Source organism: Hafnia paralvei ATCC 29927 (genome assembly GCF_001655005.1).
GTDB classification, from domain to species: domain Bacteria; phylum Pseudomonadota; class Gammaproteobacteria; order Enterobacterales; family Enterobacteriaceae; genus Hafnia; species Hafnia paralvei.
On the sequence record NZ_LXET01000054.1, the window covers coordinates 115,343 to 173,013 of the forward strand.

57 protein-coding genes and 2 tRNA genes (2 of these 59 running past the window's edge) are annotated in these 57,671 nt (G+C 48.4%); 20 read left to right on the forward strand and 39 right to left on the reverse strand.

The features are described 5' to 3' along the window. From infB to rlmE, 10 genes are all read right to left on the reverse strand, one after another. Window positions 1–2,252 carry the 5' portion of a translation initiation factor IF-2 gene (gene infB, locus M988_RS17710; RefSeq protein WP_004093714.1) on the reverse strand. It extends 451 nt beyond the left edge of the window, so the window shows 2,252 of its 2,703 coding nt (coding positions 1–2,252); its start codon is at window positions 2,250–2,252; its stop codon lies off the left edge, out of view. Window positions 2,253–2,276: 24 nt separating this feature from the next. Continuing rightward, window positions 2,277–3,764: a transcription termination factor NusA gene (gene nusA / locus M988_RS17715; RefSeq protein WP_004093713.1), complete on the reverse strand. Its 1,488-nt coding sequence runs from the start codon at window positions 3,762–3,764 to the stop codon at window positions 2,277–2,279. Window positions 3,765–3,785: 21 nt separating this feature from the next. Beyond that, complete coding sequence (gene rimP / locus M988_RS17720) at window positions 3,786–4,238, reverse strand: ribosome maturation factor RimP (protein WP_071603080.1); 453 nt, start codon at window positions 4,236–4,238, stop codon at window positions 3,786–3,788. 215 nt (window positions 4,239–4,453) lie between these two features. After that, window positions 4,454–4,530: transfer RNA gene (locus tag M988_RS17725), tRNA-Met, on the reverse strand. Window positions 4,531–4,586: 56 nt separating this feature from the next. Further along, window positions 4,587–4,673, reverse strand: a tRNA-Leu gene (locus M988_RS17730). Window positions 4,674–4,800: 127 nt separating this feature from the next. Continuing rightward, complete coding sequence (gene secG / locus M988_RS17735) at window positions 4,801–5,136, reverse strand: preprotein translocase subunit SecG (RefSeq protein ID WP_008814879.1); 336 nt, start codon at window positions 5,134–5,136, stop codon at window positions 4,801–4,803. Window positions 5,137–5,357: 221 nt separating this feature from the next. Next, on the reverse strand, window positions 5,358–6,695 hold the full coding sequence (gene glmM / locus M988_RS17740; protein ID WP_004093709.1) for a phosphoglucosamine mutase: 1,338 nt from the start codon (window positions 6,693–6,695) through the stop codon (window positions 5,358–5,360). Between the two features lie 7 nt (window positions 6,696–6,702). Then, window positions 6,703–7,536, reverse strand: a complete 834-nt coding sequence (folP, locus tag M988_RS17745; RefSeq protein WP_008814877.1) for a dihydropteroate synthase — start codon at window positions 7,534–7,536, stop codon at window positions 6,703–6,705. A 110-nt stretch (window positions 7,537–7,646) separates the two neighbouring features. After that, window positions 7,647–9,593: an ATP-dependent zinc metalloprotease FtsH gene (gene ftsH / locus M988_RS17750; protein WP_008814876.1), complete on the reverse strand. Its 1,947-nt coding sequence runs from the start codon at window positions 9,591–9,593 to the stop codon at window positions 7,647–7,649. 56 nt (window positions 9,594–9,649) lie between these two features. Further along, window positions 9,650–10,276, reverse strand: coding sequence for a 23S rRNA (uridine(2552)-2'-O)-methyltransferase RlmE (gene rlmE, locus M988_RS17755; protein ID WP_008814875.1), 627 nt, complete (start codon window positions 10,274–10,276; stop codon window positions 9,650–9,652). Between the two features lie 140 nt (window positions 10,277–10,416). Here rlmE and yhbY point away from each other — a divergent pair, with 140 nt between their 5' ends. Next, complete coding sequence (gene yhbY / locus M988_RS17760; protein WP_004093705.1) at window positions 10,417–10,710, forward strand: ribosome assembly RNA-binding protein YhbY; 294 nt, start codon at window positions 10,417–10,419, stop codon at window positions 10,708–10,710. 139 nt (window positions 10,711–10,849) lie between these two features. Here yhbY and greA read toward each other — a convergent pair whose 3' ends face one another. Further along, window positions 10,850–11,326 carry a transcription elongation factor GreA gene (gene greA / locus M988_RS17765; RefSeq protein ID WP_004093704.1) on the reverse strand — a complete coding sequence of 159 codons (477 nt, stop codon included), beginning with the start codon at window positions 11,324–11,326 and terminating at the stop codon, window positions 10,850–10,852. A 278-nt stretch (window positions 11,327–11,604) separates the two neighbouring features. On the opposite strand from greA, the gene dacB reads away from it, so the two are divergent. The 3 genes from dacB to pmrB are packed head-to-tail and all read left to right on the forward strand — an operon-like array spanning window position 11,605 to window position 14,816. After that, the gene (gene dacB / locus M988_RS17770; RefSeq protein ID WP_064575319.1) at window positions 11,605–13,038 is read left to right on the forward strand and encodes a serine-type D-Ala-D-Ala carboxypeptidase; all 1,434 of its coding nucleotides are present in this window, start codon (window positions 11,605–11,607) and stop codon (window positions 13,036–13,038) included. Window positions 13,039–13,083: 45 nt separating this feature from the next. Further along, window positions 13,084–13,746: a two-component system response regulator PmrA gene (pmrA, locus tag M988_RS17775; protein WP_008814873.1), complete on the forward strand. Its 663-nt coding sequence runs from the start codon at window positions 13,084–13,086 to the stop codon at window positions 13,744–13,746. After that, entirely contained in the window at window positions 13,743–14,816 is a 1,074-nt protein-coding gene (gene pmrB / locus M988_RS17780) for a two-component system sensor histidine kinase PmrB (protein ID WP_039187871.1), read from the forward strand. The genes pmrA and pmrB overlap by 4 nt, the downstream gene beginning before the upstream one ends. Before the next feature lie 104 nt (window positions 14,817–14,920). Here the strand turns inward: pmrB and cgtA are convergent, their stop codons facing one another. From cgtA to rplU, 4 genes are all read right to left on the reverse strand, one after another. Continuing rightward, window positions 14,921–16,099, reverse strand: a complete 1,179-nt coding sequence (cgtA, locus tag M988_RS17785; RefSeq protein WP_004093695.1) for an Obg family GTPase CgtA — start codon at window positions 16,097–16,099, stop codon at window positions 14,921–14,923. A gap of 66 nt (window positions 16,100–16,165) precedes the next feature. Then, entirely contained in the window at window positions 16,166–17,107 is a 942-nt protein-coding gene (locus M988_RS17790; RefSeq protein ID WP_156518189.1) for a DMT family transporter, read from the reverse strand. An 89-nt stretch (window positions 17,108–17,196) separates the two neighbouring features. After that, window positions 17,197–17,454 (reverse strand): 50S ribosomal protein L27, encoded by a 258-nt coding sequence (rpmA, locus tag M988_RS17795; protein ID WP_004093693.1) that lies wholly within the window; start codon window positions 17,452–17,454, stop codon window positions 17,197–17,199. An 18-nt stretch (window positions 17,455–17,472) separates the two neighbouring features. Beyond that, window positions 17,473–17,784 (reverse strand): 50S ribosomal protein L21, encoded by a 312-nt coding sequence (gene rplU / locus M988_RS17800; protein WP_004093692.1) that lies wholly within the window; start codon window positions 17,782–17,784, stop codon window positions 17,473–17,475. 259 nt (window positions 17,785–18,043) lie between these two features. Here rplU and ispB point away from each other — a divergent pair, with 259 nt between their 5' ends. Next, a complete protein-coding gene (ispB, locus tag M988_RS17805) occupies window positions 18,044–19,015 on the forward strand; it encodes an octaprenyl diphosphate synthase (RefSeq protein WP_008814870.1) in 972 nt (323 codons plus the stop codon). 209 nt (window positions 19,016–19,224) lie between these two features. After that, the gene (locus M988_RS17810; protein WP_008814869.1) at window positions 19,225–19,524 is read left to right on the forward strand and encodes a helix-turn-helix domain-containing protein; all 300 of its coding nucleotides are present in this window, start codon (window positions 19,225–19,227) and stop codon (window positions 19,522–19,524) included. 63 nt (window positions 19,525–19,587) lie between these two features. Here M988_RS17810 and mdh read toward each other — a convergent pair whose 3' ends face one another. Beyond that, window positions 19,588–20,526 carry a malate dehydrogenase gene (gene mdh, locus M988_RS17815; RefSeq protein WP_008814868.1) on the reverse strand — a complete coding sequence of 313 codons (939 nt, stop codon included), beginning with the start codon at window positions 20,524–20,526 and terminating at the stop codon, window positions 19,588–19,590. 467 nt (window positions 20,527–20,993) lie between these two features. On the opposite strand from mdh, the gene argR reads away from it, so the two are divergent. The 3 genes from argR (at window position 20,994) to yhcN (M988_RS17830) (ending at window position 22,556) form a co-directional block, all read left to right on the forward strand. After that, window positions 20,994–21,464, forward strand: coding sequence for a transcriptional regulator ArgR (gene argR, locus M988_RS17820; RefSeq protein WP_008814867.1), 471 nt, complete (start codon window positions 20,994–20,996; stop codon window positions 21,462–21,464). A gap of 429 nt (window positions 21,465–21,893) precedes the next feature. Beyond that, complete coding sequence (yhcN, locus tag M988_RS17825; protein ID WP_004093683.1) at window positions 21,894–22,157, forward strand: peroxide/acid stress response protein YhcN; 264 nt, start codon at window positions 21,894–21,896, stop codon at window positions 22,155–22,157. A 135-nt stretch (window positions 22,158–22,292) separates the two neighbouring features. Then, window positions 22,293–22,556 carry a peroxide/acid stress response protein YhcN gene (gene yhcN, locus M988_RS17830; protein WP_004093682.1) on the forward strand — a complete coding sequence of 88 codons (264 nt, stop codon included), beginning with the start codon at window positions 22,293–22,295 and terminating at the stop codon, window positions 22,554–22,556. 194 nt (window positions 22,557–22,750) lie between these two features. Here the strand turns inward: yhcN (M988_RS17830) and mpl are convergent, their stop codons facing one another. Then, complete coding sequence (gene mpl, locus M988_RS17835) at window positions 22,751–24,130, reverse strand: UDP-N-acetylmuramate:L-alanyl-gamma-D-glutamyl-meso-diaminopimelate ligase (protein WP_039187866.1); 1,380 nt, start codon at window positions 24,128–24,130, stop codon at window positions 22,751–22,753. Window positions 24,131–24,298: 168 nt separating this feature from the next. On the opposite strand from mpl, the gene fbp reads away from it, so the two are divergent. Both fbp and ppa read left to right on the forward strand, forming a co-directional pair. Continuing rightward, window positions 24,299–25,303, forward strand: a complete 1,005-nt coding sequence (gene fbp, locus M988_RS17840) for a class 1 fructose-bisphosphatase (RefSeq protein ID WP_004093680.1) — start codon at window positions 24,299–24,301, stop codon at window positions 25,301–25,303. A gap of 147 nt (window positions 25,304–25,450) precedes the next feature. Further along, window positions 25,451–25,981 carry an inorganic diphosphatase gene (gene ppa, locus M988_RS17845; RefSeq protein ID WP_004093679.1) on the forward strand — a complete coding sequence of 177 codons (531 nt, stop codon included), beginning with the start codon at window positions 25,451–25,453 and terminating at the stop codon, window positions 25,979–25,981. A gap of 75 nt (window positions 25,982–26,056) precedes the next feature. On the opposite strand, the gene M988_RS17850 is transcribed toward ppa, so the two are convergent. Genes M988_RS17850 through tamA form a run of 3 tightly spaced genes read right to left on the reverse strand, consistent with a single transcriptional unit; the run spans window position 26,057 to window position 32,072 of the window. After that, window positions 26,057–26,410 (reverse strand): gamma-glutamylcyclotransferase family protein, encoded by a 354-nt coding sequence (locus M988_RS17850; RefSeq protein ID WP_004093677.1) that lies wholly within the window; start codon window positions 26,408–26,410, stop codon window positions 26,057–26,059. Further along, complete coding sequence (tamB, locus tag M988_RS17855; RefSeq protein ID WP_064575172.1) at window positions 26,410–30,339, reverse strand: autotransporter assembly complex protein TamB; 3,930 nt, start codon at window positions 30,337–30,339, stop codon at window positions 26,410–26,412. Before tamB ends, M988_RS17850 begins: the two co-directional genes overlap by 1 nt. After that, on the reverse strand, window positions 30,336–32,072 hold the full coding sequence (tamA, locus tag M988_RS17860; RefSeq protein WP_008814864.1) for an autotransporter assembly complex protein TamA: 1,737 nt from the start codon (window positions 32,070–32,072) through the stop codon (window positions 30,336–30,338). Before tamA ends, tamB begins: the two co-directional genes overlap by 4 nt. Window positions 32,073–32,335: 263 nt before the next feature. On the opposite strand from tamA, the gene msrA reads away from it, so the two are divergent. Further along, window positions 32,336–32,965 (forward strand): peptide-methionine (S)-S-oxide reductase MsrA, encoded by a 630-nt coding sequence (gene msrA / locus M988_RS17865; protein ID WP_096081196.1) that lies wholly within the window; start codon window positions 32,336–32,338, stop codon window positions 32,963–32,965. Window positions 32,966–33,218: 253 nt separating this feature from the next. Next, entirely contained in the window at window positions 33,219–34,565 is a 1,347-nt protein-coding gene (gene paeA / locus M988_RS17870; RefSeq protein WP_004093671.1) for a polyamine export protein PaeA, read from the forward strand. A gap of 119 nt (window positions 34,566–34,684) precedes the next feature. Here paeA and M988_RS17875 read toward each other — a convergent pair whose 3' ends face one another. Next, window positions 34,685–34,891, reverse strand: a complete 207-nt coding sequence (locus M988_RS17875) for a DUF1107 domain-containing protein (RefSeq protein WP_004093669.1) — start codon at window positions 34,889–34,891, stop codon at window positions 34,685–34,687. Window positions 34,892–35,222: 331 nt separating this feature from the next. On the opposite strand from M988_RS17875, the gene M988_RS17880 reads away from it, so the two are divergent. Next, window positions 35,223–35,780 (forward strand): YtfJ family protein, encoded by a 558-nt coding sequence (locus tag M988_RS17880; RefSeq protein ID WP_008814862.1) that lies wholly within the window; start codon window positions 35,223–35,225, stop codon window positions 35,778–35,780. A gap of 5 nt (window positions 35,781–35,785) precedes the next feature. Here M988_RS17880 and cysQ read toward each other — a convergent pair whose 3' ends face one another. Then, window positions 35,786–36,526 carry a 3'(2'),5'-bisphosphate nucleotidase CysQ gene (gene cysQ / locus M988_RS17885; protein ID WP_064575174.1) on the reverse strand — a complete coding sequence of 247 codons (741 nt, stop codon included), beginning with the start codon at window positions 36,524–36,526 and terminating at the stop codon, window positions 35,786–35,788. A gap of 238 nt (window positions 36,527–36,764) precedes the next feature. Between cysQ and M988_RS17890 the strand changes: the two genes are divergently transcribed. After that, entirely contained in the window at window positions 36,765–38,726 is a 1,962-nt protein-coding gene (locus M988_RS17890) for a bifunctional 2',3'-cyclic-nucleotide 2'-phosphodiesterase/3'-nucleotidase (RefSeq protein WP_406600294.1), read from the forward strand. Between the two features lie 32 nt (window positions 38,727–38,758). Here M988_RS17890 and M988_RS17895 read toward each other — a convergent pair whose 3' ends face one another. Continuing rightward, on the reverse strand, window positions 38,759–39,562 hold the full coding sequence (locus tag M988_RS17895) for an aminoglycoside phosphotransferase family protein (RefSeq protein ID WP_064575179.1): 804 nt from the start codon (window positions 39,560–39,562) through the stop codon (window positions 38,759–38,761). 130 nt (window positions 39,563–39,692) lie between these two features. On the opposite strand from M988_RS17895, the gene ytfE reads away from it, so the two are divergent. After that, window positions 39,693–40,364 (forward strand): iron-sulfur cluster repair protein YtfE, encoded by a 672-nt coding sequence (ytfE, locus tag M988_RS17900; RefSeq protein WP_004093655.1) that lies wholly within the window; start codon window positions 39,693–39,695, stop codon window positions 40,362–40,364. A gap of 295 nt (window positions 40,365–40,659) precedes the next feature. Here ytfE and bamJ read toward each other — a convergent pair whose 3' ends face one another. Continuing rightward, a complete protein-coding gene (gene bamJ / locus M988_RS17905) occupies window positions 40,660–41,280 on the reverse strand; it encodes a BamJ family beta-barrel-assembly machinery protein (RefSeq protein ID WP_004093653.1) in 621 nt (206 codons plus the stop codon). A 247-nt stretch (window positions 41,281–41,527) separates the two neighbouring features. Between bamJ and M988_RS17910 the strand changes: the two genes are divergently transcribed. Then, window positions 41,528–42,217: an OapA family protein gene (locus tag M988_RS17910; RefSeq protein ID WP_064575182.1), complete on the forward strand. Its 690-nt coding sequence runs from the start codon at window positions 41,528–41,530 to the stop codon at window positions 42,215–42,217. On the opposite strand, the gene M988_RS17915 is transcribed toward M988_RS17910, so the two are convergent. The 5 genes from M988_RS17915 to rpsF all read right to left on the reverse strand — a co-directional run bounded on the left by M988_RS17915 (window position 42,214) and on the right by rpsF (window position 44,152). Further along, the gene (locus M988_RS17915; RefSeq protein WP_008814856.1) at window positions 42,214–42,576 is read right to left on the reverse strand and encodes a DUF488 domain-containing protein; all 363 of its coding nucleotides are present in this window, start codon (window positions 42,574–42,576) and stop codon (window positions 42,214–42,216) included. The two genes, M988_RS17910 and M988_RS17915, sit on opposite strands and share 4 nt — an antisense overlap. A 130-nt stretch (window positions 42,577–42,706) precedes the next feature. Then, the gene (gene rplI / locus M988_RS17920; protein WP_004093647.1) at window positions 42,707–43,156 is read right to left on the reverse strand and encodes a 50S ribosomal protein L9; all 450 of its coding nucleotides are present in this window, start codon (window positions 43,154–43,156) and stop codon (window positions 42,707–42,709) included. Window positions 43,157–43,195: 39 nt separating this feature from the next. Next, window positions 43,196–43,423 (reverse strand): 30S ribosomal protein S18, encoded by a 228-nt coding sequence (gene rpsR, locus M988_RS17925; protein WP_000135199.1) that lies wholly within the window; start codon window positions 43,421–43,423, stop codon window positions 43,196–43,198. A gap of 4 nt (window positions 43,424–43,427) precedes the next feature. Beyond that, window positions 43,428–43,745 (reverse strand): primosomal replication protein N, encoded by a 318-nt coding sequence (gene priB, locus M988_RS17930; RefSeq protein ID WP_008814855.1) that lies wholly within the window; start codon window positions 43,743–43,745, stop codon window positions 43,428–43,430. Between the two features lie 8 nt (window positions 43,746–43,753). Further along, the gene (gene rpsF, locus M988_RS17935; protein ID WP_004093642.1) at window positions 43,754–44,152 is read right to left on the reverse strand and encodes a 30S ribosomal protein S6; all 399 of its coding nucleotides are present in this window, start codon (window positions 44,150–44,152) and stop codon (window positions 43,754–43,756) included. Between the two features lie 376 nt (window positions 44,153–44,528). On the opposite strand from rpsF, the gene M988_RS17940 reads away from it, so the two are divergent. Further along, complete coding sequence (locus M988_RS17940) at window positions 44,529–44,804, forward strand: YdgH/BhsA/McbA family protein (protein ID WP_004093640.1); 276 nt, start codon at window positions 44,529–44,531, stop codon at window positions 44,802–44,804. Window positions 44,805–44,952: 148 nt separating this feature from the next. On the opposite strand, the gene yjfP is transcribed toward M988_RS17940, so the two are convergent. After that, on the reverse strand, window positions 44,953–45,702 hold the full coding sequence (yjfP, locus tag M988_RS17945) for an esterase (RefSeq protein ID WP_039187853.1): 750 nt from the start codon (window positions 45,700–45,702) through the stop codon (window positions 44,953–44,955). Window positions 45,703–45,881: 179 nt separating this feature from the next. On the opposite strand from yjfP, the gene bsmA reads away from it, so the two are divergent. Both bsmA and M988_RS17955 read left to right on the forward strand, forming a co-directional pair. Continuing rightward, entirely contained in the window at window positions 45,882–46,190 is a 309-nt protein-coding gene (gene bsmA, locus M988_RS17950) for a biofilm peroxide resistance protein BsmA (RefSeq protein WP_004093636.1), read from the forward strand. Between the two features lie 172 nt (window positions 46,191–46,362). After that, window positions 46,363–46,638, forward strand: coding sequence for a YdgH/BhsA/McbA family protein (locus M988_RS17955; RefSeq protein ID WP_008814853.1), 276 nt, complete (start codon window positions 46,363–46,365; stop codon window positions 46,636–46,638). A 10-nt stretch (window positions 46,639–46,648) separates the two neighbouring features. On the opposite strand, the gene M988_RS17960 is transcribed toward M988_RS17955, so the two are convergent. From M988_RS17960 to hflX, 9 genes are all read right to left on the reverse strand, one after another. After that, window positions 46,649–48,283, reverse strand: coding sequence for an isovaleryl-CoA dehydrogenase (locus M988_RS17960; RefSeq protein ID WP_039187852.1), 1,635 nt, complete (start codon window positions 48,281–48,283; stop codon window positions 46,649–46,651). A gap of 288 nt (window positions 48,284–48,571) precedes the next feature. Further along, window positions 48,572–49,306, reverse strand: a complete 735-nt coding sequence (rlmB, locus tag M988_RS17965) for a 23S rRNA (guanosine(2251)-2'-O)-methyltransferase RlmB (protein ID WP_004093628.1) — start codon at window positions 49,304–49,306, stop codon at window positions 48,572–48,574. Between the two features lie 119 nt (window positions 49,307–49,425). Further along, window positions 49,426–51,978 carry a ribonuclease R gene (rnr, locus tag M988_RS17970; protein WP_061059258.1) on the reverse strand — a complete coding sequence of 851 codons (2,553 nt, stop codon included), beginning with the start codon at window positions 51,976–51,978 and terminating at the stop codon, window positions 49,426–49,428. Window positions 51,979–52,019: 41 nt separating this feature from the next. Next, complete coding sequence (gene nsrR, locus M988_RS17975; RefSeq protein ID WP_064575184.1) at window positions 52,020–52,445, reverse strand: nitric oxide-sensing transcriptional repressor NsrR; 426 nt, start codon at window positions 52,443–52,445, stop codon at window positions 52,020–52,022. 395 nt (window positions 52,446–52,840) lie between these two features. Continuing rightward, window positions 52,841–54,139, reverse strand: coding sequence for an adenylosuccinate synthase (locus M988_RS17980; RefSeq protein ID WP_004093621.1), 1,299 nt, complete (start codon window positions 54,137–54,139; stop codon window positions 52,841–52,843). A 98-nt stretch (window positions 54,140–54,237) separates the two neighbouring features. Continuing rightward, on the reverse strand, window positions 54,238–54,438 hold the full coding sequence (locus M988_RS17985) for a DUF2065 domain-containing protein (protein WP_016361118.1): 201 nt from the start codon (window positions 54,436–54,438) through the stop codon (window positions 54,238–54,240). Between the two features lie 128 nt (window positions 54,439–54,566). Continuing rightward, window positions 54,567–55,565: a protease modulator HflC gene (gene hflC, locus M988_RS17990; RefSeq protein WP_004093612.1), complete on the reverse strand. Its 999-nt coding sequence runs from the start codon at window positions 55,563–55,565 to the stop codon at window positions 54,567–54,569. A 3-nt stretch (window positions 55,566–55,568) separates the two neighbouring features. Then, on the reverse strand, window positions 55,569–56,828 hold the full coding sequence (gene hflK / locus M988_RS17995) for an FtsH protease activity modulator HflK (protein ID WP_008814848.1): 1,260 nt from the start codon (window positions 56,826–56,828) through the stop codon (window positions 55,569–55,571). Window positions 56,829–56,898: 70 nt separating this feature from the next. Further along, window positions 56,899–57,671, reverse strand: the 3' portion of a protein-coding gene (gene hflX, locus M988_RS18000; protein ID WP_004093608.1) for a ribosome rescue GTPase HflX. Its footprint extends 508 nt past the window's final position; only the last 773 of its 1,281 coding nucleotides appear in the window; the start codon falls outside the window, past its right edge — the gene reads right to left on this strand; the stop codon is at window positions 56,899–56,901.

The window sequence follows — 57,671 nt, forward strand, 5'->3', positions numbered from 1 at the left end:
GCGTTAGATGCAGCGGCCAAGGTCGCATCAGTTTCAGTGATGCCGCCCACGCCGGAGCCAACAATTTTCACTTTCACTTCATCGGTAGACAGGCCTAACAAGGCATCAGAAATCGCCTCGCAAGAACCCTGTACGTCAGATTTCAGTACGATGTTCAGTTCAGAAACTTCACCTTCGCTCATGTTAGCAAACATGTTTTCCAGTTTAGATTTCTGCTGACGAGCCAGTTTAACTTCACGGAATTTACCCTGACGATACAGAGCAACTTCGCGAGCTTTCTTCTCATCACGAACAACGGTAGCTTCATCACCGGCGGCCGGAACGCTAGACAGACCCAGAATTTCCACAGGAATAGAAGGACCTGCTGAGGTCACTTCACGGCCCATTTCGTCACGCATCGCACGTACGCGGCCATATTCGAAGCCACACAGAACGATATCGCCCTTGTTCAGAGTACCTTCTTGAACCAGAACGGTGGCAACCGGACCACGGCCTTTATCCAAGAAGGATTCGATAACTACGCCGCTCGCCATACCGCTGCGAACCGCTTTTAACTCCAGAACTTCTGCCTGCAACAGGATTGCGTCCAACAGATCATCAATACCCGTACCTGCTTTAGCAGACACAGGGATGAACTGAGACTCGCCGCCCCACTCTTCTGGCATAACGCCATACTGAGACAGTTCGTTTTTAACGCGATCCATGTCCGCTTCAGGCTTATCGATTTTGTTCACAGCAACAACAACCGGCACTTTTGCCGCTTTAGCATGCTGGATTGCTTCGATAGTCTGTGGCATCACGCCATCGTCAGCCGCAACAACCAGAACAACGATATCCGTTGCCTGAGCACCACGAGCACGCATTGAAGTAAATGCGGCGTGACCTGGGGTATCCAGGAAGGTGATCATGCCATTGTCAGTTTGTACGTGGTACGCACCGATATGCTGAGTAATACCACCGGCTTCGCCCGATGCCACTTTCGTGGAGCGGATGTAGTCCAGCAGAGAAGTTTTACCGTGGTCAACGTGACCCATGATGGTCACTACTGGAGCACGAGGCTCTGCAGCAGCACCGGTATCACGGTCACTCATTACGGCTTCTTCCAGCTCGTTCTCACGACGCAGGATAACTTTGTGGCCCATTTCCTCAGCAACCATCTGAGCAGTTTCCTGATCGATGACCTGATTAATGGTAGCCATAGCGCCCATCTTCATCATTGCTTTGATGACTTGGGAACCTTTAACAGCCATTTTGTTAGCCAGTTCAGCAACGGTAATGGTTTCGCCGATGATGACGTCACGGTTTACCGCTTGAGCAGGCTTGTTAAAGCCTTGCTGCAGAGTACTTGGCTTACGTTTGCCTTTACCACCACGGGTCTGGGCACGTGCTTCTTCGCGATCGGCTTTAGATTCAGACAGCTTATTGCCTTTCTTCTGCTTGGTCGCTTTAGTTGCGGTACGTGCACGAGCGCGGCCTGCTTCAACCTGACGGTCATTTTCATCTTCTGCTTCGCGAGCATGATGAGAAGTGGTCACGTGGTAGTCAGAAGCATCTTCTGTTGTTTCAGCTTCAGGCGCTTTGCCTTCGTTAGCTTCTGCCATTTTGCGAGCTTCTTCAGAAACACGCTTAGCGTCTTCTTCAAGCTTACGCAGAGCTTCTTCTTCGGCTTTGCGTTTCAGTGCAGCAGCTTCGGCTTCGCGGCGCGCTTTTTCAGCATGCGCAGCTTTGGTTTTTTCGTCGGTATTTTGATTCGTCACTTTTTCACTTTCCGCTGCGCCACGCTTAGCTTTATCAGCGGCCTCACGTTTGGCTTGCTCTTCCAGGTTACGTTTCGCCTGATCTTCAGCAATACGTTTCGCTTTTTCTTCTGCTTCACGTTTTGCTTTTTCTTCAGTCTCACGACGAGCCTGCTCTTCCGCTTCACGCTGTGCCTGTGCTTCTGCTTCAGCCTGTTCAGCTGCCGCATCGCCTTTTACATAAGTGCGCTTTTTGCGGACCTCGATTTGCACGGCTTTGCTTTTTCCGCCAGTGCTTGGAACATTCAATGTGCTGCGTGTTTTACGCTGCAGCGTCAGTTTACCTGATGCGCTGCCATGCTCACGATTTAAATGAGCTAATAATGTTTCTCTTTCCTGTGGGCTCACAGAATCATTTTCTGACTTCTTGATCCCTGCATCAGCTAATTGCTGTACCAGGCGATCAACGGAAGTCTGTATCTCTGCTGCCAGTGATTTTACGGTTACTTCTGTCATGCTGTTCCTTCCCGCTACAGTTCATTATTCACTATCGCCAAACCAGCAGATATTGCGCGCGGCCATAATCAGCTCGCCAGCCTTCTCACTATTCAGGCCTTCAATATCCGCCAGATCGTCGATGCCCTGCTCGGCAAGATCTTCCAGCGTACAAACCCCACGAGCGGCCATTTTAAAGGCGATACCACGGTCCAGACCTTCCAGAGCCAGCAGATCTTCAGCCGGTTTCTGATCGCCCAGGCTTTCTTCCTGAGCTAACGCCAGAGTGGTTAACGCATTTTTTGCGCGCTCGCGCAAAGCGTCTACCGTATCTTCATCCAGACCGTCAATGGCTAACAATTCCTGTTCAGGAACGTAGGCCAGTTCTTCCAGAGTAGAGAAGCCTTCTTCAACCAGTAAGGTTGCGAAGTCTTCATCAATATCGAGATATTTGGTGAATGTATCGATAGCTGCGTGAGCTTCAGCCTGATGTTTAGCCTGAAGATCATCAACGGTCATGACGTTCAATTCCCAGCCGCTCAATTGAGCCGCCAGACGAACGTTTTGACCATTACGCCCAATTGCCTGAGCCAGATTGCTTGCTTCAACCGCGATGTCCATAGTGTGTTTGTCTTCATCCACAACAATGGAAGCCACGTCGGCTGGCGCCATAGCATTGATAACGAACTGTGCTGGATTATCATCCCACAATACGATGTCGATACGTTCGCCACCCAGTTCGCTAGAAACGGCCTGAACACGCGCACCGCGCATACCCACACACGCCCCTACCGGGTCAATACGTTTATCGTTGGTTTTCACCGCAATTTTCGCACGTGAACCCGGATCGCGGGCTGCGGCTTTAATCTCGATGACTTCTTCGCCGATTTCCGGCACTTCAATGCGGAACAACTCAACCAGCATTTCTGGGCGTGAACGGCTCACAAACAGCTGAGCACCACGAGCCTCTGGACGCACGTCATACAGCACACCGCGGATGCGGTCGCCTGGACGGAAGTTTTCACGCGGAAGCATGTCTTCACGACCAATAACGGCTTCGGCATTGCTGCCCAGATCCAATGAGATGTTGTCGCGACTTACTTTCTTAACGACACCAGTGACGATCTCGCCTTGGTGCTGACGGAATGCATCAACCACCATAGCGCGCTCGGCTTCGCGTACTTTCTGTACGATAACCTGTTTTGCAGTCTGAGTGGTAATACGGTCAAAGGTGACAGACTCAATCTGATCTTCAACGTATTCACCTAGTTGCAGAGCAGGATCTTCAAACTGAGCGGCATCAAGAGTAATCTCGCGGGTTGGTTGAGTAACTTCATCAACGATAACCCAGCGACGGAAAGTATCGAAATCGCCAGTTTTGCGATCGATGCAAACACGAACGTCGATTTCTTGTTCGTATTTCTTCTTGGTGGCAGTCGCCAGTGCAGTTTCCAGTGCTTCAAAAATTTTTTCGCGAGGAAGCGATTTTTCGTTGGAAACTGCCTCAACAACAGCCAGAATTTCTTTGTTCATCCTAGTGGCCTCATCCAAACTTTAAAAGTGGGGTACCAGGTTCGCTTTCTGGATGTTGCTCAGCGCGAACACTTCGTCTTTTCCATCTACCGTAACCGTGATCATCTCGCCTTCGACAGCTTTAATAATACCCTGCCATTTGCGACGATTCTGCACCGCCATACGTAATACCAGTGAAACCTCTTCGCCCATAAAACGAACGTAGTGATCGGCGGTAAACATTGGACGATCAAGGCCAGGAGATGAAACTTCCAGGTTATATGCAACCGTAATTGGATCTTCGACGTCAAGAACGGCACTGACCTGGTGGCTGACATCAGCACAATCATCAACATTGATCCCTTCGTCACTATCAATATAGATACGTAGCGTTGAATGGTGACTGCGGATGAACTCAATACCTACCAATTCGAAGCCTAATGCCTCAACCGGCGCCGAAATCATCTCTGTCAATTTTTGCTCTAATGTGGACAAGCCCACCCCCAAGACATAAAAAAAGGGCTAAATAGCCCAGTGATTCTGTTGTCAGATAACAAAAAACCCCGAAAAATCGGGGCTTTATGCAACTGGACCCTATATACTGCCGAACGAATTCAGTGCCGCTTTCTGACAATATTTTTTTCAAAATACCCGTTTGAGTCGTTGGCTGAACGTAAACAGTATATTTGAAAAAAGATACTTTAGGAAAGTGGTTGCGGGGGCCGGATTTGAACCGACGACCTTCGGGTTATGAGCCCGACGAGCTACCAGGCTGCTCCACCCCGCGTCCGAATCGTGGCGAATACTACTCTAATAACGTTGAAAAAACAAGTTATCTAGGATTGGTACCGAGGACGGGACTTGAACCCGTAAGCCCTATTGGGCACTACCACCTCAAGGTAGCGTGTCTACCAATTCCACCACCTCGGCATTTCGAAAGTGATAAGCCGTATTCAAAACTTATCACCTTTTACAACAGTTCTTAAAATATCGATTTTAAAAACTTTACTGCTTAATTCTGTACTTCTTGGTTACTGCTGGCTTCAAGCGAGTGCGATTAGTGTGGGATATCGCTACTTGGGGCTGCCGGAGCTGCTGGTGCAGCAGGCTGCTCAGTTTTCACTGGCGTACCCAGATTTTCCCACTCACTGCCTTTCTTGCCTTGCTGACCGCTCAGGTTACCCAAAACCAGACTCAGTACAAAGAACAGTGTCGCTAAGACAGCTGTCGTACGGGTCATGAAGTTACCCGAGCCATTGGAACCGAACAAAGTTGCAGATGCGCCAGCGCCGAATGAAGCGCCCATATCAGCACCTTTACCTTGCTGCAGCATAACCATGGCAACTAAGCCAATAGACACCAGCAGGAAAATTACTAAAAGAGCTTCATACATAGTCGTACCTGTTTTCCTTGCGGGGTTTCCGCAGCCAAAAGCTTCAACCATTAAAGCAGACGAAAATAAGTCTACTGAAGCGGGTGTGAATACTACCCAATGCTGCCAAGCCGTGCAAGAGCAATTTATGATGCGTAGTTCGATTGAAGAAAAAACCAGCAAAACATTAAGTTTCACTGGTTTTTCATCGCATAACCCGATGCGATTTTATTGTACCGCGCTTATCCAGCCGCTTTTACTGCGTCGGCAATGCGATTTGCCATTTCTGTGACCTGCGCGTCATCTTCGCCTTCAACCATGACGCGAATCAACGGCTCGGTGCCTGATTTACGCAAGAGCACGCGACCACGACCGTTGAGCTGCGCTTCAACCTGCGCGGTCACCGCTTTAACGCTTTCCGCCTGTAGAGGATCGTGATTACCTGAGAAACGGACATTCACCAGCACCTGAGGCAGCAACTTCATACCGCTACACAAATCGTGCAATGTCATGTGATTGCGTACGATTGCGGCCAGTACCTGTAGGCCAGCAACGATGCCATCACCAGTCGTTGTTTTATCAAGAATAATCACATGACCTGAGTTTTCAGCACCTAAACGCCAGCCTTTAGCCGCCATCATTTCCAGCACGTAACGGTCGCCCACTTTTGCACGTGCAAAAGGGATTCCCAGCTGCTTAAGCGCCAGCTCCAAGCCCATATTGCTCATCAGCGTGCCTACAGCACCACCGCGCAGATTGCCCTGACGCAGGTTTTCTCGGGCGGTCAGATACAAAATCTGGTCACCGTCTACTTTGTTACCCAGATGGTCAACCATCATCACACGATCGCCATCACCATCAAAGGCCAAGCCCACATCCGCTTTTTCTGCCAGTACGCGAGCCTGAAGCTGGCGAACATCCGTGGCGCCACACTCTTTGTTGATATTCATCCCATCAGGCTCACAGCCGATGGCAATTACCGTTGCACCCAGTTCACGCAGCACGCTTGGCGCAATGTGATAGGTCGCGCCGTTAGCACAATCAACAACAATCTTCAGACCACTCAAACTCAGCTCTGTAGGGAAAGTACTCTTACAGAACTCGATATAGCGCCCCGCCGCATCAACGATGCGGTTAGCTTTACCTAACTCGGCAGATTCTACGCAGGTCAGCGGTTTCTCCATTTCTGCTTCAATCGCTTCTTCAACTTCGTCTGGCAGCTTAGTGCCATCAATGGAGAAAAATTTAATGCCATTATCATAATAAGGATTATGCGACGCTGAGATAACAATACCGGCTTCGGCGCGGAAGGTACGCGTCAAATAAGCCACCGCAGGCGTTGGCATTGGACCGGTAAAAGACGCAGATAAACCCGCAGCAGCGAGGCCAGCCTCTAGCGCTGACTCCAGCATATAGCCGGAAATGCGCGTATCTTTACCAATAATAATTTTACGCGAACCGTGTCGAGCCAAAACTTTACCCGCAGCCCAGCCGAGCTTTAACACAAAATCAGGAGTAATCGGGCAGTCACCCACTTTTCCGCGAATCCCGTCCGTACCAAAATATTTGCGCTCGCTCATAAATCTTTTATCCCTTAGCTGAAAGTGTAGCTTCGACGACACGCATCGCCTCAACCGTCTCTTTAACATCATGGACCCGAATAATATGGGCCCCTTGCATTGCGGCAATCACTGCACACGCCAGACTTCCCGCTACGCGCTGTGTCGGGCCGACTTTCAGAAGCTGACCAACCATTGATTTACGAGACATGCCGACGAGAAGCGGTAAACCAAAATGGTGGAAATGTGCAAGGTGAGCCAGAAGTTGGTAATTATGCTCTAGATTCTTGCCAAAACCAAAACCAGGATCAAGCAACAGGCGGCTTTTATCAATGCCGGCCGCCATGCATCGCTCAATCTGCGAGGCCAGATAGCTATCCACTTCAGCCACGACATCGGTATAAACGGGTTTATGCTGCATGGTCTTGGGATCGCCCTGCATATGCATCAGGCACACCGGCAGACCCGACTGAGCCGCCGCCTCTAGCGCGCCAGGCTCGCTGAGTGAGCGGATATCATTAATTAGCGTAGCCCCAGCATTTGCACTTGCGGTAATCACTTCAGCCTTGGACGTATCCACTGAGATCCAAACGTCAAAATAACGGGCAATCAGCTCAACAGTTGGCACTACGCGGTCGAGCTCTTCTTCAGTACTCACCTCCGCTGCCCCCGGCCGAGTAGACTCGCCGCCGACGTCAATAATCGTTGCACCAGCGCTAATCATGGCCTCAGCATGGCGCAGAGCGGCATCGCGACCATTGTGTTTACCCCCGTCGGAAAAAGAGTCCGGCGTTACGTTAAGAATTCCCATTACCTGCGGATAGGTCAAATCCAGAGTTAATCCTTGCGCCTTCAGCTGCATGCCGTCTCCATATGTTATTTTTTATTTTGATGCGGTATTTGAACGCAAAAAAAAACCCCGAGCAAGTCGGGGTTTGTCTAGCAGCACACTATGTACTCGGTACACGGCAATTATTTTTCGCCAGTGTTGCCAGTCGTAATGTTGTCGTCAGAAGAAGGCGTATTCAACTGCTCTTCTGCTGGCTTATTCACTGGCGCCTGAGGAGCACCACCGTTGTTGTCTGAACGGTTGTTTTGATCCTCTTCCCAACCAGCCGGCGGACGAACTTCACGGCGAGCCATCAAGTCATCAACCTGTGGAGCATCAATTGTTTCATATTTCATCAACGCATCTTTCATTGCATGCATGATATCCATATTTTCTTCCAGTAACTGACGGGTACGTGCGTAGTTACGTTCAATTAATGCTTTCACTTCCTGATCGATGATGCGGGCGGTTTCATCAGACATGTGTTTAGTCTTGGAGACTGAACGGCCCAAGAACACTTCGCCTTCTTCTTCCGCATACAGCAATGGACCCAGTTTCTCTGAGAAGCCCCATTGGGTCACCATGTTACGGGCAATGGTCGTTGCCTGTTTGATGTCCTGTGATGCACCAGTAGAAACATTTTCAACGCCGTAAATCAGCTCTTCAGCCAAGCGTCCACCGTAAGCAACGGAAATCATACTTTCCAGCTTCTGGCGGCTATAACTAATTGCGTCGCCCTGTGGCAGGAAGAAGGTCACACCCAACGCACGACCACGTGGGATAATAGTGACTTTGTGTACTGGATCATGCTCAGGAACCAGTCGACCGATAATCGCATGGCCTGCTTCATGATACGCAGTAGATTCTTTCTGCTCTTCGGTCATGACCATTGAACGACGCTCTGCGCCCATCATGATCTTATCTTTGGCCTTTTCAAACTCGACCATAGATACCACACGTTTATTGGTACGAGCTGCAAACAGAGCGGCTTCGTTGACCAAGTTCGCCAGATCCGCACCGGAGAAACCAGGTGTACCACGAGCAATAACGGAAGCATCAATGTCAGTTGCCAATGGCACACGACGCATATGAACCTTGAGAATCTGTTCACGGCCACGGACATCGGGTAACCCAACCACAACCTGACGGTCAAAACGGCCTGGGCGCAGTAACGCGGGATCCAGCACGTCAGGACGGTTAGTCGCGGCGATAACGATGATACCTTCGTTACCTTCGAAGCCATCCATTTCAACCAACATCTGGTTCAGCGTCTGCTCACGTTCATCATGACCACCGCCTAAACCTGCACCACGCTGACGGCCTACGGCGTCAATTTCATCAATGAAGATGATACATGGAGCGGCTTTCTTCGCCTGCTCAAACATGTCACGGACACGGGATGCACCCACACCGACGAACATTTCAACAAAGTCAGAACCTGAAATAGTAAAGAATGGCACTTTAGCTTCACCGGCAATAGCTTTAGCCAGCAAGGTCTTACCTGTACCTGGAGGCCCCACCATCAGGATGCCTTTCGGGATCTTACCGCCCAGTTTCTGGAAACGGCTTGGATCACGCAGATATTCAACTAATTCTGCAACTTCTTCTTTTGCTTCGTCACAACCAGCGACGTCGGCAAAAGTGGTTTTAATCTGATCTTCGGTCAGCATACGAGCCTTGCTCTTACCGAACGACATAGCACCTTTGCCACCGCCGCCCTGCATCTGACGCATAAAGAAGATCCAGACCCCAATCAGCAACAACATTGGGAACCAAGAGATAAAAATAGTCGCCAAGAAACTTGGTTCTTCTGGTGGTTCACCAACAACTTTCACATTCTTAGTTAACAAAGAATCCAGCAGTTTAGGATCGTTAACCGGAATATAGGTTGTGTATTTACCACTGTCTTTCTTGGTAACGTTAATTTCACGTCCATTGATACGGACCTCACGCACCTGATCCTGATTAACCTCAGTTAGGAACGTAGAGTAATCCACCCTACGGCTATTCGATTCGCTGGGCCCAAAGCTCTGGAACACGGACATCAGCACTACTGCGATGACCAGCCAGAGGATTAGGTTTTTCGCCATGTCACTCAAGGGATTAACCTCATATTACAACTGTGTTAACAATAAGCATCAGGGTACTATAGTTTCCGCCCTGTCGCTACGATGTATACTTCCCGCGAACGTGCTCGGGACGCATCAGGCTTACGAATCTTAACCTTCGTAAACAGGGAGCGAATCTGCGTAAGATACTCGTCAAAGCCCTCTCCCTGAAACACTTTCACTAAAAAACTGCCGCCAGGAGCTAAGACATCCTTCGCCATTTCCAGTGCTAATTCAACCAGATACATTGAACGCGGGATATCTACCGATGGCGTACCACTCATGTTGGGAGCCATATCTGACATCACAACCTGCACTTTGTCCTCGCCCACGCGATCGGTCAGCGCTTTGAGAACTAATTCATCACGAAAATCGCCCTGAAGGAAATCGACACCAACGATAGGATCCATAGGCAGAATATCGCAAGCAATCACCCGCCCGCTGTTTCCGATTTGCGTGACCACATACTGTGACCACCCTCCTGGCGCAGCGCCGAGATCAACGACGGTCATTCCCGGTTTAAATAGCTTGTCAGTGCTTTGTATTTCATCAAGTTTAAACCAAGCACGAGAACGAAGTCCCTTTTTCTGTGCCTGAATTACATATTTGTCACTAAAGTGTTCGTGCATCCAGCGGTTTGAGCTGGCGGAACGTTTTTTACCCATCTGATATTAACTCTCTAAACAACAGTTTCATCCACCTAGCTGCTTCGGAGTGTCCATGACAATGTAAGACCGATTTGGTGATACACTGGAGATGGCGGTAGAATGTACCGTTTTCAATCCCAACCTAAGCAAAAAAGACGATGAATCTGAATAACAAGCAAAAACAGCACCTAAAAAGCTTGGCCCATCCGCTTAAACCTGTTGTGCAATTAGGCAACAACGGTTTGACCGAAGGTGTTCTCGCTGAAATTGAACAGGCGCTAGCGCATCATGAACTCATCAAGGTGAAAATTGCCGCTGAAGAGCGCGATACCAAGACCTTGATTGCTGACGCCATCGTCCGAGAAACTGGTGCGTGTCAAGTACAGCTAATCGGTAACGTATTAGTCATTTACCGTCCAAGCCAAGAACGCAAGATCAGTTTACCGCGTTAATACCTTTTCGTATAAAGAAAAGATATAGCACAAATTGAGATGCTTTCTCACCCTAATAGAAAGGCCGCGATGCGGCCTTTTTCTTATCTTTACAAAAGTCATTGCTGGTTGTGCAAATTCTCAGCAATTTTCATAAAAATCAGATGTATTCGACTTTCAGAATTTCGAATTCAACTTCGCCGCCTGGCGTCTTAATTACGACGATATCGCCCTGCTCTTTACCAATCAGGCCACGCGCAATTGGCGAATTTACTGAGATGCGATTTTGTTTAAAATCTGCCTCATCATCACCAACGATAGAATAAGTTTGTTTATCTTCAGTATCGAGGTTTTCAACGCTTACGGTGCAACCAAAAATTACGCGGCCAGTATTTGGGATCTTGGTAACGTCAATCACGTTTGCATTAGAAAGTTTCGCTTCGATTTCCTGAATACGACCTTCACAAAAACCTTGCTGTTCACGAGCTGCGTGATATTCAGCATTCTCTTTCAGGTCACCGTGCTCACGGGCATCGGCAATGTCAGCAATAATTTGCGGACGGCGAGTACCCTTCAAGTACTCCAACTCTTCGCGCAGTTTTTCTGCGCCACGCAACGTCATCGGAATCTGATTCATAATATTAGTCACCTTGAAATCTATTCTGCTTAAGTCGCCCTCATCCTGACGTCATCTCATGATGACAGGAAGCGATCGGATCACAGGTTCGCAAAATGCGTCCCTCACCCTTGGCGTTGAATAAAAAAATACTAACTCGGGCTAAAAAACCCAAGTTAAGATCGGTTTTGCATTTTGACGGGTATTTTAACGTAGAGTTCAGTAAGTATCATCGTTTACTTTAACCCTAGATGCACCGTAGTATGACAGTCACGTTACTCTGCAGTTATCCTGGGATTATGCAATTTTCACGAATTATCAGTGGATTGGCTTGTGCCTTAGCTTTTAGTACTCAAGCTGCACCCGTCCAAGATTACACTCAATATTTACCAGATGGCGCCAACTTAGCCCTTTTGGTTCAAAAAATAGGCTCGCCAACGCCTGCCATTGACTTTCATGGGCAGCAAATGGCGCTGCCTGCCAGTACGCAAAAAGTCATCACTGCACTGGCTGCATTGCTTCAGCTCGGTCCCGATTACCGCTTTTCTACCACAATGGAAACACGTGGTTCAATCAGTGATGGCAAACTAAAGGGTGATTTGATTGTACGCTTCGGCGGCGATCCAACACTGCGACGCCAGCATATTCGTAACATGGTTACCGCACTGAAAAAACAGGGCATTAATGAAATTACGGGTGACATTCTCATCGACACATCCGTATTTGCTAGCCACGATAAAGCGCCGGGCTGGCCATGGAATGACATGACTCAGTGTTTCAGTGCCCCACCGGCCGCAGCAATTGTCGATCGTAACTGTTTCTCTATCTCACTGTATAGCGCGCCTAAAGCCGGTGATAACGCGTTTATTCGTGTCGCGTCCTACTATCCAGTACATATGTTTAGCGAAGTACGCACGCTGGCCAAAGGCTCGCCCGATGCTCAATATTGTGAGCTTGACGTGGTACCCGGCGAGCTAAATCGCTTTACCGTCACGGGTTGCCTAACTCAGCGTTCTGAGCCTCTTCCGCTCGCCTTTGCTATTCAAGACGGCGCGAGTTATGCAGGTGCTATTGTCAAAGACGAACTGCGTCAGGCCGAGATTCAAATCGACGGTAACCTACGCCGCCAGACCACACCCAATACCGCAGCAACAATTCTCGCTCAGACCCAGTCAGCACCGCTGAGCAGCCTGTTGCGCACAATGCTAAAAAAATCTGACAACATGATTGCCGATACAATATTCCGCACTATTGGCCACGAACGTTTAGGTGTTCCTGGCACATGGCGAGCTGGCGCTGATTCTGTTCGCCAAATTTTGCGCCAGAAAGCGGGTATTAATCTTGGCAATACCATTCTTGTTGATGGCTCAGGCTTATCCCGCCATAACCTGATTTCGCCCGCAACTATGATGCAGGTTTTACAGTACATTGCGCAAAACGATCAGCAGTTGAATATCATCTCAATGCTGCCATTAGCAGGCCACGATGGTACCTTGCAGTATCGTGGCGGTCTGCATGAAGCGGGCGTGGACGGTAAAGTCTCAGCGAAGACCGGCTCCCTGCAGGGGGTATATAATCTGGCTGGTTTTATCACTACGGCCAGCGGGCAGCGAATGGCGTTTGTTCAATATCTTTCTGGATATGCGGTTCCGCCACAGGATCAAAAAATCCGTCGTGCTCCATTGGTTCGTTTCGAAAGCAGGCTTTATAGAGACATATACCAAAATAATTAATCTCTCTAACTCAACAGGCCATACCGAACGTATAGAATAAAGTCTATGAAGATACTGATTGTTGAAGATGATGAGCTGATCCAGCAAGGGCTTGCAAAAGCCCTTGGCAACGAAAGCTACGCCTGTGATTGCGCATCTACGGCTGCACAGGCCAAAAGCTTGCAGCAGGTTGGGCAATATAGCCTGATCATTCTAGACTTAGGGTTACCCGATCTGGATGGCGCGTCACTGCTACGCCAATGGCGACGCAGCGGAGTTGATGTACCGGTGTTAGTGCTCACCGCTCGTGATGCTATAGAAGATCGCGTTGAGGGGCTTGATGCTGGCGCAGATGACTATCTGGTTAAACCTTTTGCATTAGTCGAACTGCAAGCGCGTGTCAGAGCACTCATCCGCCGTTTTCAAGGACATAGCGATAATCTGTTACAGGTTGAGAATATTATTCTCAACCTTTCAACCCAGCAGGTTTTGTTTGACGGAAGCCAAATTGAACTCACCCCCAAAGAATTTGCATTGCTTTCTCGTCTAATGATGCGTGCAGGTCAGACGGTAAACCGCGAGATATTGCAGCAAGATCTCTATTCTTGGCAGGATGATTTAAGTTCAAATACGCTCGAAGTGCATATTCATAACCTGCGCCGAAAGCTAGGCAAAGAACGGATTAAAACGGTACGTAGCGTAGGCTACCGTTTGGAAAGCCAGCTATGATCAGCATGCGGCGTAGTTTGCTAATCATGCTGGCGCTTATTTTGCTAATCACCCAGTTGGCAAGCGCACTTTGGCTCTGGCACGAAAGCCGCGAGCAAATCAGCTTTCTAGTGAACGAAACCCTGAGCGCGAGAGCGCGCGACGCACATGTCGAAAAAGAGATCCGCGAAGCGATTGCATCACTGCTGGTTCCTTCCCTCGTCATGATGTCTTTTACGCTTATTTTGTCCGCTATCGCCATCAGTTGGATTATCCGCCCGCTTAACAAGCTGCAACAGAGGCTGGATAAACGTTCTGCTGACAATCTCACGCCCATCACACTCGATAGCAATATGCTGGAAATTGCTGCCGTTACCGGCACGCTGAACCAGCTATTCAGTCGGCTTAGCCATACCATCCAACAAGAGCGATTATTTACTGCAGATGCGGCCCACGAGCTACGCACGCCATTGGCGGGAATTCGGCTGCATCTAGAATTATTGGAGCAAAGTGGTGTTGCCGAAGCTCGAGCGCTAGTGACGCGAATTGATCAACTGATGCATACGGTTGAACAATTGCTTATGCTGTCTCGAGCAGGGCAAAACTTCGCCAGCGGGCACTACCAAACCATTGATATTAGTAAAGATGTCATTCCACCACTAGAGGTGGAACTGGTCGAAATGCTGAAGTTACGGAACCAGAGGCTTGAAATAGATATACCGGCTAGGGCTGAGGTGCTCGGCGATGCGGTACTCATTCGTCTGATGTTACGTAATCTTGTTGAAAATGCTCACCGCTATAGCCCAGAAAATTCGACTATTCGCATCGTCGCATTATGTAATGAAAAAGGCGTTGAATTACGGGTGATCGATCAAGGCCCTGGTATTGATGAATCCAAAGCAGGCGAGCTGACTCAGGCGTTCCGCCGTATGGATCAGCGATATGGAGGCAGTGGCTTGGGGCTCAATATCATCATTAGAATTATTCAGCTACATCAGGGAAAACTTACGCTGAAAAACGTCGATAGCGCAGCCGGTTCAGGTCTTATCGCCAGTTGCTGGCTACCGCACAATGTTTTAGCCAAGTTTTAGCCGAACTTACACTTAGCTAAATGCATTAAAAAGGCTGCCATCGGCAGCCTTTTGCTATTCTTCAACGTATGTTTTTCAAACAATATCGTTAAGATAATGCAGGATTATTTCTGATAAATAATTTCGACACCTTCGTCGTCATCTTCATCCCAATCATCATCCCAGTCTTCGTCAGCTTCGGCTTCTGCCTGTTCCAACTGTTCACGATGATAGTCATCCCACATGAACTCAGCTTTCTTAGCTTTTTCTTTCTCTTCTTCCACTTCAGCATCGCGTGGCTGCGTATCTAGGAAGTGCATGACGTCCCAGCACAAAGCGTTCACACCTTCACGGTTAGCCGCAGAAATCAGATAATGTTTATCTTCCCAGCCCAGTGCATCTGCAATCGCCTGTGCGCGCTGTTTAGCTTCTTCAGGATCAAGGATGTCGATCTTATTGAACACTAACCAGCGTGGCTTCTGAGACAGTTTTTCGCTGTACTGTCCCAGTTCATTGATAATGACTTTAGCGTTCTCAATAGGATCGCTTTCGTCAATTGGCGCCAAGTCGATGAGATGAAGCAGTACACGGCAGCGTTCCAAATGCTTAAGGAAACGAATGCCAAGGCCTGCACCTTCTGATGCGCCTTCAATCAAGCCTGGGATGTCTGCAACCACAAAGCTCTTCTCATGATCCATACGCACAACGCCAAGGCTTGGAACCAGCGTGGTAAATGGATAATCAGCAACTTTCGGTTTTGCTGCAGATACAGCACGGATGAAGGTAGATTTACCCGCATTCGGCAGCCCCAGCATACCCACATCGGCCAGCAGCAGCAGTTCAAGCTTCAGATCGCGCTTGTCACCTTTGGTCCCCATCGTCTTTTGACGCGGAGCACGGTTTACTGATGACTTGAATCGGGTATTGCCCAGTCCATGCCAGCCGCCTTTACCCACCATCAGCTTTTGAGCATGGCGAGTCATATCGCCCAGCACTTCACCGGTGTCTAGATCGACAACACGTGTTCCCACTGGCACTTTAATCGTGATGTCATTACCGCGTTTACCAGTACAGTCACGGCTTTGGCCATTCTGACCGCGCTCGGCACGGAAAGATTTCTCAAAGCGGTAGTCAATCAAAGTATTTAAGTTTTCATCGGCAAGCAAATAAACATCACCGCCATCACCGCCATCGCCACCGTCTGGGCCGCCACGCGGAATATATTTTTCACGACGGAAGCTGACGCAGCCATTGCCGCCATCACCGGCTTCGATGTGAATCGCTGCTTCATCTACAAATTTCATTTACTGTCTCCGTAAATCATTTACCGGGCTGCTTAAGCTGAGCAACCTAGCTGTGTAAGCTGTAAGCTAGTTTTGTTCGGCCCGACGCGGCCACCAACGGTGACCCACCGCGGAAAACATCGCTCCGGCTACCACCACAAATGCTCCAATATAGCCCACCGTATTAAGCGATGGGGAAAGGAACAGATCTGGCCATACCAAAGCTAACAAGTCAGAGAACATCAGGGTAAACAGCGGGGTTAACGTCACCACCGCACTGACCTGAGCTGCCTGCCAGCGCGCCATAGCTTCAGCCAGCGCGCCATAACCAATTAACGTATTGGCCCCACAAAATATCAAGCAGGCTAACTGCCAGCCATCCAGCTGAAAAATCACCGTAGGCTTCGCCAACGGAAATAAACATATCGCACATAAAGTGTACAACAGCCAAAGGATCTGTTGTGATGCTAATCGCCGTAACAGCACTTTCTGAGCGACACCATAGCTTACCCAAACCGTTGCGGCTCCCACCCCTAAGATCACACCCAGAGTATATGCCGTCAGTTGAGTAAATATTTCTTTCAAGCTGACGTTAAAGAACAACAGCAGTCCAGTAATCAGCATACATGCGCCAATCACCTGAGTGATGCGCATTTTTTCTTTTAAAATCAAAACACTGGCAAACATCATCCCAACGGGAGATAGCTGCCCTATTACCTGAGACGCCGTAGGACTTAAATACTGCAACGAACTGCTGAACAGAACGAAGTTACCTAATAAGCCAAAGGTCGCAATAATGAGCAGGACCAACCAACGTCGATGCTTGAATACGCGCATCGGTGGTAATTGCTTACGAGAATAAAGAATGAAAAACAATCCAACTGATGCGATTAAAAAGCGATACCAGACAATGGTATAAGGCTCCATCACCTGTAGAACCTGCTTCATTGCAATAGGCAATGCGCCCCAGAAAATCGCCGTTGTGAGAGCAAGGCATATTCCCACCCTGACGTTCTGATTGCTTTCCATACTCAGCATCCTTGGCCTATTTGGCCCTAAACGTAAAAAAGCCCCGCAAGATTATTGCGGGGCCTTACATCTATTTAGACGCGAAAAACTTATTCAGCAACGATGCTGATGAACTTACGGTTTTTCGGGCCTTTAACTTCGAACTTGACTTTACCGTCAGCCAAAGCAAACAGAGTGTGGTCACGGCCGCAACCTACGTTGTTGCCAGCGTGGAATTTAGTACCACGTTGACGAACGATGATGCTACCTGCCAATACTGCTTCGCCGCCAAAGCGTTTTACGCCCAGACGTTTAGCTTCTGAATCGCGACCGTTACGAGTCGAGCCGCCAGCCTTTTTATGTGCCATTAATCTGCTCTCCTAGAATTAAGCGCTGATGCCGGTGATCTTAACATCAGTGAACCACTGACGATGACCCTGCTGCTTACGATGATGCTTACGACGACGGAACTTAACGATAGTTACTTTCTCGCCACGACCGTGAGCAACGATTTCAGCCTTAACTTTGCCACCAGAAACAAATGGAACGCCAATCTTGATGTCTTCGCCATTAGCGACCATCAGGATCTGGTCAAACTCAACAGTTTCACCAGTTGCGATGTCCAGCTTTTCCAGGCGAATAGTCTGACCTTCGCTTACTCGGTGTTGTTTACCACCACTTTGGAAAACCGCGTACATATAAACTCCGCATTTCCGCACGCATGGTTCGTTGCCCAATACGCGCTATAAATATTCACAATAGGGCGCGAATTCTACGCAAAAATCATTCAGAAGACAAGGGTAGAATCGGGAGAAAAGAAGAAAAAAAACACAGTTCTCTTCGCGCCGTTTATCTAATACGTTTTTCAAGTACAATCATACTATAGTTGGTGGCTTGTGACAGCCTGCATGCGGGCTTTCGCCCGGCGGAAAATGGAAACACAGTTGAATTAATACAATGAACCTAGAACAAATTACTGAGTTAACCGCGCAGGATATGGCGGATGTGAACGCAACGATTCTTCAGCAACTGAACTCTGAAGTGAGCTTAATCAATCAGTTGGGCTACTACATTATCAGCGGTGGAGGTAAACGGATTCGCCCGATGATCGCCGTGTTGTCGGCTAGAGCATTAAATTATACGGGTGATAAACACATCACCGTAGCAGCGTTGATTGAATTTATTCATACAGCAACCTTGCTGCACGATGACGTGGTTGATGAATCCGATATGCGCCGGGGCAAAGCCACCGCTAACGCGGCTTTTGGTAACGCTGCGAGCGTATTAGTCGGTGATTTTATCTATACACGATCATTCCAGATGATGACCAGCCTGCAGTCATTGCGAGTGCTGGAACTGATGTCTGAGGCCACCAACGTTATCGCTGAAGGTGAAGTTTTGCAGTTGATGAACGTCAATGATCCAAACATCACTGAAGAAAACTACATGCGAGTCATTTACAGCAAAACGGCCCGTTTGTTTGAAGCAGCAGCTCAATCATCAGCGATCTTGGCGGGTGCCACACATGAGCAGGAAATCGCTCTGCAAGACTATGGGCGTTATCTCGGCACTGCTTTCCAACTGATCGATGATCTGTTGGATTATGATGCTGATGGAAAAACACTGGGTAAAAATACGGGTGATGACCTGAACGAGGGTAAACCAACATTACCCCTGCTTCACGCTATGCAGAACGGCTCTCCAGAACGCTCAGCCATGATTCGTAAAGCTATTGAAGAAGGCAATGGGCGTCATTTGCTTGAACCCGTTCTCGAAACCATGCATGAAGTCGGCTCGCTGACTTATACCCGTCAGCGAGCCGAAGAAGAAGCTGATAAAGCAATTTCAGCATTAGATGTCTTGCCGGAGTCGCCTTATAAAGAAGCGCTTATTGGGCTGGCTAATATGGCGGTCGATCGAAAATTCTAATTCTTATTTTTAGAAATAAATGAAGAGCCGAAAGGCTCTTTTTCTTTTAAAGAACATATAAAACAATAAATAAGCCATAAATAATGGCTTTCTTATTATTGAAGTAATTGGAAATTAATTGAAATTTAAAGAGTGTTTTTAGATAGTAGCGATGTATACAAGCCTTATTTTTCTTACCCTGTAAATGTGTCATCGCAAAGGAATGGATTATGACAGAGAGTCAATGCCATGAAGATTGGCATCACGCAGATATTATTGCTGCATTGCACAAACGGAAAATTACGCTCAGTGGACTATCAAGAGCCTCAGGGCTTTCTAGCACCACGCTCTCTAATGCATTAACGCGTCCTTGGCCTAAAGGCGAATTTATTATTGCTCAAGCGCTAGGTATTCATCCCTCTGAGATATGGCCAAGCCGCTATTATGATGTCGCCACTCATCAGCCTATTGATAGACAGCTACTCATGCGTGCACGAAGATCGAATAAAAACAAAACCGCTGACGATTAAGGTCAGCGGTTAGATTTAAGCTAAATTAACGGGTGTTTATAACCACCCGTTTTCTGTTAACAATCACTTGTTAACGAAGTTTTCGCCTAGCTCGATATCTTTATGCAGAACTTCCAGCATACCTTCCAGTGCTTTTTGTTCAAAAGCACTTAAAGATCCGATGGATTTACGTTCAACGATCCCTTCTTTACCCAACAACAGAGGCTGTGCAAAGAAGCGAGCATATTTGCCATCACCTTCAACATAAGCACATTCAACAACGTTGCTTTCACCCTGCATAGCGCGAACCAGAGAAAGACCAAAACGTGCGGCAGCCTGACCCATAGACAACGTAGCAGACCCGCCACCGGCTTTAGCTTCAACAACTTCAGTGCCTGCATTCTGGATACGCTTAGTCAGATCGGCAACTTCCTGTTCGGAGAAGGTCACACCTGGGATCTGAGACAACAGAGGCAGGATTGTCACACCAGAGTGGCCGCCAATTACAGGCACTTCGACTTCTGCTGGGTTCTTACCTTTCAGCTCGGCAACAAAGGTATTGGAGCGGATAACGTCCAATGTAGAAATACCGAACAGCTTATCTTTATTGTACACACCCGCTTTTTTCAGCACTTCTGCAGCGATTGCTACTGTCGTGTTAACTGGGTTAGTGATAATACCGATACAGGCTTTCGGACAAGTACTCGCAACCTGTTCAATCAGATTGCGTACGATACCTGCGTTTACGTTAAACAGGTCAGAACGATCCATACCCGGCTTACGTGCAACACCCGCAGAAATCAACACGATATCTGCGCCTTCTAATGCTGGACGCGCATCTTCACCGCTGAAACCTTTGATTTTAACTGCTGTAGGGATGTGGCTGAGATCGACAGCAACGCCCGGAGTCACCGGCGCAATGTCATAAAGAGAGAGTTCTGAACCTGAAGGAAGCTGAGTTTTAAGAAGAAGGGCGAGAGCCTGACCAATACCGCCGGCTGCGCCGAGAACTGCAACTTTCATTCTATACTCCTTGATTTATCTTTAATTTAAGAGTGCCGTGAATGCATTACCGCGCACCTTAGTCCATCATGTCTTAAAAAACAATCTGTTAACACAAAGATTGGGATATGACGCACTAATTCCATGTCCTACTGCAAGGTTTATAATAAAAAATGGCTTATGCATGAAAGGCATAGGGTTACAAAGTAGGAATTCGTTGCGCACTTATCACAGCTGATTACCCGGCCGTTACATTACACCCTTCCTTTACATCACAACAACATCATTTTAATAACAAACCATTTACCAATGATGAAGACTTAGTCACAGATTCGACTAACATATTCATTTTATGAGCAAGGTGATAAAATCACGCCCTTGCCGGTTTGATTTCTTAATGGCCGACTTAATATTTTTTGCACTTAAATTGCATAAAAATTCATTATTGCGCATAATAATGTTCTCTATTTCTATTTCTACGGTGAAGAATGCGAACTCCAACAAAACAAGAAGACTTGATCAAGGCATTCAAGGCGCTACTCAAGGAAGAGAAATTTAGCTCTCAGGGTGAGATCGTGCAGGCACTGCAAGATGAAGGCTTTGAGAATATCAACCAATCCAAAGTATCTCGTATGCTGACCAAATTTGGTGCAGTGCGCACGCGAAATGCAAAGATGGAGATGGTGTATTGTCTGCCTGCTGAACTTGGCGTCCCAACAACCAGCAGCCCTCTGAAAAATCTCGTGCTCGACGTCGATTACAACGATTCAGTGGTTGTCATCCATACCAGCCCAGGCGCAGCACAGTTGATTGCACGTTTATTAGACTCATTAGGCAAATCAGAAGGCATTCTGGGAACCATTGCAGGCGATGACACAATTTTCACCACGCCAGCCAAAGGTTTTTCAGTAGAACAGCTGCACGACGCTATCTTGTCACTATTCGATCAAGAGCTTTAAGCCCACTCTCTGGCCTGATTATTTGTCGGGCCTATTCATTTCCTACCTGATTTCCCTCTCCCCCCTCTGGCTCAGCTGATCTCTCCTTTCTGCTAGTTTAGCGTATGTGTACGGCACAATACTCTGCACCTAATGATAATGATGGTCTTTTCAGTCAACATACGTACTGCGACAGGGGGTAAACTCCATGTTCCGCACGTTTTGCAACATGATGTCATTTTATTGATCTTATTAGTATTTAAGCCAAAAAGAACAAAATTCACTCTGTTTTTATTCCAATTGAATATATTTACTACGTGAATACCAAACAAATAAACCTAAAAAACAATTAGCTAGCTATTAATTTTTCTAGTTACTAGGTGTACACTTCTTTTCGTGACATGAATCACAGTTCAATAACTAAATAAGATAATCTCTGAGGCATACATCATGAAAATTAAAACTTCTATCGCAGCTCTGGCTATTCTCTCATCTCTTTCTTTCGGTGCATTCGCCGCTCAGCTAGTCGATAACGCTCAAGCCTCTAACATGCAGCCTATCGGCACTATCAGTGTTAGCGGTGTCAGCGCTGCACCTAGCGATATCAGAGCAGCATTATCAGCCAAAGCGGATGCACAAGGCGCAACTGCCTATCGTGTCGTTGAAGCGCGTAATGAAGGTTCATTCCACGCAACCGCTGAAATCTATAAATAAGATTCCGCTTCACCTGCAAGACGAAGCATAAAGCTTCGCCAGTCAAAATCGTTAACAACCGCAGTGACCAAAAAGAAAATCGTCATTGAATCTAAGATCGAAGTACTGCGGCAGAAATAGAACAGGAAAATAATCATGAAAATTAAAACTACCGTCGCTGCTTTAGGCCTTCTTTCAATGGTTTCTTTTGGTGCATTTGCTGCACAGTCCATCAGCGCAGAGCAGGCTTCCTCTATGCAGTCATTAGGCACCATTACCACCAGCGGTATTGATGGTTCACCTTCTGATATCAAAGCACAGCTTTCTGATAAAGCCGACGCAAAGGGAGCTACTGCTTATCACATTATTGAAGCTCGTATCGATGGTAACTACCACGCTACCGCAGAGATCTATCGCTAATTAATTGCTCTAACCGTTTCATCATAAGGTCAACGTTTCCTGTGTCTAACTTGAGCTCGTTGACTAATACCCTCGTCTAACCAGACGAACCCCATTGCCTTCGCTTGCGAAGGCTTTTTTTTGCCCTCACCAAAGACAAAAAAGCCGTGGGCAGAGCCACGGCTTTTTACATCAGCGAAAGCAATAGAATGATTTTATTCTTGCTCGCTAATCTCTTGTTTGTGTTCTAGCGCCTTCAACAGCTTGCTATGAATGCCCTCAAAGCCGCCGTTACTCATGACCAAAATATAATCACCAGGCTGAGCCGTTTTCGCAATCATATCGACCAATACGTCAATATCCGCACTCCAATGAGCCGGCTGAACGCAGGCTTCGGCTACTTCAGTCACTAACCAAGGAATGTGGTGAGGCTGGAACAAAAAGACCTCATCCGCTCGCCCCAGTGCCGGAGCCAGATCGTTTTTGGATACGCCCATTTTCATGGTATTAGAGCGAGGTTCCAGCACGGCTAAAATACGTGCGGTTCCACCTACTTTGCTGCGCAAAGCAGAAAGCGTTGCCAAAATTGCCGTCGGATGGTGGGCAAAGTCATCATAAACTTTTACACCAAAGGCTTCACCGCGTAGCTCTAAACGACGACGGGCATTGATGAAGGAATCCAAAGCACGACAGGCATCAGCAGGCAATACACCGACATGACGAGCTGCCGCAATCGCCATTAAACCATTATGCATATTGTGTTCGCCAACTAACCCCCAGTTTACTTCTCCCACCACATCGCCATCCAACAGCACTTCGAAATGGCTAGCATCTGGATTCAGCTTACGTGCATTCCACGTTCCATCTTCTCCACTAAGCTCTTGCTCACTCCAGCACCCCATAGCCATGACTTGCTTCAGGTTTGCGTCGCTGGCGGGTGAAATAATACGGCCTTTACCTGGCACCAGACGAACCAGATGATGAAACTGTTTCTGGATGGCCTTAAGATCGTCAAAGATATCGGCATGATCGAACTCAAGATTATTGAGGATCAATGTGCGCGGGCAGTAATGCACAAACTTGGATCGTTTATCGAAGAAGGCACAGTCATACTCGTCGGCTTCAATCACGAAGAATGGGCTGTTGCCCATCCGAGCTGAAACATCAAAGTTACCTGGCACACCACCAATCACGAAACCTGGCTCATAACCGCACTCTTCCAGAATCCATGTGACCATACCAGCGGTGGTGGTTTTACCGTGCGTTCCCGCAACCGCAATCACCCAGCGATGACGCAATACTTCATCATGCAGCCACTGTGGACCCGAAACGTATGGAATTCCCTGCTCCAAAATCATTTCAACACAAGGGTTACCACGCGTCATCGCGTTACCAATGATCACCAAGTCAGGTGCAGGATCCAAATGTGAAGGATCGTATCCTTCCATCAGCGTGATCCCTTCTTTTTCTAGTAGCGTGCTCATCGGCGGATAAACATTGGCATCAGAACCCGTCACTTCATGTCCTAACGTCCGAGCCAGCAAAGCAAGGCCGCCCATAAATGTGCCGCAGATTCCAAGAATATGAATGCGCATATCGTTTCCAGTTGATTACATCGAGTCAGTTCACATTCTAACGCTGAGAACGGCTGACGCGAAATGGAATTACCTAGGAATCACTTTATACATTGGCTAGAATAGCTGCGAAAACGTTGGCGGTTTGTAAATAAATCGCTACTCCTTCGCAGAATCAGGGAATGTGTCATGAAAACTTTAGGCGAGTTTATCGTCGAAAAGCAGCAAGATTTTCCACACGCTACTGGCGAACTAACCGCTCTCCTCTCCGCAATTAAACTGGGTGCCAAGATTATTCACCGCGATATCAACAAAGCGGGCTTAGTGGATATTCTCGGTGCTAGTGGTGCGGAAAACGTGCAGGGTGAGGTTCAGATGAAGCTGGATCTCTATGCCAACGAAAAACTCAAGGCCGCTTTAAAAGCGCGCGGCGAGGTCGCTGGTATCGCATCAGAAGAAGAAGACGATATTGTCATCTTTGAAGGCGACCGTGCCAACAATGGTAAGTATGTGGTTTTGATGGATCCATTGGATGGCTCTTCTAACATCGACGTAAACGTTTCGGTAGGTACGATTTTCTCAATCTATCGCCGTATTACGCCCATCGGACAGCCGGTGACTGAAGAAGATTTCCTGCAACCGGGAAATCGTCAGGTTGCCGCAGGATACGTGGTGTATGGTTCTTCAACGATGCTGGTGTACACCACTGGTAACGGGGTTCACGCCTTTACCTACGATCCATCGCTCGGTGTTTTCTGCCTGTCGCATGAACGCGTACGCTTCCCTGAAAAAGGCAATATGTACTCTATCAACGAAGGGAACTACATTAAATTCCCTCTCGGTGTGAAGAAATACATCAAATATTGCCAAGAACAAGACGAAGCCACACAGCGTCCTTACACCTCTCGCTATATTGGATCTTTGGTTGCCGACTTCCACCGCAACCTGCTCAAAGGCGGCATTTATATCTACCCAAGCACTGCAAGCCATCCAAGTGGCAAGCTGCGTTTGCTGTATGAATGCAATCCTATGGCGTTCTTAGCCGAGCAAGCAGGTGGTAAAGCGACCGATGGTTTCCGCCGTATTCTGGACATCGCACCTGAAAAACTGCACCAACGTGCACCGTTCTTCGTTGGTACCAGTTCAATGGTTGAAGACGCTGAACGCTTCATGAGTGATTTCCCAGACGCATAATCCTGCCAGTACCCGTTTGGTTTTAAGTGACATTAGGCTCGCGACGCGACCTACAGCTTGAAGTATGATGGGGATAGGCTGTTCATTTGTGGAGTGACCGCTATAATAGCCGTCACTCCATTTCTGGTTTGATTAAAGGAAACCGACATGAGCTTGATTAATGTCCCTGCTGGCAAAGACCTGCCAGAAGATATCTACGTAGTGATCGAAATTCCAGCTAACGCTGATCCAATCAAATATGAAGTAGACAAAGAAACCGGCTGCCTGTTCGTTGACCGTTTCATGTCTACTGCCATGTTCTACCCATGTAACTACGGCTACATCAACCACACTCTGTCTCTGGACGGCGACCCGGTTGACGTTTTGGTTCCAACTCCGTACCCACTGCAGCCTGGCTCAGTTATTCGTTGCCGCCCAGTTGGCGTGCTGAAAATGACTGACGAAGCAGGTGAAGATGCGAAGTTGGTTGCTGTTCCACACAGCAAAATGACCAAAGAATACGATCACGTCAAAGATGTGAACGATCTGCCTGAACTGCTGCGTGCCCAAATCTCCCACTTCTTTGAACACTACAAAGATCTGGAAAAAGGCAAGTGGGTTAAAGTTGAAGGCTGGGACAACGCTGAAGCGGCTAAAGCTGAAATCGTTGCCTCTTTCGAGCGCGCTAAAAACAAATAATTGTTTTTCTCCGCACGAAAAAACACCGCCTGATGGCGGTGTTTTTTTATGTCTTTCTGGTCGGAAAGCGACGCTTTACTCGTCGCACTCCTGACCACGCTTCAGCCAATCACCGCATTTAATACGCGGTAAACCTTCTACCGAGTATAGATAGATATAGATCCATGCGCTGCCAAATGGCGTTTTGATTAGCTCTCTACGATAGTCCTTGCTGTTGCTTTTTAAGTCATCTAGCTCGGCTAAGATAGAAGAGGTAATGCGATAAACCTCGCAAAAGACTTTGCCTTCGCCAGGCACTACCGCTGGATAATGCCCGAGATCGTACATCTCGTAGCCTTCGAGCTCATGTTCACCTAGCAGCATAGCGTTAGTCATCCAGTGACTGTTACCCTGCTTACGACGTAGACTTCCGTATACAATAATTCGCATCACTCAAACTCAAACTGATAGAGCAAATCGAGTGCCTGGTCGAGTCCAGACACCGCTTCCAGATATAATTTAGGCATTAGGCGATAACGTAGCGTCAGCGTTGCCAACGAATCAAATATCCCTACCCCATATTTTACCTGTAATCCTGGTAGTACATAACCACTCACCACAACCTGTGAGCTGTCCCCAACGCCCTGAGCATCCAGAGATAAATTGCTTACGCCAAATGTTTCGCCGATTTTACCCACCAGCTTCCCACTTTGCGCGACCCCCATACCAATCAGCATTGAAGTCATCGCATTACTGTCCGTTCCCGAACTTTCTAATCCCTGACCACGCAGCAGATAAGACAGAGCCATTTGTTGTGACATGGCAGGATCTGAGAATACTTCTAGTTTCGGCTGATCGGCAAGCCCTGTGACACGAACACCGGCAGTAACATCATCTTCCGTAGCGTCTGGATTACGAATCGCCTCAATATTGAGCAGCGGTTGTTCTGGCGGTCCGGAGAAGATAAGTTCCCCTTTACGAATCAACAAATCCTGTCCATAAGCCGCAAAACGCCCTTCAGGGATGTTCACCTGACCGTTCAAACCAAGTCCGTGCTCATCCTGCACCATCTTCAGATCACCCTGCAATCTCGCCTTCAGACCAAACGCATCCAAGCGAACATTCGGCCCAATACTGATGTTTAGGTTGCTATTGATCGGAATAGACGCCGTTGCTGGTTTGATCGGCTGACGATCGTTATTCAGCATCACCTCATCCGAAGAGACTGAGACCGCACTCTCCGGTAATTCCTGCACCGTGATGCGAGCCCATGGAATGGCCACTGAACCATTCAGAGCAAACATTTTCGGCGTTGCTTCAAACACAATATCCGGTGAGACATCCAAACGCACCATCGGCGGTACCGTTACGCGAACACGATCTCCTTTCACTGCAATCTGCGCTCGCCATGCATCAATTACGCGCCAATCGGCGTTACCGGTGAGATTTAGCTGCCCGCGAGACGTTTTAATCACCCCTTGCAGCGCTGAGCTCATTCCTTCAAAGTTCACAGCCAAATTACCGTCGGTAATATCAAACGGCATAAACTGACCGTCAATATCCACCTTATCCAGCGCCATACGACCATAAATTTGTGGCTGTTGCGCATTACCGCCTAAACGGAGAGCCGCGTTAAGCATACCCTGTGCTTTTTCGCCGGACATCAATGCTGGATTCAACATCGCCAACGAAATGTTCTTGATATTAACGTTCCCCGACAGATTTCTCCGCCCCTGAGGATCAGCAACTTGCACATTACCGTCTAACTGGCCGTTACCAGCAATCTTTATCAGCCAATCAAGCTGAGCACGACCATGGTTCAGCGCGGCGTTCAAATTCAACGTATCAAAAGCAATAGGAAGTGGGTTCCCCTGCACAACCTGTTGAACCTTGACCCCTTTACCACTCAGAGTCACTTTTGCTTCAGGTAATGCTTCCCCCTCTTTCCAGCTCACATCCGCGCGACCGGTAAACACGCCGTTTAGCGCAGTGTCTGGGCCTAAGAACGGTTTAATCATTGCCAAATCAAAACGGTTAAGCACAACGCTGGCATTACCACTGGCTCCCGCTTCTATGGTCTTAGGCACGCAAACTTCGGCATTCGGGTTCAGCCAACAGTGAGGGCCAACGCTAATTTTTTGCTGGGCATTGAGATAGTCGAGGGCAATTGGACGCGTTAAACGCCACTCCCCTACCGGAGTATCAAAGCGTGTATCGTTTAACGTTCCCTGCCAACGTTCTGTAGCCCGATCGAAGCTACCTTTCAGCGCTAACTGCCCCGAAATGGGATCGCCATTGATTTTCAACTGTAGTTGGTGCTGCTTCTCGCTGCCCTTAGCGTCCAGTGTGAGTAAGCTAATCAGGAAATCATCCTGTTTAAGTTGTTCGACACGCACATTCAAATTACCTTCAATTTGTTCAGCGGAACGAACATCGCCGTCAAGCTTAACGCGGTTGATCGTCAGCGTTTGCCACTGCAAACCTGACGCGGTGAGATCGGCGAGTACCTGAGGCGCCTTAAGATTACCACGCAGTTTCAGCGTACCTTTTGCGGTTCCCGCCAACCCAGGCAGGTTACCATCCAGACGAGGAGCATCGATAACCGCATCCAATGCCCATTTATCTGACAGCTCGCCGGTGATATCAATCTTGTTACGCCCCAGACCGATATGCATTTCAGGTATTTTCCACTGCCCTGCCTGATTTCCCGTCAGGTTGCCACGTACATCGACCTGATTTTGCTTCACGTTGCCCGCAAGCTGAAGCACTGGCACGCGTAGCTGCCAATTGCCACCGTACAGACTCCCCTGAGTTTCAATCTTGCCATTCAGCTTCGCGGGCCACTCAGGCCATTGTTTCGCGGTATTGATGCCGTCTAAGGTTAGCTTGCTTTTCCAGCTAATCGCCTTACTCCAATCAACCAACGCCGATAAATCGGTATTCCCCTGTAACGCGGCAACACGTAGGCGGTTCAAATTAAACTGCTGGTCGGTGCCTTTACCATCCAGCGTAATTTTAGCTGCTGGGATCTCATTGCCACTAACATCCGTACGCATTGATAGCGCATAGACTTTTCCGCTACCGTTCAGGCGCACTCGGATATTTTTTGCCTGATATTCAGAGGCTCCCGTCAGCGGCCACTGTACTCCTGAGCTTTCTAAGGTCAGTGCCAGAGGTAGACCAGCCTTAGCCAACTGAGTTTCCGCCGCCAGCGTGGCTTTCAACGGACCAGAGAGATTCGCATCAAGCGTCAATACATCACGCAGGTTGCCTTTAATACCTAACTTCAGCTTTTCTCCCTTGACGGGATCAACGTTCAAATCCGCATTCAGACGGAAATCCATCGGCCATTGATCGCTCAATGTCGCCTGACCATGCATCGACACATTACCCTGCGGCGAGCGAACCTCAAGCGTATGTAAACGCAGCGCACTGTCTTTAGTGACGGCTCTCACCAACAATGTATTCACCACAATGTCGCTATCACCGGTAACACGCAGTTGGTCACCGGAAATACGCTTAACGGTAAGATCCAATGGCAAGCGCAGTTCAGGCAGATCCGGAAGTAGCGGTTTAGCAAATAGCTCCGCCAGCACTTCTCCTAACGGTTTCTCTGGCGCCGCCTTTTCCGCTTCAGCCTGAACCTCTTTCTGCGCATCAGCCTTGGCCTGCTCTGGCTTGACGACCTGTTTCGCCACGTGCTCTGCAGCATCACTCGCCGCCTGTTTGGCACTCTCGGACGCCGCATCCATGGCAGCCTGAGTGACCGGCTTATCTTTGATAGCAACGGCAACAACCTGATCCTGCACCGGGGTGGCAGGCGTTTTCGGTAACGCCACCAGCAGAGATTGAATATGAGTCGGCAACAGCGTCAGGCCGCGATCTCGCCATTCAGCACCAGTGCGAAACTCATCCAGTGAAATGGCGGTATCATCGACGGTAACATGCACGTTATTGATCCGCAGTAAACGAATCGCGATCGGATAAGGCGCTTTCAGCTCGGTCAGCGGTTCACTGTTAGTTTCTTCTGGAGCGGGTTCTGACGGTGCGAGTTCTTGAGTGTTGATAGCAACATCGATCTGATTCGCCGTCAGCGCATTCAGACACAGCTCACTCTTTTTCAGACACCCTACATCAACCGCTAGATGGAATTCTCCGGCCTTCACTTTCACGCCCGGCATCTGATAGGAAACACCGGTTAACGTTAGATTACGCCAGCCACCGGTCACTCCCGCGATATCTAATCCCGGCACCCAACGCGCCGCACTGTTAATAACAAAATGAAGACCCGGTGTGCTGATGACTGTTCCAATCAGACCTACCACCAGTAGCACAACAACCAGCAGAAAAATCAGGCTGAATTTGATAATACGTCTCATAGTTCAGGCCCCAATCCGATGTAAAACTGTAGGTCGTGGTTGTCTTTGTCACCCACCGGTACCGCAAAGTCTAGCTTGATGGGACCCACCGGAGATTCCCAGCGTACGCCAACACCGGCACCGGTGTAGAAATTACTACGTTTGATATCGTTCACCGCTTCACCAGAGTCAACAAAGGTGGCACCCCACCATTTACCAGTGACGTTATATTGATATTCTAATGAGCCCGTCGCCAGTTTAGAGGCACCGGTCAGCTTGCCAGAGCTATCTTCCGGCGAAATGGATTTGTATTTATAGCCACGAATGCTGCGATCGCCACCGGCGAAGAAACGCAGGTTAGGTGGAACTTTTTCAAAGTCGTTGGTTTCAATCCACCCCACGTTACCGCGTACAACAAAACGATGTTTTTCGGCTAAGGTTCGGATCCAAACCTGTTGCGCCTGCACTACAGCAAAATCGACGTCCGATCCCCACGTGGTATCAGAAACATCAAAAGAATAACGTTGGCTATCTCCCCACACCGGCATCAACCCACCACGCGAGCGGGTTCGGTTTAACATGATCCCGGGATAGAGCAGCATGGTATTGTTGGTGACTTCACCCTGAGTAAAGTGGTTAAGGCTCCAACGCAGGTTAACCGAACGCTGCCAACCGCTCGAAAGATCCCAATATCTCGCCACGTTCAACGTCGTGGTATCTTCTTCGGTATCGTTGAGATCGGTTCGCTTAAACCCGCCCTGCAACAGATAATATTGCTCGATTGGATTCTTCAGCAGAGGAATTTTATAACTGAAATCAGCTGTTTGTTCAGGAGCAGAAAGGTTAAGCGAGGTCTCAAAGCTGTGGCCATAAGAGTTTACCCACGGTCGCTTCCACGTTGCCTGCACGCGCGGGCCGACATCGGTAGCATAGCCGCCGCCGAGCTCTACGGTATTGCGCACCTTTGGTGAAAGCACTGCGTCTAACGGCAGCTCTTTTTCTGGCGTAACCTGCTTGAAATCTGGAGAAACGACCACCGAGTTAAACCAGTTAGTCGCTGACAAGCGACGGCTAAACTCAGCCAGTTCCTCGGACGTATAATATTCACCTTGCTTGAAAGGCACCAAATTGCGCAGATACTCTTCGCGGATCTGCGATCCTTCGAAAGTTACATCACCAAAGCGGTAACGTTTACCGCTGTCAAAATCGATATCCCAAAATGCTTTGCGCTCATCTTCAATCACGCCGAGTTGGTGTACTGGCATTGTGGCATCGAAATAACCTCGTCGCAGCGCGATAGACGTCAGCGAATTTTTAAAGCTATCGTAGGTGCCGTGGTTAAGCACGGTGCCAATTTTAGGCTCACCGGTTTTCAAAAGCTCTTTATACGCTTCATCATCCTTCGCCTGTCCTTGGATTTTCACATCAACGCCAGCAATAAGCACAGGCTCACCCGCCTTCACTTTCGCGATCAATAGCGGACGCTCAGGCGGTTTACGATCCTGAAAATCAAATTCAATTGTCGGTTGATAATAGCCGAGCGCTTTCAGCCCACGACGGATAGACTCATCAACACGGGCGCGAAAACGGCCATCATTGCTGACTTCATCGCTTTCGATGGTGGAAAGACTGGCCCGTACGTTCTGTTCGAGCGACCCGCTTAAACCTTCAACCTTTAAGCGAACTTGCGCTGCATTGGCCAATGGGGATGCCAAAAATAGGCATATAAAGCCAAAGACACGAAATCGTGGCACGCGAACTCCTAACGTTTAACCCTACCTGTAAAACATTCCGCCTGTCAGGGGGACTGCTATCTGACGGAACTCAAAAATGTGCAATTGCACTAGTTTGCATTGCCATTAGTACATGGTTGCAATAATTAGGCATATTGTGCGCAAAGTAAGTATGAGATACAACTAATGACCGAATTGATTACAAATGTGCAATCACTAAAGCTATAGATATAACCACAACGTGATGTATAAATCTAAGACAGGAGCCACCTGTGGCAAACACAATTCACCACACTCAAACTCTGACTGCTGAACAGGCATTACCTGGCCGAAACACGCCAATGCCCATCGCAAAAACACATGCAGTCAATGGTCATTCGATGACAGAAGTACCAGAAGGTATGGAAACAGCCATTTTCGCGATGGGATGCTTCTGGGGCGTAGAACGCCTATTTTGGCAACAACAGGGGGTTTATAGCACCGCAGCAGGCTATAGCGGTGGTTTTACCCCTAATCCAACATACCGTGACGTCTGCTCAGGCCAAACCGGACACGCTGAAGCCGTTCGCATCGTTTTCGACCCAAAAATCATTAGCTACGCAAAACTGCTTGAGCTCTTCTGGGAGAACCACGATCCGGCGCAAGGGGATCGCCAAGGAAATGATATTGGTAGCCAATATCGTTCTGCGATCTTTGTGTTAACGCCTCAACAACAAGCTGAAGCGTTAACCAGCGAAGCGCGCTTCCAGAAAGCGATGCGTGAAGCCAACGATTCTCGTGAAATTACGACAGAAATCAGTGCCGCCAAACCGTTCTACTATGCTGAGGATGAACACCAGCAATATTTGTATAAAAACCCGCATGGCTACTGCGGTTTGGGTGGCATTGGCGTCTGCTTGCCACCTCAGCTTTAGGATTGAAGGTCGCTCGTTTCGCCATTAAAATTGGCTAATAGCAATGGTTTATGACGAAGTGAGCACCTTTTAATCGCTAGCTGGTTTCTCATGGCTGCTGCTATACTAGACGTGGGTCACAGAAATGTGGCCCTATTACTAGTAGTTAGTGCGCGATGTAGTACGCAAAGACTATGTCGTATTTTGTTAAATTTCTATTAATCACTGCCCTTCTCTATTCCCCGGAACCAACACCGGTCGAAGCGGATAAATTATGTTAAACAGTATTTTACTGATCCTGATATTAATCGCGATAAGCGCCTTTTTTTCCATCTCGGAAATTTCACTGGCCGCCTCTCGCAAGATGAAACTGAAAACAATGGCCGACGAAGGTGATATCAATGCATCTCGTGTCATTGCATTACAAGAACAGCCAGGTTACTTCTTCACCGTAGTTCAAATCGGGCTAAACGCCGTTGCTATCCTTGGTGGTATCGTCGGTGACGCTGCATTCTCTCCCACTTTCCGCATTCTGTTTGACCGCTTTATGTCGCCAGAAATTTCGGAACAGGTCAGCTTTGTTTGTTCATTCGTGTTGGTCACCAGTTGCTTTATCTTATTTGCCGACCTAACACCGAAACGCATCGGTATGATCGCCCCTGAAACGGTCGCCGTTCGGATCGTCAACCCGATGCGCTTCTGCCTATTGATATTTAGACCTTTGGTGTGGTTCTTTAACGGCCTTGCCAATATGATCTTCCGCTTGTTTAAACTGCCGATGGTGCGCAAAGACGACATTACCTCCGACGATATCTATGCCGTCGTTGAGGCTGGTGCGCTTGCGGGCGTACTGCGTAAGCAGGAACACGAAATCATCGAAAACGTATTTGAGTTGGAATCGCGCACGGTTCCTTCTTCTATGACGCCGCGTGAAAGCATCATTTACTTCGACCTCAGCGAAAGTGAAGAGAGCATTAAAGAGAAAGTTTCTACCCATCCTCACTCCAAGTTCTTGGTCTGTGATGGCGCAATCGATCATGTGGTTGGCTACGTTGACTCGAAAGACCTGCTTAACCGAGTACTGGGTAACCAGAGTCTGGTACTGAGCAGCGGTGTGCAAATCCGCAACGTGCTTATCATCCCAGATACGTTGACCCTATCTGAAGGGCTGGAAAGCTTTAAAACCGCCGGTGAAGACTTCGCTATTATCCTCAACGAATACGCGCTGGTGGTCGGTATCATCACGCTGAACGACGTCATGACCACGCTGATGGGCGATCTGGTTGGCCAAGGCCAAGAAGAACAGATTATTGCCCGTGATGAAAACTCTTGGCTCGTTGAAGGTGTTACGCCAATTGACGACGTCATGCGCGTACTGGACATCGAAGAATTCCCGCAAAACAGCAATTATGAAACCATCGGTGGTTTCATGATGTACATGCTGCGCAAAATTCCAAAACGTACTGACTACGTTAAATACGCTGGCTATAAGTTCGAAGTGGTTGATATTGATAGCTATAAGATCGACCAATTGCTGGTTACACGTTTGACCGAACGCCCTGCGCCTATTATTCCTGATGCCGCAGGCGATCTAGAGAAAGCCAAAGAAGCTAATCCCTAGTAACCACAGTGCTTCGCTGACCGCTTAAATCCGCGATACAACATAAACACAAACGGCCCGTAAGGGCCGTTATCATTTTTACTCTGGACTAACACTGCTGGGAGCTCTTCCCAATCTGCCTATGCCATTTCGGCCTGCAGTCGCGTTACCTGACGATTAATCTCAGACATCGCACTGAGATGGCGTTTGTCTCGCACTTTCGGAGGAAGAACCTTCCCCATATCAAACTCGAAAGCACCGACATCCTTGATGTATAACCGTCCACGAAACAGGGTTTTCACATACTTGGCAACAAGAAGCGGATTGTAGCGTTGGAAGATTTTCATTGTTGTGTTTACCTCCCGGTAATGACATGCGGCAGGGTATAAAAATTCACTCAGCCAAAACGGCTGCACTCACCCTATCCGCGTAATGGACTATAAATATAGACCCTATTCACAACTTTGGGTTCCCATTAAGCGCTATTTTTCACTATATTTACCTCAGCTGACAGAATGGTATGCAAAAAGTCATACCCAGCATGAAATAATCACGCAAAAAATGGGGTTTTGGCCTTACAGAATAAAACTTTCACTAACACATCAAAACAGGACAGACCTCCGATCACAATCTATGCTTTTGACACGATCACTCTGACTGTTTATTTAGAGAGCCTGCATGAAACTACAAAAACACTATCTTCTTCCTCTGCTACTGTTATCCATGTCAGTATCCGCGCACAACTTTCAGCAGAATCAGCGCGTCGCACCAGTAGGTATCAGTGACCGTGGCGAACTCAATTATCAAAACAACGAGTTTAGCTACAAAAACTGGAATTCAGCTCAGCTTGGTGGAAAGGTTCGCGTTATCCAGCATATTGCCGGTCGTACGTCTGCCAAAGACATGAATGACCCACTGATTGAAGCCATCAAAAAAGCGGGTTTGCCGCATGATAAATACCAAACGACCACCATTGTGAATACCGACGACGCCATCATCGGCACTGGGCCGTTTGTTCGTAGCAGCATAGAAAGTAGTAAGAAAGAATTCCCTTGGTCACAGTTTATCGTTGATGACACTGGTGCCGCTAAAAAGGCATGGGATCTACAGCCGAAAGGCTCCGCTATCGTGGTGTTAGATAAACAAGGAAACGTGAAATTTGCGAAAGATGGCGCATTAACACCACAGGAAGTGCAGCAGGTCATAGCCCTGCTGCATCAACTGTTAGGTTCTTAAAAAAACTAAAATATAGAAACACGGAACCCCGGGTTCAGGAAGGATTCTGCCGGGGTATAATCCAGCGTCTTACCCTGCCAGTCATTAATTTTCGCGCCTGCAGCCCGCGCGACAGCATGCCCAGCAGCGGTATCCCAGACGTTAGTGGGTCCAAATCGTGGATAAAGCTGAGCCTTACCTTCTGCAACCAAACAGAATTTAAGTGATGAGCCAACAGCAACCGTTTGATGATCGCCCAGCTGCGCTAAATAGTCTCTTAGCTCATCATCCGCATGCGAGCGACTCACCACCACCAGCGGGGGTATAGCATTGCTCACATGAATTTGCTCACGAACGCCCTTCTCTTCTTTCCATGCTTTATCGTGCTCTGCGCTATACAACACGTCATTGACCGGAGCATACACCACGCCCATCACCGGAATACCGTTTTCAATCAACGCAATATTCACGGTGAACTCACCGTTTCGGTTAATGAACTCTTTGGTACCATCTAAAGGATCAACCAGCCAATAACGCTGCCAATGCTGACGAATGTCCCACGACGGAGGATCTTCTTCAGACAACAAAGGGATATCTGGCGTTAGCTGCAACAGCCCATCGCGGATCACTCTGTGTGCAGCAAGGTCAGCTGCCGTGACCGGTGAATCATCAGATTTATGTTCAACATTAAGAGGTTTATCGTCTTGATAGACCGCCATTATTGCCTCTCCGGCCTCACGCGCCAGTCGGGAAATTTGCTCTAACATATTTACCTCTTTAAACAACGGCTTCTTCTAGAAGACTAGTTTTTTTTGCGGTGAATAGCCATCTTTCACTTACGCTACCTATATACTCACGTACAAAAGCTCATCCCCCCAATAACCACGCCCTCATCTGTGAACTCCCCCACGGACACCCCTTTCTTTATCTGGCAGAGTTCACAGTTCTGGGAATACCTTCATCGAAATTACACGTTTAGTTGCGATGCTTGTCATAAATACACTCATGGAGATTACCATGTCCGCTCGTCCCTTCTCTTACTCGCTGGTAGCGTTACTCATTGCCGGCTCGGTACAGGCTGCCACCGTTGATTTACGTATCCTCGAAACCAGCGATTTGCACAGCAATATGATGGATTTCGATTATTACAAAGATCAGCCAACTGAAAAGTTCGGCCTAGTGCGCACCGCAAGCCTTATCAACGACGCTCGCCATGAAGCCACCAACAGTGTTTTGGTTGATAACGGTGACCTGATTCAAGGGAGTCCTTTGGGTGACTATATGGCGTCAAAGGGATTAGAAAAGGGAGAAGTGCATCCAGTTTATAAAGCCATGAACACGCTGGATTACACGGTAGGAAACATCGGTAACCACGAGTTTAACTATGGATTGGATTATTTGAAGAAAGCTCAGGCTGGCGCAAAATTCCCTTATATCAATGCCAACGTGGTTGATGCAAAAACCGGTGAGCCAATCTGGAAACCTTATCTAATCGCAGAAAAGCAGGTAAAAGACCGCGATGGGAAAATGCATACGCTACGCATCGGCTACATTGGTTTTGTACCACCGCAGATCATGACGTGGGATAAAGCTAATCTGGCTGGCAAAGTGAAGGTGAATGACATCACAGAAACCGCTCGCAAGTATGTGCCAAAGATGAAAAAAGAAGGCGCTGACCTGATTGTCGCTATTCCCCATTCAGGCTTATCCAGTCTGCCTTATCAAGTTATGGCAGAAAACTCGGTTTACTATTTAAGTCAGATACCTGACATCAATGCCATCATGTTTGGCCACTCCCATGCCGTGTTCCCAAGCAAAGATTTTGCTGATATCAAAGGCGTCAATCTTGATAAAGGGACACTTAACGGTATTCCGGCTGTGATGCCTGGGCAGTGGGGAGATCATTTAGGTTTGGTCGATCTGGTCATCAACAACGATCAAGGCAAATGGACCGTTGAAGATGCCAAAGCACAGGCACGCCCGATTTACGATCTGGCGAATAAAAAATCGTTAGCCGCCGAGGATGCCTCTTTAATTAAAGTACTAAAAGAAGATCACAAGGGCACTCGTGATTTTGTCAGCCAACCTATCGGTAAATCCAACGGCAATATGTATAGCTATCTGGCGCTGATTCAAGACGATCCTACGGTGCAAATCGTCAATAATGCCCAACGCGCCTATGTGGAACACTATATTCAGGGCGATCCCGATTTAGCCGATATTCCTGTGCTATCGGCCGCTGCACCCTTTAAAGTCGGCGGCCGTAAAAACGATCCAGCTAGCTATGTTGAAGTTGAAAAAGGCCAACTGACCTTCCGTAATGCCGCCGATCTATACTTATATCCAAATACGCTGGTGGTGGTAAAAGCCAGCGGTGCCGATGTGAAAGAGTGGCTAGAGTGCTCTGCTGGGCAATACAACCAAATCGACGTCAACAGTAATAAGCCGCAGGAGCTCATCAACTGGGATGGTTTCCGCACCTATAACTTCGACATTATCGATGGTGTGAATTATCAGGTGGATGTCAGCCAACCTGCTCGCTATGACGGCGAATGTACCTTGATTAATTCAAAATCAGAGCGCATCAAAGGCCTTACGTTCAATGGCAAACCTATTGATCCTAACGCCCAGTTCCTAATCGCAACCAACAACTATCGCGCCTACGGCGGGAAATTTGCAGGCACCGGTGACCAGCATATTGCATTCGCGTCACCCGATGAAAACCGTGCGGTGCTGGCTGATTACATTCGCGCAGAAACTAAAAAACATGGTGCGGTAACACCACAGGTCGACAACAACTGGCGGTTGGCGAAAATTCGCAGCCAAACGCCGTTAGACATCCGCTTTGAAACTTCGCCAAGTGAAAAAGCCAGCAAATTTATCACTGAAAATGCTCAGTATCCGCTGACAAACAAAGGGCAAGATAACTTAGGCTTTGCGCTTTATCAGATTAACCTACAGAAATAACCTCAGCCCCCACTACACTCTAGTGGGGGCTTTTAGCAACCCATTTCATCTGCCGCTAGCTTAGCAATAGCCATTCTGCCGGCAAATAAATCCAAATCATCGTCTTCTAAGAACCACGCGGCAGACAAACCGGCATGAGCCATAATCCACATCAACAATCGCTGTTTTTCGATTTTTGCCGTTTGGGTCACCACCTCTAATCGGCGTAAAAATCGTGGCCGCTTCGTCGCGATTGATAGCTCTGGATTGCAAAATAAGTTGGCATAGTCATAGCCGCGTTCACCGTATAAACCTTTGGGATCGATTGCCAACCAGCCACGCGCTTCGAAATTCAAAATATTGCCATGATGAATATCACCGTGCAGCACCACTTCCTCAAGGGGGTCTGAAAGTAGCTGCTCAGCCATTACACCACAGAGTGACAACAGCGGATCGTGGCTTTGTAGCACGGCACTGCGCAATGCGCCAAAACGCTGGGATAACGTTTCCAATGGCGGCGCTTGGTATGTTCGAGCACGATGCAAACGAGATATCACGCGGCAAATAATTTCGCTTGCCTCATCGTCTTGGCCATTATTAACCATGCTCATCAGGTTTTGCGTACCACATGCACGCTCCATCAGCAAAGCGTCATCCTGCCGCGCCACCACTTGAGCCGCGCCGTCTCCGTCCCACCACTGCATCAGTTCAGCACCGCGGCGCTCCTCTTCTACCCCTGCCAGTTTCAACATCAGAGGTGCGCCATCACATAATACCGGCAAGAGTTGAGCGTTATGTGTCTTAATCAGCTCGCCATCGACCTGCAAATTCCACAATGTTAGCCAGTGGGTAAACATCTAAACTCCTCACCTAAAGTTTGTATCAGTATTGCAAAACCCAGAACAACCCCCAAAGAGTTATGGCTTATTTTATAAAGTGCATTTAAAATGCATTTTATAAATTTTAGGTACTCAGAGGAAGTTCATCATGGCACTACGCGATTTATCACTGGGCGAATTAGCAATTACCATTCCACGCGCCACCCTTCTGTTCCGCCAGCATGACATGGACTTTTGCTGCGGTGGCAAACAAACGCTGCTACGTGTGGCGACCAAGAAAAACCTCAATGTCGATGAACTCGAGGCTGCGCTGGAAAACCTAAAAAATGAACTAAATAATGAAACCGCGCACGACTGGCGGAATACACCGCTAGCAGAAATTACGCCATTTATCGTTAAGCGCTATCACGATCGCCACCGCGAACAACTGCCTGAACTGATTCTTATGGCCGAAAAGGTTGAACGAGTGCACGCTGAAAAACCTGCCTGCCCAAAAGGCTTAGCTAAACAGCTGAACCTTATCTACCAAGATCTCAGCCAGCATATGATGAAGGAAGAACGTATTTTATTCCCACTGATTGAACAGGGTATGGGGGCTCAAGCCGGTGGACCCATTTCGGTAATGGAAAGCGAGCATGATGAGGCTGGAGAACAGTTAGAAGTGATCAAATTCCTGACAAACAACGTCGTTCCACCTGAAGGTGCATGCAATACCTGGCAGGCACTGTATGCAGGCATTAATGAATTCATTAGCGATCTGATGGAACACATCAGCCTCGAGAATAACCTGCTATTCCCACGCGCGCTGCGTGGCGAATGAAACCATTGCCCTACCGTTATAAAAAAAGCAAAAAGCCGGAAAATACCTAATACTGGTTACTTAAGCACGATTTTAGGGGAAGTACACCGATGGGGTCGTAGCAGCTTTAGCTGCCGACAACTTTGCAGGGAGCAAAGTTGAACAACGCTTTAGCGTTGCCCCTTAGGGGGGAACACATGAATGTGTTCCATAACCGCCCCACGGTGTGCTAGCCCCGAATATCTCAATCTCTTAAACAATCAGCCTTAGGCAAATGCCGGCTTTCGTCTTATTCAACGCTGCTTAATCGCCTGACTTACAGGATTTCCAGCAATTCAACGTCAAATACCAATGCGCTGTATGGCGGGATTGCTGCACCTGCGCCGCGTTCCCCATAAGCTAAGTTATGCGGGATATACAGCTGCCATTTTGAACCGACTGGCATCATGGTCAGTGCTTCAATCCAGCCAGGGATCACGCCATTAACTGGGAACTCAGCAGGCTGGCCACGTTCAACAGAACTATCAAATACGGTACCGTCAACTAAACGCCCCGTATAGTGAACACGCACCTGATCCTGACGAGCCGGAATAGTACCTTCGCCTTTTTCTAGCACTTTGAACTGCAGGCCAGATTCAGTAACGGTGACATCATCATTCTTGGCATTCTCTTCCAAGAATTTCTGACCCGCTTCCGCTAAACCTTTCTGCTGTTCACGACGTACCGCATCAGCACGCTCGTGGATCTCACGCAGCGCACGATGAACGGCTTCAACAGGAACCGCCGGAGCATTCCCCTCCATCGCATCACGCAGGCCTGCCAACAGGGCTTCAGGCTGTAAACCTTCCAGACCAGACTCATTCAGCTGCTGGCCGACTTGCAGACCAATCCCATAACTTGCTTGCGCTTCTATACTGTCAAAAGAAGGGGTCGACATGGTGTTTCCTTTAATCTTTAAAATGTAGAAGGCGAAGCATAGCAGCGCTTGAGCCTAGGGTAAAATCTTGCATCCAGAAGGATGACTTTTGTCGAGTAAAAAGAAACAATAACAGTTCATTTACTTGATAAGATAAATGCAGGTTATTACACCCGTTCTGTATATATTCATTTTCAGAGTATTAACCTGTCATTTCGCGTCGATTTTCTCTACGCTAACGACTAAGGCACCATCAAGAGAGGTCATCATGGGCAGAATCACGCCCAGGAGAAGAAGAAGTACGAGGGTTTATCAACCCATGTTGCGTACATGGCTCAACCTACGTCAGCGGAACTCCCCAGCACTACTGGAGCCGCAGGATCAGGAAACGGAGCGTCCTATGTCTTCCAAACTGTCAGATAAGCTGAAAGTCGTTACACAGCATCTCTATAACCTGTGGCATATGCCTGACCGTTTCGATTGGATGGAGCCTTTACCCCCTTTCCACCGCCGCTGGGTGATTGTCGCCACAGTGGTACTTCTGCTGTCACTTCTCTGGCCTTATTCAGATCCCCAAGACTTACGTTATTCACCAGAACCACAGCAGGAAAACGAAGCCCCTATGCAAGCGGGTATGGATAACAATGACGCCCCTCCACCGCCGCGAGTAGAGAATACGCGCCAAGCCGAGCAAAATGGCTGGCAGGAGTATCATATTCAAGCAGGGCAAACCTTGGCTCAGCTTTTCCGCGACAACCAATTGAATGTCAATGATGTCTTTGCGATGGCACAGGTTGAAGGCAACGATAAACCACTGAGCAATTTAAAAGCGGGGCAGGACGTTGAGATTCAGCATAATGCGCAAGGACAAGTGATTGCGTTAAAAATTAAAACCATTAGCAACGAGCAAATTGAGTTCCGTCGCGAGGCTGATGGCAGCTTCCGCCGTATTCGCTAAGATTTCACTCTTTCCAACAGATATTCACGCAGCACAATGGCCTGATTGTGCTGCTCATCTCGACTACCGTACAGCAGCGTGAGTGGCTCGCCACGTTTTAAAATGGCGAGCAAAGCATCTCTGGCATCATTAGCATCAAGCTCAGCGCGATATAAAACACCAAACTCATCCCAAGACACCCGTTGTTCGTGAAACGCATGACGAAGATCGCTGCTGGGTGCAACGGTTTTAAGCCACTCAACGCCCTCAAGACGAGCCTTGGAAATACCACGGGGCCATAGGCGATCGGTCAGAAATGTATTGGCGGGATATGGGGGGTGGGCGTCATAAACGCGAGCTACATGGATAACGGCTGACATGAGATCCTCCTGAACAGAACTCATCATAGTCTACGCCGTTTTTCTATTTGGGGAGAACCAGAATAGAATGCAAAACGCCGGCACAAGGCCGGCGCTTTGACGAGTTACAGCGTTAACAGCTTTTCAGCTATTACTCTGCAACTACAACGACATTCAGCTGTGCGAATACGTCGCTGTGTACTTGGAAGTGAACTTCGTGATCACCAACAGTACGCAGAACGCCATTCGGCAGGCGAACTTCGCTTTTCGCTACCTGAACACCGGCTGCAGTAATTGCATCAGCGATGTCACGAGTACCGATTGAACCAAACAGTTTGCCTTCGTCACCCGCTTTAGAAGCGATGGTTACAGCACCCAGTTCGTTGATCTTAGCAGCACGAGCTTCAGCAGCTGCCAGAACGTCAGCCAGTTTGGCTTCCAGTTCAGCACGGCGTGCTTCGAAGAACTCGATGTTTTTCTTAGTTGCAGGAACAGCTTTGCCCTGTGGAACCAAGAAGTTACGTGCGTAACCTGCTTTAACGTTAACCTGATCACCCAGGCTACCCAGGTTTGCTACTTTATCAAGCAGAATAACTTGCATTACCTTATCCTCTTAAAGTCGTTAATGGACAGCAGCCGATTACTGATGACGATCAGTATATGGCAGCAGAGAAAGGTAACGTGCGCGCTTGATAGCACGAGCCAGCTGACGCTGGTACTTCGCACGGGTACCGGTGATACGGCTTGGTACAATCTTACCGCTTTCGGTGATGTAGTTTTTCAGCGTAGCGATATCTTTATAGTCAATCTCTTGAACGCCTTCCGCGGTGAAACGGCAGAACTTGCGACGACGGAAATAACGTGCCATATGGCTAGTCTCCAGAATCTATCAATTCAATCTGCTCGGCATGTAACACTAACTTGGTCAAACCATTGCGGCCTTGATGGCTACTAATGAAACCTTGAACCGTTAGCATACTGCCGACCGTTAATCTGTGGGTAGTTGCTTGAAATGCTTGTCCGCTAACAATCACAGGCATTCTGCACCATGCTTGTCGGCTAAATCCGGCTTCCTGCTGTATCGACCTGTGCTCAAGCACAAACTGACAGTGCGGGATCCCAGAGGGACTGACCTTTCGAATGGGAACTTTGCACACTGTGCCAGTCAAAACCAGACGATTTGAGGTCATTGCAGCAATTACTCTTCAGAATCCCCAGCATCAGCATCATCAGCGGTTTCGTTAGCGAAGTCTTCGCGGCGATCGCCACGACGTTCGTCTTTCGCTTTAACCATTGGTGAAGCTTCGGTTACCGCGTGTTTAGTACGCATAACCATGCTACGGATAACGGCGTCGTTGAAGCGGAAGTTAGTTTCCAGCTCATCGATCGCTTCCTGCGGAGCTTCAACGTTCAGCAGAACGTAGTGGGCTTTGTGCAGTTTGTTGATCGGGTAAGCCAGCTGACGGCGGCCCCAGTCTTCCAGACGGTGAATCTGACCAGCAGCGTTAGTGATGGTTGCACTGTAACGCTCGATCATGCCCGGAACCTGTTCGCTCTGGTCAGGATGGACCATAAAAACGATTTCGTAATGACGCATCGAATTGCTCCTTACGGATTATTCAGCCTCCTGATAGGGTCAGCCGCGGCCCATGGAGGCAAGGAACGTGTTTGTGTGCGGCTGAAAAATGACGCGTAATCATACTTGCGTGGGGTAGGAAACTCAAGGCAATTGGTGAAATTATTGTCGAGAACAAGTCAGGTCTAGATTTATAGCTCGAGTGGGCTGGATCAGGTGTCCCGCATTTATGGTTAAAGACATTCAGTTTTTTTGAATTTATAGAGCAAAAAATGTAGCTATCAATTGAATAAATGAGGACTAAACTAGTTATATCGGCAACGGATAATGCTGTTCACATCACACGTGCTTTACGAAAAGTTATTCAACGTATATCAATAAGATTGAGGAGAATCCGATGAAATCTATCATCGCCCTCGTGACGACATTAACCCTGTTTGCCGCCACCAACGCACTCGCAGCAACTGAGATTACAGGCCGTCAGGCAAACTCGCTGATTGCCAATCAATACGCAGTTGTCAGCGTAAACCATGACGTACAAAACGTGCAGGAAGCGCTACCGCAACTACAGCAGGAAGCTGTCGCTCAAGGCGCAAAATATTATCAAGTGATTGTAATGCATGAGCCTGAAAGCAACGGTCAGATGCACGTCAGCGCAGCTCTGTTCCGCTAAAATAGGTTTCTATTAGAACAAACGACGCGTGCCACACCAGAGAAAAACCCAGCAAAAATTGTGACAACCCTGCCAATAATAACAACGAAAACATCGCTACGTTGCCCCTTATGACACCCATCATACGGGGCTTTTTTTCACCTTATACTTATAGATGGCGAGAGAAAAACTGCACGCCCACATCTAAGGCAGAAACCGTAATTTTATGCCCAATGGAGGCTTCCGTTTCAAAGCGAATATGTTCCAGCAAACGGTGTTCCGCCAGATCGCGAATTAAACGCCGACTCTCCTCGGCTGGCACCAAATCATCAGCCAAACCATGCCAAATAAGTAATGGCTTATCTGCCAATTTTTCCAACTGGTGACTAACGTCATATTCGGCTAAAAAGCCCAGCTCAGCGCTAAGTCGTTGGCGATCTTCAACGGTTTTTACGTCAAACGGCGGGAAGAGCGTTTGTGACAAGGATTCGAAATAACCCGAGCCCATAAATGATGCTGCGGCCTGAATCCACGGATAGCGCACCTTTGCTCCCAGCGTCGTCATTCCTCCCAAGGATGCACCGCACACGCCAACCCGATCGTCCAAAATTAAACCCTGCCGCTGATAATGCTGATAAATGGCAGGCAGTTCATCTATGTTTGATCTAAGAATGTTCCAGAAATGAGCCATACGGTATGCCTCGTCGCCGTTAAAACGCGAACCGTGCAAATTGGCCTCAGGCAAAATAACGCGAAAACCCGCCTTCGCAAATGCATAACCAAAATAGGAATACACTTCTTTAGAAGAGGTAAAACCATGATAGAAAAAGAGAGTTGGTAAAGGCTTCCCCTGCTTACCCGCCGGCGCGGCATGCAAAACAGGAAGCCCATCGACCACTTCATCAAACATCTCAATCATTCTTTTATCCTCCCGAGTTTTGCGATTAAGTGACAAATAATGAGCCGGAGGCTGAGCAGAAACAATCACTTCTGGTTCTAAGTTATGAACTACTGATGAATTCCCGCGTGCTTACTGGTCATTTCCGCGTCATACAGGATACAATTGAAAGACTTGCCTAACTACCGCAGGCCATCAGGATGAAAAAAATTAAACTTTCCCTCGTAATCCTCTTTACGCTGTTTTTAACCGCCTGTGGCGTGATGAACAGCAAACCCGTTCCACCACCAGCGCCGAGCTCACACGCACAGGAAATTCGTCGCGATCAAACCAGCACGCTAACACGCATGAGGACAATAAGTGCTCAGGTATATGGCAGCCCAATGAATGCTCAAGAAGTACTGCAAAAACAAGCCGATGAAGCTGGTGCAACTTACTATTACGTGATCATGGTGGATGAGACCGGCGTGCCGGGTCAGTGGTACGCTCAAGCCATTTTATATAAATAAAACTGCAGGTTTTATTTAACAAATTTTACACGGTATCGATAAAAGTCTACGCGTTCTGTCTCATTATTAGGCAAAGTGCGTAGACTTTTTTTTATGATCACGGTGTTATGGAGACGTTAACACACCTTAATATTTTAATCTGGATGATGAAATAAGCATAAGGAGTTCGCTGATGAATAGATCCCCTGTACTCACTACCCTACTGCTTTCTATTGGCTTAATCAGCGCAACCGCTCAATCCGCGGAAAACGTGAATGCCGATCTCACCACAGGGCTAAACCAAGTCGGCGTGATCTCAGTACAAGGGGTTGTGGGCGAACCTCACGATGTCGAGCGCCTCATTGCACTAAAAGCCGATGAGCAAGGAGCGAGCTACTACCGCATCCTGAGCATGGACGAAAATATGCCGCAGCATACTTGGCATGTCACGGCGGCACTCTATAGTTAACGTGGGGTTTCTAGCAGCCAAGTCCCATCGCGCGCTGTAACAAAAGATCCTGAGTTCGATTATCGATCACCCTTGCACCATCAGATGAGTGATATTGTTGACACCACGCCTCTGCCACCTCTGTAGGCGCAAAGCGCAGCAGTTGTGCCGCTGCATTAATATTAAATAACTCATCGCTGATGATTCGAGCTTCTGCTTCACTTGGATTATGCAGTCGCTTGAGCAAATTTCGCCAAGCTTTATCCAATAACACGTTCTGTCCTTTTACGTCAGCCAGCTCCAGACTCAGCATCTCCTCCATGTGAGGGTTTTTACGCCATACCCTTAATACGTCTAAGCACATGATATTGCCAGAACCTTCCCAAATACTGTTCACCGGAATTTCTCGATACAGACGAGGCAGTTCACTTTCTTCGCAATAACCTATACCTCCTAAGGCCTCCATAGCCTCAGCAACAAAGGGGATACCTTGCTTACAAACAGCAAATTTGGCTGCAGGCGTCATCAAACGACCAAACAGCCTTTCGCCTTGGACATCAGGCATCTCTAAAGAGCGGCAGAGCCTAAATAACAGCGAGGTTTGCCCTTCTAGCCTGAGTGCCATTTTAGCAAATACCTGACGCATCAGCGGCTGCTCTGCCAATGATTTGCCAAATGCTTGCCGTTGTAAGGCATGATAAAAAGCAACGGTGAAAGCTCTACGCATCAGACCGTGGCTGCCGAGCGCGCAATCAAAACGAGTCGCACTTCCCATCTGTAATATCAGACGTACACCATCACCCTCATCGCCCAATAGCCAACCAGTGGCATCCTGAAATTCAACTTCAGCGCTGGCATTTGAGCGATTACCCAACTTCTCTTTCAGCCTTTCGATGCGAATCGCGTTACGCGTTCCATCAGGAAGAATACGAGGAACAAAAAAGCAGGAAATACCACCGCTGGCCTGAGCCAAAATTAGGTGAGCATCACTTTGAGGTACGGAGAAGAACCATTTATGCCCGACTATACGGTAAGGCTTGCCACTCCCCTGACCTTCCAGAGCGATTGCCTGTGTCGTGTTGGTGAGGACATCTGAACCGCCTTGTTTTTCCGTCATTCCCATCCCAATCAGCAAACCCTTTTTCTGCTCAGCGGGCAGTGAGTGTGGATCATAACGATTGGATGCCAATCCCATCAGCCAGCCATTCATTGACGTAGGCAGGCATTTTTGCAGCAGCGGGATAGCACCAAATGTCATGGTTATCGGGCACAGCGTGCCAGCCTCAACCTGACTATGCAGTAAAAAACGCGCTGCACGTGCGGCGAAAGAGCCGCTAACCGCATTGTTTTGCCAAGGTAAGTTATGCACACGATTTTCTGTCAGTCCCTGCATCAACATATGCCACGATGGATGGAAACGCACCTCATCCACACGGCGACCAGCCGCGTCATATCGTAAAAGCTCTGGTGGATTGGCGTTCGCCATCCGACCAAGTTCGAGTGACTCGGCAGATCCAAGTTGCAGACCAACGGCGCTGAGTAAAGCGCTATCCCATCCCGCCTGCTCGCGGACAACGGCCTCTTGCAAAGGGGTATCGGAAAGATAAAGATTACTGTTACTTAGGGGATTGGGTTGATTAAAAACCGTATGCGTTTGCCACGTCATAGTCATAGTCCCTAACGTCGCCCCACCAACAGGGCTAGGTCTCTAAGTATGATCGCTTAGGCTGTTTTTGCTGGTAGTCACTTCACAAAAGAAATTCATAAAAAAAGGTGGCCACAGCCTAATGCCGGTCACTTAAGCGTGATTTTAGGGGAAGTACACCGATGGGGTCGTAGCAGCTTTAGCTGCCGGAGCGCCCCGCGGTGTGCTAGCCCCGTGTATCTCTTAAACGATCAGCATTAGGCCACAGCCACCCTTACAAAAACTCGCGTAGTTTTCAGCACTGAAAAACTATCCGCGCTGACGCACAGCCTCGAACAAACAGATACCGGTCGCAACAGAAACGTTCAGAGAAGAAACGCTCCCCGCCATCGGAATGCTGATCAGCTCATCGCAATGTTCACGAGTCAAACGACGCATGCCATCACCTTCAGCGCCCATCACTAGCGCCATTGGGCCAGTCATTTTGCTTTGATATAGATTATGATCAGCTTCACCCGCAGTGCCAACGATCCAAATATTTTGCTCTTGCAGGAAGCGCATAGTACGCGCCAAGTTAGTCACACGGATCAACGGAACAGTTTCCGCGGCACCACAGGCGACCTTCTTGGCAGTTGCATTTAGCTGTGCGGAGCGATCGCGTGGAACAATAACCGCATGCACACCTGCGGCGTCCGCGCTACGCAAACAGGCGCCCAAATTGTGCGGATCGGTTACACCGTCCAGAATCAATAGGAATGGCGGCTTATCCAGATTTTCCAGCAACGCAGGTAAATCATTTTCCTGATACTGACGCCCTTCGCGCACACGAGCGATAATGCCCTGATGCACTGCGCCTTCCACTTTCTCATCCAGCCACTGACGGTTTGCCACCTGGATGACAATGCCCATCTGCTCAAGTTCTGCAATCAGTGGCATCAAGCGACGATCTTCGCGTCCCTTCATCACAAAGACTTCAAGAAAACGCTGTGGATCGCGTTCAAGCAGCGCTTGAACTGCGTGAATACCGTAAATCATTTCGCTCATAATTTTAAAACGCTATAACGTCAGCCGCCTGTGTCCGAGCTTTCGCACAGGCACAGGCGGGAATTTAACTTTAGGCAGTAAATAGTGAAGCATTACTGCCTGTTATTTAAATCAAACTATCACTCTGCAGCTTTTTTCCCAGCACGTTTGGCCTTGGTTGCCGCCGCAATTTTCTTGGTTTTCGCCGAAACTTTTTTAGCTTTTGGCTTAGTGCTAGTCAGATCTTTATCTTTGGCATTTTTCGCCGGCTTGGCAGGTTTGCCGGATTTATCAATTTTCACTGATTTATCCTTTTTCCCTGTGCCCGCTTTACCCGCTCTCGCTGGCTTACCGTCTTTATCTTTACGGAATGCACTATCCGGTTCGAAATTAGCAGGCATCTTACCACCGCGGCGCGACCCACGAGAAGGCGCTTTGTCTTCTCTTAGAGTACGTTTAGCGCGATCTTTCTCGGTTTTACCTGCACCACGCGGAGTGCGCGTGCTAGAAAGCAGAACAAAATCAATCTTACGCTCGTCCATATGCACAGCGTCGACGCGGATTTCCACCTTGTCGCCTAAGCGATAGGTTTGACCGGAAGATTCACCTATCAGTCGCTGTCCTACATTGTCGAAACGATAATAGTCGTTGTCCAGCGCGGACACATGCACCAAGCCATCAATGAACAAGTCGTCCAGACGCACAAAGAAGCCAAAACCGGTCACGCTAGAGATAATGCCGGTGAAGGTTTCTCCGACATGATCCTGCATGAAGTCACACTTCAGCCAATCAGCTACGTTACGGGTGGCTTCATCCGCACGGCGCTCTGTCATAGAGCAGTGTTCACCCAATTGCAGCATCTGCTCTTCGTTGTAGTGCCAACCGCCGGTTTTAGTCCAACCAGCATGGTCGCCACCGTGTTCTTTCGCCAACAGATACTTGATAGCACGATGTAGGCTAAGGTCCGGATAACGGCGGATCGGAGAGGTAAAGTGGGCATACGCCGACAGAGCTAAACCAAAGTGACCACGGTTTTCTGGATCATATACCGCCTGCTTCATGGAACGCAGCAACATCGTTTGCAGCATTTCGTGGTCAGGGCGATCGGCAATTTCATCCATCAGATCGGCATAATCTTTTGGCTCAGGCTTCATACCGCCGCCCAACGTTAGACCCAGCTCGCCCAGCACGCTACGCAGCGAGGTCAAATGATCGTCGCTTGGACGGTCATGGATACGGTACAAAGCCGGTTCTTCGTTTTTCTCTACAAAACGTGCAGCGGCAATATTCGCCAAAATCATGCACTCTTCAATCAGCTTATGCGCGTCGTTACGTACGGTGGGTTCAATACGCTCGATGCGTCGTTCAGCGTTAAAGATGAACTTGGCTTCTTCGGTCTCAAACGCAATACCGCCACGCACTTCGCGTGCATGATCCAGTACTTTGTAAAGGTTGTGCAACTCTTCCAGCGGTTTAACCAACGGACGATAGTGCTCACGCAGCTCCTCATCCCCCGCCAGAATATGCGCGACTTTAGTGTAAGTCAGACGAGCATGTGAGCTCATCACCGCTTCGTAGAATTTAAACGACGTCAGGCGACCCGTTGCAGAAACGGTCATCTCACACACCATGCACAGACGATCGACCTGTGGGTTTAGCGAACATAAGCCGTTCGACAGCACTTCCGGCAGCATAGGGACAACTTGCGACGGGAAGTAAACCGAGTTACCACGGCTACGCGCTTCATGATCCAGAGCGGTATTTGGGCGCACGTAGTAGCTTACGTCAGCAATCGCTACCCATAAACGCCAACCACCACCGCGTTTTTTCTCACAGTAAACCGCGTCATCAAAGTCACGAGCATCTTCGCCATCGATAGTCACCAACGGCAAATCACGCAGGTCAACACGGCCTTTTTTCGCCGCTTCAGGCACCTGCTCGCTTAAATCAGCGACCTGCTTCTCCACTTGTTCAGGCCAAGTATGTGGAATTTCATGGGTACGCAGAGCGATATCCACCGCCATGCTGGTGCCCATATTGTCGCCTAGGACCTCAACAATTTTCCCCACGGCTTTAGTACGACGCGTTGGGCGTTGAGTCAGTTCGACAACGACCACATACCCCATGCGAGCACCGGCAATCGAGTCAGGCGGGATCAATATATCAAAACTTAGGCGGCTATCATCTGGCACAACAAAACCAACGCCAGCATCAGTGAAATAGCGGCCAACAATTTGGCTCTGCTTAGGCTCAAGCACACGTACAATGCGAGCTTCGCGACGCCCTTTTCGGTCGGTACCAACAACCTGTGCCAGCACGACGTCGCCGTGAATGCAAAGCTTCATCTGTTCTGAAGAAAGGTAGAGATCGTCACGATCTTTGCTTCCTTCAATGCGAATGAAACCGTAGCCATCACGATGGCCAATAACGGTTCCCTTCTTCAAATCAAGACGTTCTGGCAGCGCATAGCACTGACGTCGGGTGAAGATGAGCTGTCCGTCGCGTTCCATCGCTCTCAGACGGCGTCGCAGAGCTTCCAAATCCTCTTCGCTGGTCAGATTTAGTTCACGCGCGATCTCCTCACGGCTAACGGGCGTGGTGTGCTGCGACAGATGCGTCAGGATAAACTCGCGGCTTGGGATCGGTGAGGCGTACTTCTCTGCTTCGCGTTCCTGGAAAGGATCTTGTGACATTGCGGTTCCTCCGTAGTCATCAGCAATTGCCGCTGAATTGATTATTCAACCAACAGCAACTTATAAAGCGGTGAGTTTTCTTCAATTAAATCGGCCAGAGTGCATTGATCCAACTCGGCCAGAAAAGCCTGCGTGGCTTTTTGCAGAACTTGCTTCAAGCGGCAGGCTGTCGTGATATGGCAAAACTCGCGAGAGCAGTTAACTAGCGTTAAGGGCTCAAGCTCTCTCACCACATCACCAATACGAATATCTTTCGCTGCTCGTCCTAAACGAATGCCTCCGTTCTTACCTCGAACGGCGGTGACAAAGCCGGCACGACTCAGCTGATTAATAATTTTAACCATATGGTTGCGAGATACGCCGTAAACATCGGTGACTTGGGTGATGTTTGTCATCTGATCGGCGGGCAGGGATGCCATGTAAATTAGCGCCCGTAAACCAAAATCAGTAAAACTTGTTAACTGCACGGCGACCTCTGAGTCTAGCTTGGCGTTATCTCACGATAACCCAGCATAAAAACGAATTAATCATAGAGATCAATTTCGGGGATTCATCCCAAAAACAGATCTATCTATTTGGATAATAAACCAGCCACAGCAAAAGCGACTAGCTATTTAAGCCAAAATAATTGGAGCTGCATCAAGGCGGCAAGCGAGAAAATCACGATGAGCTTACTCTAGTCAGTGATTCGGGTGAACGAACGCAGCCAACGCCGATGCAACTTCAAGTATGACGGGTATAGCATGAAGAGTATATTTCTCGGGATATTTGGCGTCTAAGCGCCAAATTTCAAGTCGGAAGGGGCTAAAAGTAATAAACCGGGCAGAGCCCGGTTCATCAAGAGACAGCACGATGCTAACGATTATGCGTCGAACGGATCGCGCAGAATCATCGTCTCTTCACGGTCAGGACCAGTAGAAATGATATCAACTGGAACACCGGTCACTTCTTCTACACGTTTGATGTAGTTCAGTGCCGCCTGAGGCAATTTACTGTGCTCTTTCACGCCGAAGGTGGTTTCTTTCCAACCTGGCATCACTTCGTAGATTGGCTCGATGCCTTCCCAGCCTTCAGCGGCCAGCGGAGTGGTGTCAATTTCACGACCATCCGGCATACGATAACCTACACAGATCTTCACTTCGTCTAAGCCGTCCAGCACGTCCAGTTTGGTCATGCAGAAGCCAGACAGAGAGTTCAGCTCTACGGCACGGCGAACAGCAACAGCGTCCAACCAGCCGGTACGACGACGACGACCGGTAGTTGCACCGAATTCGTTGCCTTTAGTACACAGGAATTCACCGACTTCATCAAACAGTTCAGTTGGGAACGGACCTGCACCTACGCGAGTAGAGTAAGCTTTTACAATACCCAGAACGTAATCAACACAGCGTGGACCTACGCCAGAACCGGTAGCTACGCCACCAGCAGTGGTGTTGGAAGAAGTCACATATGGATAGGTGCCGTGATCGATATCCAGCAGAGTACCCTGTGCGCCTTCAAACATCACAAACTCACCTTTCTTGTGAGCTTTGTTCAGCAGATCAGCAACGTCAACCACCATAGCAGTGATGATGTCGGCAACAGCCATAACTTCATCCAGCACGGTCTGATAGTCAACAGCCTCAACTTTGTAATAGTTAACCAGTTGGAAATTATGGTATTCCATAATCTCTTTCAGCTTAACTGCAAAGGTTTCTTTGTTGAACAGATCGCCAACGCGTAGACCGCGACGAGCGACTTTATCTTCATACGCAGGCCCGATACCACGACCAGTTGTACCGATAGCTTTCGCACCGCGTGCTTTTTCGCGCGCGTTATCCAAAGCCACATGATATGGCAGGATCAGAGGACAAGCTTCGGAGAGTAACAGACGTTCGCGAACAGGGATGCCACGGGCTTCCAGTTCGGTCATTTCACGCATCAGAGCGTCAGGTGCTAATACCACACCGTTTGCAATAATGCTGGTTACGTTTTCGCGCAGAATTCCTGACGGAATCAAATGAAGAACGGTTTTTTCACCGTTAATGACTAGTGTATGACCTGCATTGTGACCGCCCTGGTAGCGCACAACATACTTGGCCCTTTCGGTTAATAGGTCTACGACCTTGCCCTTACCTTCGTCACCCCATTGGGTGCCTAGTACGACGACATTCTTACCCATTTCACTATCACCACGTTGTTAAAAATGGATTCTACCATCACATTTAGGAGCTTTCAGCACTTTTTAGCACACGATTGCGCAAAAAATGTCTTACGCCTTTAGCCACCCATACGGCTACGCAACATGTAGTATATAACTAGGCCTGCAACCACTAGACCTCCACCATAACGCCGTAAAACGCCGTCAGGTAATTGAGCCATCGTTGCAATCATGCGCCGCCAAATGCGTGGAAAAAGCATTGGACCTAACCCTTCCACGATCAAAACCAACCCTAAAGCCATCCAAATTGTAGAGTTCATATCTCTCTCTGAACGTCGGCAAAATCAAAAAACGAGCAAAAAAAAGGCCCGCTGAACGGGCCTTCTCATCAATATTGAGCGCTCTGTTTCTAAAAACGTTCTTTTATTCAGAGTCACTCAGGCAAACATTATTTGGCAGCGGCATTACCGTTTGGTGATTTCATGTATTTGAAGAAATCACTGTCTGGGCGCAGAACCATAACGTCTTGACCATTTTTAAAGCTGTTTTCGTAAGCTTTCAGACTACGAATAAAGGCAAAGAAGTCTGGATCCTGACTAAATGCGTCAGCAAACAGTTTCGCCGCAACCGCATCACCTTCACCACGAGTAATACGCCCCTGACGCTCTGCTTCTGCCAGTGTACGAGTGACCTCATAGTCAGCTGTTGCACGCAGTTTCTCAGCTTCTTCCCGACCTTGTGAAATGTAGCGCAGAGCTACAGCTTCACGTTCTGCACGCATACGGTTATAAATTGCATCTGAAACTTCGGCTGGCAGGTTGATCTGCTTAATACGCACGTCGATAACTTCAATACCCAGAGCAGCCATACTGTTTGGGTTAACCTCTGGTTGTTTACCATTGGTTTCGCGCGCAACCCGAGCTGCTGCATTAGCAATCGCATTATCTGCTTCGCTGCCTGCATCATCAACTGACCCCGTATTCAGAGCCTCACGCACATCTTCCATCAGCTTACCGCGGGAATCTGTAACGATATCTTTGATATCCAGACGGCCGATCTCAGAACGCAGACGGTCACTAAATTTACGTTTCAGCAGCACTTCGGCCTGCAGAACATCGCCACCGCCGGTGGCCAGATAGTAACGGCTAAAATCGCTGATACGCCACTTGATATAAGAGTCAATAATCAGGTCTTTCTTTTCTTTGGTCACGAAACGATCAGCTTGGTTATCCATAGTTTGGATACGGGCATCCAGCATTTTGACTGATTCGATAAATGGCACTTTCAGATGAAGACCCGGTGCATACACCAGAGGTTTATTTTCATCATCACGTACCACTTTACCAAAGCGCAGTATGATGCCGCGCTGGCCTTCGTTAACCACAAACAGCGATGAGTACAATACCACCAGAATAACGATGAGAATTAGTAACAGAGACTTACGCATTAGTTATTCTCCTCCCTGACGATTGGTATCATTACGCTGAGCATTCGCTCGGCGCTGGTCCATCACACTATCGCCGCTTAAATCTACGTTACTTGATGGCTTGGTTACAGATGGTGCCGGACTTGCACTATCCATATCGGTACTCGGCGTGGTCGTTGTGCCAGATTTACCGCCGCGCATCAGTTGATCTAGTGGCAATACCATCAGGTTATTGCTCTTATCATCAATCAGCACTTTACGAGAATTCTCCAGCACGTGCTCCATCGTTTCCAGATACAAACGCTCGCGGGTAATCTGTGGAGACGCTTTATATTCTGGCAGCAACAGCGCTAAACGGCCGACATCACCTTGAGCTTCTAAAATAGTTTTATCTTTATAAGCTTTGGCATCTTCAAGAATACGCTGCGCTTTACCGTTAGCTTCTGGCTGAACTTTGTTGACGTAACCTTCAGCTTCACGGATCGACTGCTGTTCTTTTTCACGTGCAGCAATCGCCTTGTCAAAGGCAGCTCTAACTTCTTCAGGCGGACGCGCAGCCTGGAAGTTTACGTCCAGCACGGTGAGCCCCATTTTGTAAGGCTTGATGGTTTCATCCAACACTTTCTGAGTATCCGTACGAATAATGGTACGGCCTTCAGTCAGGATTTTATCCATCGAGTATTTACCAATGACTGCACGCAGCGCGCTATCAGTTGCCTGACGCAGGCTATCATCCGCATTGGTGACGTTAAACAGGTACTCTTCTGGATTAGTCACACGGTACTGCACGTTCATCTCAACGCGTACCACGTTTTCATCAGAAGTCAGCATCACGCCGGACGCCGCCAGTTCACGCACGGATTCGACGTTTACCGGGGTCACTTCATCAACAAAAGTCGGTTTCCAGTTCAAACCTGGCTGCACCAAGTGACTGAATTTACCAAAACGTGTCACGACGCCACGTTCGGCTTCTTTAATGGTATAGAAACCACTTGCGGCCCAGATGACAACAACGGCTGCGACAGCAAGGCCAACCACTTTGCCACCCATAGGTGCGCGTGGATTACCTGAATTGCTGGAACCCGTGCCTTTACCGCCCAGTCCACCCAGCTTTTTGCTCAGTTTACGGAAGATATCATCTAGATCTGGCGGCCCCTGATCGCGGCCACCTCGATTATTGTTGTTACCATTATTGTTGTTTCCGCCGGAGTTGCCGCCATCATTCTTGCTGCCCCCCCACGGGTCGCGGTCCTGTCCGTTATTACCGGGCTGATTCCACGCCATGTTTCGCTCCATTCTTCAATGATTGGTGTTCTTCAGACTCATTTGAGTAAGTGATATTAACCAAGTGTTACTAAATAATATACTTTAGTAATTCATGTTCACGTTTACAGAGTCGATGCCACTCCACAATTGGGAGGCGGATTTGTAATCCAATACTGCCATCTTCCTCAACCCACTCTTTTTCTATCGCCTGAAGCTGGTAAAAACGGCTACGTAAACGTCCTGCCGCAGGCGGCAATCGCAGCTCGAAGCTAGCAATCTCACCGCTCAAGCGTTCGGTCAACGCTTGGAACAACAAATCAATTCCTACCCCGGTTTGTGCCGAAACCCAAACCCGCACAGGTAAATTCTCATCGTTCCTATCGATACGCGGCTCGAACTCATCCAGCATATCAATTTTGTTCATCACAAGCAGTACAGGAATTTCATCTGCTTCGATTTCTGCTAATACAGTATTCACCGCGTCAATATTTTCATCAACACGCGCATCAGATGCATCAATTATGTGCAATAAAAGCGATGCTTGACGGGTTTCTTGCAACGTTGCTTTAAAAGCAGCCACCAAATCGTGTGGCAAATGGCGAATAAACCCGACTGTATCGGCTAAAACCGTTGTACCGACGTCGGCCACTTCAATACGACGCAGCGTCGGATCAAGCGTAGCAAACAGTTGGTCGGCAGCATACACATCTGCCTTAGTAATATGGTTAAACAGCGTTGATTTTCCAGCATTGGTGTAACCCACCAGTGACACCGTTGGAACATCTGCGCGACTACGCGCACGGCGTCCTTGATCGCGTTGTTTTTCAACACGCTCAAGACGAGACAAAATCAAGCTGATGC

Bases quoted from the DNA above. Each gene is read 5' to 3' on its own strand.
- nusA (WP_004093713.1), bottom strand. From the start codon at position 3,764: ATGAACAAAGAAATTCTGGCTGTTGTTGAGGCAGTTTCCAACGAAAAA.
- secG (WP_008814879.1), bottom strand. From the start codon at position 5,136: ATGTATGAAGCTCTTTTAGTAATTTTCCTGCTGGTGTCTATTGGCTTA.
- glmM (WP_004093709.1), bottom strand. From the start codon at position 6,695: ATGAGCGAGCGCAAATATTTTGGTACGGACGGGATTCGCGGAAAAGTG.
- folP (WP_008814877.1), bottom strand. From the start codon at position 7,536: ATGCAGCTGAAGGCGCAAGGATTAACTCTGGATTTGACCTATCCGCAG.
- ftsH (WP_008814876.1), bottom strand. From the start codon at position 9,593: ATGGCGAAAAACCTAATCCTCTGGCTGGTCATCGCAGTAGTGCTGATG.
- rlmE (WP_008814875.1), bottom strand. From the start codon at position 10,276: ATGGGTAAAAAACGTTCCGCCAGCTCAAACCGCTGGATGCACGAACAC.
- yhbY (WP_004093705.1), top strand. From the start codon at position 10,417: ATGAATCTGAATAACAAGCAAAAACAGCACCTAAAAAGCTTGGCCCAT.
- greA (WP_004093704.1), bottom strand. From the start codon at position 11,326: ATGAATCAGATTCCGATGACGTTGCGTGGCGCAGAAAAACTGCGCGAA.
- dacB (WP_064575319.1), top strand. From the start codon at position 11,605: ATGCAATTTTCACGAATTATCAGTGGATTGGCTTGTGCCTTAGCTTTT.
- pmrA (WP_008814873.1), top strand. From the start codon at position 13,084: ATGAAGATACTGATTGTTGAAGATGATGAGCTGATCCAGCAAGGGCTT.
- pmrB (WP_039187871.1), top strand. From the start codon at position 13,743: ATGATCAGCATGCGGCGTAGTTTGCTAATCATGCTGGCGCTTATTTTG.
- cgtA (WP_004093695.1), bottom strand. From the start codon at position 16,099: ATGAAATTTGTAGATGAAGCAGCGATTCACATCGAAGCCGGTGATGGC.
- M988_RS17790 (WP_156518189.1), bottom strand. From the start codon at position 17,107: ATGGAAAGCAATCAGAACGTCAGGGTGGGAATATGCCTTGCTCTCACA.
- rpmA (WP_004093693.1), bottom strand. From the start codon at position 17,454: ATGGCACATAAAAAGGCTGGCGGCTCGACTCGTAACGGTCGCGATTCA.
- rplU (WP_004093692.1), bottom strand. From the start codon at position 17,784: ATGTACGCGGTTTTCCAAAGTGGTGGTAAACAACACCGAGTAAGCGAA.
- ispB (WP_008814870.1), top strand. From the start codon at position 18,044: ATGAACCTAGAACAAATTACTGAGTTAACCGCGCAGGATATGGCGGAT.
- M988_RS17810 (WP_008814869.1), top strand. From the start codon at position 19,225: ATGACAGAGAGTCAATGCCATGAAGATTGGCATCACGCAGATATTATT.
- mdh (WP_008814868.1), bottom strand. From the start codon at position 20,526: ATGAAAGTTGCAGTTCTCGGCGCAGCCGGCGGTATTGGTCAGGCTCTC.
- argR (WP_008814867.1), top strand. From the start codon at position 20,994: ATGCGAACTCCAACAAAACAAGAAGACTTGATCAAGGCATTCAAGGCG.
- yhcN (WP_004093683.1), top strand. From the start codon at position 21,894: ATGAAAATTAAAACTTCTATCGCAGCTCTGGCTATTCTCTCATCTCTT.
- yhcN (WP_004093682.1), top strand. From the start codon at position 22,293: ATGAAAATTAAAACTACCGTCGCTGCTTTAGGCCTTCTTTCAATGGTT.
- mpl (WP_039187866.1), bottom strand. From the start codon at position 24,130: ATGCGCATTCATATTCTTGGAATCTGCGGCACATTTATGGGCGGCCTT.
- fbp (WP_004093680.1), top strand. From the start codon at position 24,299: ATGAAAACTTTAGGCGAGTTTATCGTCGAAAAGCAGCAAGATTTTCCA.
- ppa (WP_004093679.1), top strand. From the start codon at position 25,451: ATGAGCTTGATTAATGTCCCTGCTGGCAAAGACCTGCCAGAAGATATC.
- M988_RS17850 (WP_004093677.1), bottom strand. From the start codon at position 26,410: ATGCGAATTATTGTATACGGAAGTCTACGTCGTAAGCAGGGTAACAGT.
- tamB (WP_064575172.1), bottom strand. From the start codon at position 30,339: ATGAGACGTATTATCAAATTCAGCCTGATTTTTCTGCTGGTTGTTGTG.
- paeA (WP_004093671.1), top strand. From the start codon at position 33,219: ATGTTAAACAGTATTTTACTGATCCTGATATTAATCGCGATAAGCGCC.
- M988_RS17875 (WP_004093669.1), bottom strand. From the start codon at position 34,891: ATGAAAATCTTCCAACGCTACAATCCGCTTCTTGTTGCCAAGTATGTG.
- M988_RS17880 (WP_008814862.1), top strand. From the start codon at position 35,223: ATGAAACTACAAAAACACTATCTTCTTCCTCTGCTACTGTTATCCATG.
- cysQ (WP_064575174.1), bottom strand. From the start codon at position 36,526: ATGTTAGAGCAAATTTCCCGACTGGCGCGTGAGGCCGGAGAGGCAATA.
- M988_RS17890 (WP_406600294.1), top strand. From the start codon at position 36,765: ATGGAGATTACCATGTCCGCTCGTCCCTTCTCTTACTCGCTGGTAGCG.
- M988_RS17895 (WP_064575179.1), bottom strand. From the start codon at position 39,562: ATGTTTACCCACTGGCTAACATTGTGGAATTTGCAGGTCGATGGCGAG.
- ytfE (WP_004093655.1), top strand. From the start codon at position 39,693: ATGGCACTACGCGATTTATCACTGGGCGAATTAGCAATTACCATTCCA.
- bamJ (WP_004093653.1), bottom strand. From the start codon at position 41,280: ATGTCGACCCCTTCTTTTGACAGTATAGAAGCGCAAGCAAGTTATGGG.
- M988_RS17910 (WP_064575182.1), top strand. From the start codon at position 41,528: ATGGGCAGAATCACGCCCAGGAGAAGAAGAAGTACGAGGGTTTATCAA.
- M988_RS17915 (WP_008814856.1), bottom strand. From the start codon at position 42,576: ATGTCAGCCGTTATCCATGTAGCTCGCGTTTATGACGCCCACCCCCCA.
- rplI (WP_004093647.1), bottom strand. From the start codon at position 43,156: ATGCAAGTTATTCTGCTTGATAAAGTAGCAAACCTGGGTAGCCTGGGT.
- rpsR (WP_000135199.1), bottom strand. From the start codon at position 43,423: ATGGCACGTTATTTCCGTCGTCGCAAGTTCTGCCGTTTCACCGCGGAA.
- priB (WP_008814855.1), bottom strand. From the start codon at position 43,745: ATGACCTCAAATCGTCTGGTTTTGACTGGCACAGTGTGCAAAGTTCCC.
- rpsF (WP_004093642.1), bottom strand. From the start codon at position 44,152: ATGCGTCATTACGAAATCGTTTTTATGGTCCATCCTGACCAGAGCGAA.
- M988_RS17940 (WP_004093640.1), top strand. From the start codon at position 44,529: ATGAAATCTATCATCGCCCTCGTGACGACATTAACCCTGTTTGCCGCC.
- yjfP (WP_039187853.1), bottom strand. From the start codon at position 45,702: ATGATTGAGATGTTTGATGAAGTGGTCGATGGGCTTCCTGTTTTGCAT.
- bsmA (WP_004093636.1), top strand. From the start codon at position 45,882: ATGAAAAAAATTAAACTTTCCCTCGTAATCCTCTTTACGCTGTTTTTA.
- M988_RS17955 (WP_008814853.1), top strand. From the start codon at position 46,363: ATGAATAGATCCCCTGTACTCACTACCCTACTGCTTTCTATTGGCTTA.
- M988_RS17960 (WP_039187852.1), bottom strand. From the start codon at position 48,283: ATGACGTGGCAAACGCATACGGTTTTTAATCAACCCAATCCCCTAAGT.
- rlmB (WP_004093628.1), bottom strand. From the start codon at position 49,306: ATGAGCGAAATGATTTACGGTATTCACGCAGTTCAAGCGCTGCTTGAA.
- rnr (WP_061059258.1), bottom strand. From the start codon at position 51,978: ATGTCACAAGATCCTTTCCAGGAACGCGAAGCAGAGAAGTACGCCTCA.
- M988_RS17980 (WP_004093621.1), bottom strand. From the start codon at position 54,139: ATGGGTAAGAATGTCGTCGTACTAGGCACCCAATGGGGTGACGAAGGT.
- M988_RS17985 (WP_016361118.1), bottom strand. From the start codon at position 54,438: ATGAACTCTACAATTTGGATGGCTTTAGGGTTGGTTTTGATCGTGGAA.
- hflC (WP_004093612.1), bottom strand. From the start codon at position 55,565: ATGCGTAAGTCTCTGTTACTAATTCTCATCGTTATTCTGGTGGTATTG.
- hflK (WP_008814848.1), bottom strand. From the start codon at position 56,828: ATGGCGTGGAATCAGCCCGGTAATAACGGACAGGACCGCGACCCGTGG.